This is a genomic window from Bombella dulcis (assembly GCF_026385505.1).
Taxonomy (GTDB): domain Bacteria; phylum Pseudomonadota; class Alphaproteobacteria; order Acetobacterales; family Acetobacteraceae; genus Bombella; species Bombella dulcis.
Window position 1 is genome coordinate 287,110 of record NZ_JANIDV010000002.1, and the last position, 56,708, is coordinate 343,817.

The window sequence follows — 56,708 nt, forward strand, 5'->3', positions numbered from 1 at the left end:
CATTCTGGCTCTCATCGGCCTTTCGGCCCTCTGGGGGCTGGTGCGGGGTCTTTCGCGGGAGAGCGGAGCGTTGCTTGTCTGGGTTGGCAGTTTCTGGCTGGTCGGCCGCTGGGGCGGGCCGGTCCTGGCCCATCTGGGGCCGTTCATTGCGCCGTCTTTTCAGGGATCGCCCGTTTTCATCTGGGGTGGCCGCCTGGGGCTGTTCGTGTTCGTCATGATCATCCTGAATCTGGTGACGACCCAGCTGGCCCGGGGCATGAGGGGGCTGCTCTCCGGGCCGCTGGATGCGCTGCTGGGGACCGGGTTCGGGCTGGTGCGGGGGTATGTCGTGCTGGTCCTGCTTTTCTGTGCCGGCAGCTATCTGGCACAGGACTGGCTGGAGGCCGCCATGCAGGGGAGTGTCCTTGCCCCCTTCATCGTGCGGGGTGTGGCTTTTTTGCAGGGTTATATACCGCTTTCATGGTCGGAACATCTTGCGTTTCTGCCATCGAATAGCCATTGAAGGGGGGTCGCAGGCATCACCCTGACGGACAGGCATCCCTGACGTGGGGGAATGACCAGTTTTTTCAAGGGGTTGGCTGCCTGTGCCGCTGTGCCACTCAGAGAGAGCGGGATTCGCCCGTCAGGTTTGCTCCATCGATATGTCTTTTCCTGAATCGTCCAGTCGTCCTTACGAGGAATGTGGTGTTTTTGGTGTCTGGGGTGTGCCGAATGCGGCAGCACTGACGGCTCTCGGCCTGCATGCCCTCCAGCATCGTGGTCAGGAGGCGGCAGGTATCGTCAGCTTTGATGGCGAACTTTTCCACCAGCACAAGGCTCTTGGTCTGGTGGGGGACGTGTTCGGCAATCAGGATGTCATTGCGGGTCTGCCGGGTGAGGCCGCCATCGGTCATAACCGTTATGGCACGACGGGTGGCACTCACGTGCGGAATGTCCAGCCCATCTATGCTGATTATGCCTTTGGCGGGCTGGCCGTGGCACATAACGGCAACCTGACCAATGCGGCCACCCTGCGCAAGGCACTGGTGCAGCGGGGTTGCATTTTCCACTCTACGATGGATACGGAAGTCATCGTCCATCTTATTGCGATTTCACTGTATGACACGGTGATTGAGCGGCTGATGGATGCGGCGAAGAAGATCAAGGGGGCCTATTCGCTCATCACCCTGACACCGGAAAACGGGATGCTGGGGATGCGGGACCCGCTGGGCGTGCGTCCTCTGGTGCTGGGCCGTATGCCGGGGCATGAGAAGGAGAAGGGCGGCTGGGTGCTGGCCAGCGAGACCTGTGCGCTGGACATCATCGGTGCGGACTATGTGCGTGACATTGAGCCGGGTGAGATTGTCGTCATCAACTCCGAGGGTGTGAAGTCCCTCTGGCCTTTTGGTGAGGTCGGGCGGCGTTTCTGCATCTTTGAATATATCTATTTCGCCCGGCCGGATTCCGTTCTGGAGGGCCAGTCCGTCTATGAGGTACGGACCCGCATCGGCAGCGAGCTGGCACGTGAGAGTGGGGTGGATGCCGATATCGTCGTGCCCGTGCCGGATTCAGGGGTTCCATCTGCCATTGGCTATGCGCATGAGAGCGGCCTGCCCTATGAAATGGGCATCGTGCGGAACCATTATGTAGGCCGGACCTTCATCCAGCCGACCGATCAGGTCCGTAATCTGGGCGTGAAGATGAAGCACTCTGCCAACAGGGCCGTGCTGGAAGGCCGCCGGGTCATTCTGGTGGATGATTCAATCGTGCGTGGCACGACATCCCGCAAGATCGTGGACATGGTCCGGGCTGCCGGTGCGAAGGAAGTGCATATGCGCATCACCTCTCCGCCGACCAAACATCCCTGTTTCTACGGGATTGATACGCCTTCCGAGAAGCATCTTCTGGCAGCTCGTCATTCGCTGGAGGAGATGTGCAAGGCCATCAATGCGGACAGTCTGGCTTTCATCAGTTTTGATGGTCTGTATCGTGCTCTTGGCCGTGAGGGGCGTCCTGCAGAGAACCACACGAACTGTGACGCCTGTTTCTCCGGTGATTATCCTATCACGCTTGTGGATAAGGAAGGCAAGCTGATCCAGCAGTAAGAGGCTCGTCAGAGCTATTCAGGAGAAGCTTGCATGAATGCTACATGAGAAAAAATACTTATCAAGTATATATTATTATGGATGAGGCATGTTTAAGATTTACGAGTGTAATGGTGATTATAAGATGTGATACAATGAGTTCATACTGAGTAATTTGAATTAAAATGAGAATTATAGATATAATAAAATATAATGAGATAAAATAGGTTAGGTTCATGATTTATATTTATATCTAGGAGCGGGCTGGATAATGGTATGGTCGGGAAAAATTTAAATATTTACATTGATTCTCTTCCATGTTTATTTTATTGTATATAGAAAAATAAGCAATGGGGAGATATAATTTAATTTTTTTAAGAAGAGAAGGGAAAATATCGACAAAAATTGTAATAACACCTTGGAATGTTATTTTGTGATGTTTTTCACATGGTGTGTAGTGACTTGTATTTAATAATGGTGTTCTGGGGGGTATATGATGTCCTGTATGTTTTGATATGATATAAGGATTGTTTATGCTGATATGTATTTAGAGGACGTAAGGGAGATTGTTGGCCTCAAGCGGAGGCCTGCCACAATATAACATGGAGCAGGATGCAGGCAAGAAGGGAAGGTAATGAGTGGTTTTGATTTCTTGAATTGCTTAATAGGCGGGCGTCAGACCAGCTTCGGCGGGTACGGGAACGTCCGTTACAGGTTCTGAGATGGCGGGGTTGTCCGGAACGGACGGCCCCAGTCTCCGCAGCAGCGAGACATGAAAAAAGGGCCTGACGGAACATGCCGTCAGGCCCTTTTTCTTGTCTGTCAGACGATACTCAGGTCATGCCTTGGGAAGCGTGATGTTGGGCTGGAGCATCAGTTTCGGGTCGGCAACACGGTCATACTCTTCGCCTGTCATGAAGCCGAGAGTCAGGGCACTCTGGCGGGGGCTGAGACCGTGTTCCACGGCATGATGAGCGACCTGTGAGGCCCTGTCATAGCCGATGCTGGGGGAAAGAGCCGTAACCAGCACGAGGGAATGGTCGAGCTGCTGGCGGATATGCTTTTCATTGGCCGTCGTGCCTTCAATGAGAAAGCGGCGGAAGTTCTCCATGCCATCGTGCAGGAGGGTGAGGCTCTGCATGATGTTCTGGATCATTACGGGCTTATAGGCGTTCATGTCCAGCATTCCGCTGGCACCACCCATGCCCACGACCACGTCATTCCCTATGACCTGAAGGCAGAGCATCGTCAGGGCCTCGGCCTGTGTCGGATTGATCTTGCCAGGCATGATGGAAGAGCCGGGTTCATTCACCGGCAGGTTCAGTTCACCAAGGCCGGCCCGGGGGCCACAGGCGAGCAGGCGGATGTCATTGGCGATCTTGAAAAGACTGCCTGCCAGTGTCCGCAGGGTGGAGGACAGATGCACCAGAGCATCATGTGCCCCCTGAAGGGCGAACTTGTTGGCTCCGCTGGAGAAGTCCAGCTGGGTGAGGCGGGCAATCTCTTTGCAGGCCCGTGCGGCGAACTGGGGGTCCGTATTCACGCCAGTGCCAAGGGCCGTCCCCCCCAGGGCCAGTGGAAGAAGCCCGTCCCGGGCCTGTTCCAGCCGCTGGAGATTGTCTTCCAGCATTCCGGCATAGCCTTCCCATTCCTGTCCCAGCGTGATGGGTACGGCATCCTGAAGATGTGTCCGGCCAACCTTCACGATATGTTTCCACTGCGCTGCCTTGTGGGCGATGGCTCCGTGAAGCCGCTCCAGAGCGGGGATCAGGCGGCGGTGGGCCGTCAGGGCACTGGCGATGTACATGGCACTGGGGAAGGTGTCGTTGGTGGACTGCGCCATGTTCACATCGTCATTCGGGTGCAGCGGCTTCTTGCTGCCCAGTTTCTGGCCGGTAATCTGGCTGGCCCGGTTGGCGATGACCTCATTGACATTCATGTTGAACTGCGTGCCGGAGCCGGTCATCCAGACATGAAGTGGAAAGTGGCGGTCATGCATCCCGCTCATGATCTCGTCACAGATGCGGACGATGAGGTCCGCCTTTTCCTTTTTCAGCCGTCCGCTGGCAGCATTGGCCACGGCGCAGGCCCGTTTGAGAATGGCATAGGCCTCGATCATTTCACGGGGGATGAGTTCCTGCCCGATGCTGAAATAGCGCAGCGAACGCTGGGTCTGCGCCCCCCAGAGGGCTGTCTGGGGAACGTCAATCGGGCCGAGGCCATCGGTTTCTGTGCGGTTTGCCATGAAGGGAGGTCCTGCCGGAAGGGAGTGAAAAAGAAGGGGTCAGGCTGCCTGATAAGGCTGGTAATGGGGCTTCCAGCTCAGGGCGGAGAGGGCGTCTTGCAAGGCGGCATCATCAAAGGCAGGGCAGAGCTGTTCTTCCTGTGCCTGCCGGACCACGGCATGAGCTACATGCAGGGCGACGTCCTGAATGCCCTCCAGAGGGGGCAGGAGCGTGGTGCCGCCCGCTTTCAGGGGGGAGAGGGCTGCCACGGCCTGTGCGGCCGCCATGATCATCCCTTCGCTGATGGTTTTTACTCCGCAGGCCAGCGCGCCAAGCCCGAGGCCGGGGAAGATGTAGGAATTGTTGGTCTGGTCAATGGGGATGCTGCGCCCGTCAATTTCGACTGGCGTGAAGGGGCTGCCCGTACTCACGATGGCCCGTCCGGCTGTCCATGTCAGGATGTCCCTAGGCGTGGCTTCGACATGACTGGTCGGGTTGGAGAGCGGGAAAATGAGCGGACGGGTGCAGTGTGAGGCCATGTCCCGGATCATCCCTTCCTTGAAGAGACCCGCCTGCCCGGAAACGCCGATCAGGATGGTCGGGTGGTTCTGGCTGATGATGTCTGCCAGTGTGCGCCCCTGTCCGTCTTGGGAGGTTTCATCCTGACGGGCAAAGAGGGCCTGTCCTTCGCTCAGCCCTTCCATGTCGTGGGTCAGCAGGCCGTTGCGGTCAGTGATGTAGAAGCGTTTCAGAGCGTCTTCCTGCGAAAGTCCTTCTGCTTTCATGGCGGCAAGAAGCAGTTCGGCAATGCCGATGCCAGCGGCCCCGCCACCGGCAAAGGCAATGCACTGCTGTGCCAGCGTTTCGCCCTTGGCTTTCAGGCCACTGAGAATGGCGGCCGTGGCGATGCCTGCCGTGCCCTGGATGTCATCATTGAAGCTGGGCAGGCGGTCCCGGTACCGCTGGAGCAGCGGGGCAGCATTGCGTCCGGCAAAATCCTCCCAGTGCAGCAGGCAGTCCGGCCAGCGACCGAGCAGGGCCGTGACGAATTCCTCGATGAAGTCATCATAATCCTGGCCCCGCAGGCGGGGGCTGCGGCTGCCGATATAGGTGGGGTCATTGCGGAGCGTGGCGTTGTCCGTGCCGACATCCAGCATGACGGGCATCATCAGGGCCGGGTTGATTCCGGCGCAGGCTGTGTAAAGGGAGAGTTTGCCGATGGGGATGCCCATGCCATTGGCTCCCAGATCGCCCAGCCCGAGGATGCGTTCACCATCCGTGACGATCACGAGGCGGATGTCATCATGGGGGACGGCAGCCAGACGGTCCGCCATGTGGCCCCGGTCGGCTCCGGACAGGAAAATGCCCCGTGGTTTCTGCCAGATGCGGGAGAATTCCTGGCAGGCATGTCCGACACCCGGCGTGTAGACGATGGGCATGAGTTCCGTAAGATGCTTCTGCATCAGGGCGTAGAAGAGGGTCTCGTTACTGTCCTGAATGGAGCGGAGGCGGACATGCTGTTCCAGAATGTCGGTCGTGCTCATGATGGTTTCGTAAGCCTGCGTGACCTGCTCCTCCAGAGTATGAATGCCGGAGGGCAGCAGACCATGCAAGCCCAGGGCCGTACGCTCCTCCCACGGGAAGGCGGTTCCCTTGTTGAGAAGCGGGTCATTCAGCACTGCCATGCCACGCTGGGTGACGGGGCGGGAATGAGGCGTAGCGGACATCGGGTATGATCCTCCGGAATCATGGCAGGCTGGAAAACGGGGGCGATGATAGGCTCATGGGGGGTGAAAAGGAACCCGCCTTCATCCCCCGTTTTTCATCCTCTGTTAAGCCGCAGCCACCGGTCCCCGGCAAAGCGGAACTGGGCGAAGATGAAGCCCGTGACCAGCCCTCCCAGCATGAGCGGGATGACCCAGAAGGAGAATGGCGCAAAAAGCTGCGGGAAGAGCAGCCGGGTGAGGCCCAGGATGAGGGCCAGCCCGCACAGGGAGCAGGTCAGGTTCTCCCGTCTGACAGGGCCATAATGTTTCTCGGCATGACAGTGGGAGCAGTGGCTGGCGGTGGTCTGGATGGGCTGATGGCAGCAGGGGCAGGCACTCAGGCTGCGCCGGGGCAGGGCATGTGTGGCATTGTCCAGCCGTGTGGCGGCACTGCGGGTCAGGCGGGCGAAGGGAGAGAGGCTGGATTTCATGGTTTGCTGCCCTGTGTGCTGGGAGGTGGTGTCATGGTGCTGATGGGGGGCATGATGGGCGATGTCCTGAAGGCTGATGCCGAAGCCGGAATCTGGCTGGCAGGCTGTGGCCCGAAGAAAGGCTGGCCGTTGATGGCATAGAGCAGCAGGGCCAGCACGGGGATGAGCAGCAGGGTGGCAAGGCCGATGATCCTGTGGGCATTGCCAGAGCCGGACAGGCTCCGGGGCGGCGTGGAGACATGGTTGATGATCTCCCGTTCCGTTTCGATGCGGGCGGTGTCATAGGGCTGTTTTTCCAGAAGGCCGGCATGGCGGTCCCGTTCCAGCGCATCAAGGCGCTGCCGGTAGAGGGACAGGGTCGGGTCTTCCGTCTGGGAGGACAGGCGTGCCCGCATGATGAGGCTGAGGCCGATGGGCAGCCCGATGAACAGACAGATGAAGGCGACGATCAGAAGTGACATGGTGGGGTCAGTCCTTTTTCAGCAGGCTGTCCAGAGTGCGGCGTTCTTCCGGGGTCAGGGGTGCGGGCGAAGGGGCGGAACGGCGCCAGAGGCGGCGTGCCAGTCCCAAGGCCACCATAAGGCTGAGTACGGGCATAAGCCAGAGCAGAGCCGTCACGGCGTAGAAAGCGGGACGCAGGCGGATGAATTCCCCATAACGCTGGACCATCCATGCTTCGATGTCCTTCGGGGAATGTCCCTGCTGGAGCTGCTGGCGGACGATGTGGCGGAGGTCCCTGGCCAGAGGGGCGGAACTCTCCTCGATGCTCTCATTCTGGCAGACAAGACAGCGGAGCTGCTGGCCGATCTGCTGGGCTTTCTGTTCAAGGGCCGGGTCGGGCAGCATTTCATCCGGCGTGTCCACGGCCAGAGAGGCCGGGATGGTGAAGAGCAGCAGGAAGAAGGCCAGCAGCAGCCGTCTCATGGCGTTCCCTCCAGATGCGGGCGGATATGGGCCTGATAGAGGGCGTCCGTCAGTCCACCCGTCCTGTGCCAGACAATCCGTCCCCCGGTCTGCGGGGCGGGCATGATGAGGAAGGCTTCCGGCACGCCGGTCACGCCCCAGTCTATGGCGGCCTGCCCTTCCTGGTCCATGCCCAGCCGAGTGAAGGGATTACCTGCCTGTTCCAGCCAGCGGGCTGCACTGGCAGGCTGATCTTTATAGCAGAGGCCCCAGAGAGCCAGCGGAGCGGTCCTGTTCACCAGAGAGGTGGCGAGCTGGCGGATGAAGGGTATTTCCTCCACGCAGGGCAGGCACCATGAGGCCCAGATGAAGAGCAGAACCGGCTGTTTCAGGCTCTGGAAGTTCTCGCGGGCCAGACCGGGCAGGGCGGGTGCATCAGGCAGAGGCGATAGAGTGGGGAAGTCGGGAACGGGCTGGCCTGTCAGGGGGGTGTTGATGGCTCTGGGGTCAAAATGCCCCTGATTCAACCCGTGCAGCATACGGACAAACCCTGCGCCCAGCCCGGCAGCTCCCAGAGCGGGAAGGGCGGCAAGAAGATGGCGGCGTGTCAGCTTCATGCCCGGGCCTTCCCTGCCGAGTGTATCAGACGCCGCCGTGCGGGCAGAAGATGCAGCACGCCGCCAAGAGCCATGATGATGCCGCCCAGCCATATCCATGAGGCCAGGGGATTTTCATGCAGGCGCAGGATGGCCGTGTAATGGCCCTGTCCCTGCGGGTCATGCTCTTCCTTCACGCTGCCAAGGGCGGCATAGAGGTCTTCCAGCGGGCGGTGAAGAATGGCGACATGCAGCGTGCGCTGGCCCTGCTGGGGAAAGAGGCGGATCTGTGGCGTCAGCTCGGCAAGGACCGGCCCGTGAGTGTCACGCTGACGGATGGTCAGATGTGCTTCCACGGCTTCATAATTGGGGCCGTGATGGGCTGTCAGGGCCGTGAGTGCCCAGTCCCGACCGGCCAGCGTGGCATGGGTGCCGGGTCTGGCCTCTATGAGACGTTCCTGACTGCCCGCCATGCCACAGAGGCCGAGGATGGTCACGCCCACGCCGATATGGGCAAGGCTGGCGGCCCAGAGGCTGCGGGGCAGGCGATGAAGCTGACGGTCACCTTTCGGCAGGGCCTGAAGGCGCAGGGCGAGGTCACAGAGGGCCGCACTGATGACCCAGAGTGCCAGCAGGGCGGTAGAAGCGGCCAGAGGCGTGGGGAACAGCCAGAAGGCGGGCAGGATGGCTCCGGCAGTGATGAGCAGGGCCGGGGCCAGACGGGGCAGGAGCCTGTCCGCTCTGGCCTGCCGCCACGGCAGGGCCATGCTCACCCCCATGACGGCCAGCAGCGGCAGGGTGAGCGGAATGGTCGTGGCATCAAAGAAGGGTTTGCCAACGGAGAGGGTGCGGCCAAAGAGAAGCTGCATGAAGGGCGGATAGAGCGTCCCCGTCAGCACGACGGCGCAGAGCGTGCAGAGCAGGATGTTGTTGAGCAGCAGGGCACCTTCCCGGGAAAGGGGAGAAAAGCCTGTCTGCGGGACAGGCAGGGCAGGGGCACGGATGGCAAAGAGCAGCAGGCTCCCTCCGCCATACAGGCCCAGCAGGCCCAGAATGAACAGTCCCCGGGCCGGGTCATTGGCAAAGGCATGGACGGAATTGAGAATGCCCGATCGCACCAGAAAGGTGCCGGAGAGGGAAAAAGCGAAGGTGGCAATTGCCAGCAGCAGGCACCAGCCCTGGAGCAGGTTGCGTTTCTCCACGACCAGAACGCTGTGGAGCAGGGCCGTGCCCGTCAGCCACGGGATGAGGGCGGCATTTTCCACCGGGTCCCAGAACCAGTATCCCCCCCAGCCCAGCACGGAGTATGACCACCATGAGCCAAGGGTGATGCCCAGTGTCAGCAACGCCCATGCGCTGATGACCCACGGGCGCATGTAGCGTGCCCAGAGTGCCTCGGTTTTTCCGTCCAGCAGCGCACTGATGGCAAAGGCGAAGGGCACGGCAAAGCCGACATAACCGCCATAGAGCAGCGGCGGATGCACGGCGAGGCCGGGGTCCTGAAGGAGCGGGTTCATGCCCATTCCGTCAGCCGGAACAGGCCAGAGCCGCAGGAAGGGGTTGGAGGTCGTCAGGCAGAAAAGCTGGAAGCCCGCCCCCACCAGCCCCAGCAGGGCCAGAAGCCGGGCACGCAGGCGGCAGGGCAGCCTCTCCGGCCGGGTGGCATTCTGGCCGGGGAGCAGGGCCAGCCCTGCACACCACAGGGCCAGCAGCGTGACCCAGAGCAGCAGCGAGCCTTCATGATTGCCCCAGAGGCCGGCGATCTTGTAGACCCACGGTTTGCTGATGGCGGAGGTCTCGGCAATGAGCTTCAGGGAGAAATCATCTCCCAGGGAGGCGACGATGAGGCAGGTCCAGGCAAAGAGCAGGGCAAGGCACTGGCTGAGTGCCAGAGGGCGGGCCAGAGCCGTCAGGGGGCTGTCAGCCCGGCGGAGGCCGATCAGCGGCAGGACACCCTGCATGAAGGCTAGTGCGCAGGCGAGGGCCAGAGCAAAATGCCCGCCCTCGGGGCAGAACAGGGTCGCCAGTGTGGTCATGTCACTCCGTGGCCCCCGATCCGGTCGTCTGGATGGGCGGGGGAGCGGTCATGCTGTTCCAGCTGGCGGCATCGGGGGGCGGCCCGAAACGGGGATTCCATCGGCCACTTTTCTGGAGGGCATCGGCGACCTCCTTGGGCATGTAGGTTTCGTCATGCTTGGCGAGGACTTCACTGGCCGTGAAGCCGTGTCCGTCATACCGGCCCAGAGCCACCACGCTCTGCCCTTCCCGGAACAGGTCCGGCAGGATGCCCTGATACTGTACGGTCACGGCAGCCTGCCCGTCTGTTACGTCAAAGCGGGCTTCCGGCGTGCTGTCCGTGGCATGGCTGGTATGGAGGGAGCCTGCCACCACCATGCCGCCCAGCCGGATGGTCTGGGAAGGGGCAGGAGGATGGGCCACCACCTGTGACGGGGCCATGAAGAAGACGATGGTGCTGGAAAGTGCGTTGAGGATCAGGCCTGCCGCACTGCCAAGGCAGAGAAGACAGGCCAGAATGATCCAGAAACGCCCGGTTTTGCGGCGGGAGAAGGAAAGTGACGCAGACATGACGTTTCCGTTTAAAGACAGGAAGGCAGGCTGTTAATCATTTTCCTGCCTGTCAGGCTGATCGGCCGCCATTTTCTGAAGGCGTTGCAGGAGGGCAAGCCTTTTCGTGGCACGGCGGAGGCGGAACAGGCTGCTGCCGACCATCACGGTCAGGACCGTGATGACCAGCCCGTAGCTGGCCAGCACGAAGCCCCAGTGAGGGGGCCAGAGGGAGGGCTGAATCATGCCGGTGGCTCCCGCAGGGCGAGGGACTGGGCACGGCGTTCCAGCAGGGCGGCACGGGTGCGGATCAGCAGCAGGGCAAGGCCTGTCAGGGTGAAGCCGAGCGTGCAGACCAGCAGGGGGTGGAACATGCTCATGGACATGGCCGGTGCCCCGGTCAGAGTGATGCTGTCAGGCTGGTGCAGGGTGTTCCACCACTGCACGCTGAATTTGATGATGGGCAGGTCCACCACGCCAGCCAGAGCCAGAAGGGCGGCGGCACGCTGGCCCCTCATAGGGTCGTCAAAGGCCCGGATGGTCAGGATATGCCCGACATAGAGGAAGAAGAGCACGAGCATGGAGGTCAGCCGTGCATCCCAGACCCACCATGTTCCCCAACCCGGTTTCCCCCAGAGAGACCCGGTGATCAGGCACAGGGCGGCGGCGGCGGCACCCGGTGGTCCGGCTTCAAGCGCGATGACACCGGCCAGCGGATGCCGCCAGACGAAGGACAGCACTCCGCAGAGGGCCAGCAGCACATAGCCTGCGGAGGCCAGCCACGCCATGGGAACATGGAGATACATGATGCGGACCGTTTCGCCCTGCTGCCAGTCTGCCGGGGCAAAGCACAGCCCCCAGACCAGCCCCGTGGCCAGCACGGTCAGCCCGAGAAGCAGGCAGGGGACCGTGACGGGGCGGGTGACGTGCAGGAATCGGGCCGGACTCTGTGCCCATCGGCCCGAAGAGGAAGGAGAAGGACGCATGGGGTGGAGTATGGCGGCTTCCGGCAGGGAAGAGAAATGAAAAAAATGACACCATGCCGCCGCCGGTCACGGTGGACGCAGGAGCGGCACGCTTTGAAAAAGCCCTGAAGTGAGGCATTGTAAAGCGGAATGCTATACACGATATGGCTGCACGTATGGTCTGCCGGACGGAAAAGACTGGACGTCCCGGCCCGGACAACAGGGAGACAGTGACGCATGGCCTTCTGGCTGATCAAATCAGAACCGGCCTCCTTTTCGTGGGAGGAGCAGGTGAAGAATGATGTTGAACCGTGGACGGGCGTGCGGAACTATCAGGCCCGCAACAATCTGAACGCCATGAAGTGCGGGGACAGGGCACTGTTCTATCATTCCGTGACGGAAAAGCGCATCGTGGGCGTGGTCGAGGTCGTGCGGGCGGCCTTCCCGGACCCGACGGCGGATGATCCCCGCTGGGTCTGTGTGGACGTGAAGGCTGATGGTGCCTTCCTCAACCCCATCTCGCTGGCGGAGATCAAGGCGGACCCGGCCCTGGAGAACATGGCACTGCTCAGGCAGTCCCGCCTTTCTGTTGCCCCAGTGACGGAGGAAGAATTCGCCTACCTGACCCGCAGGGGGCAGTGGGAAAAAGCACAGTAAATGACGGACCGGCCCTTTCGGGCGGCCGCTCCGGAAAGAGGAGATTCAGACCATGACGGAACAGCGCAAGGAACATGTGCCCAGTGCGAGCTTCCTGTCTCAGGACCTTGATACGGAGGCCCTCTCCCAGCTTCATGCCGTGCTGGATGGGGTGGAGAAGGGCCGGGGCACGCTGGCCCGTCTGGGGGACCTGATGGGCGGTGCCGTCGGTCGGGCCACGCATCTGGGGCTTCAGGGTCTCTCCCTTGCGCCGGGCCTTCAGGAGAAACTCCATAAGCTGGCCGGTTCGGCACTGGATCAGGCCTACCGCCTCGCCATTCTGGGGCTGGACCGTCAGGGAGGATCAGGCTCCAGCACGCGGCGTGAGAATCTGATTCAGGCGGCTGTGGCGGTTTCCGGTGCGGCGGGTGGTTTTGGTGGCTTCATGAGCATGGCTCCGGATGTCGGTTTCACCACGCTGGCCATCATGCGGGAGATTGCCGCCATCGCACAGGAGAATGGCGAAGACCTGCGCAGTGAAGAGACGCGCCGGGCCTGTCTGGAAGTCTTCGCCCTGCGGGGCATGGGTGAGCAGAAAGGTGAGGGTGAACTGGGCTTCTTCGCTGCCCGTGGCCTGATGCGGGGCCAGCCTCTCGTGATGCTGATGGCCGAGGTGGCGGGCCATTATGGCATGGCCCTGTCCCGCAAGCTGGCGGCGCAGATGGTGCCGGTGGCAGGTGCCCTCTGTGGCGCGGCCATCAATTCAGCGTTCCTTGCCCATTACAGGGCACTGGCCAGAGCGCATTTCACCATCCGCAGGCTGGAGCGCACGCACGGTTCCGCCGTGAAGGAAGCGGCTGATACCTACCGGGGAAGCCGGTCCGAGGGTTGATCTTCAGGGTCGGGCATGACGGGAAGAAGGCGGGTTCCATGATGGTGCCCGCCTTTTTTCATGCGGGATGACCGTCAGTGCCGGCTCATGTGGTGGAGCTGACGGAGTTCCAGCAGTCCGAAAACGAGAATCCCCATGATGGCAAGGACCCGCATGATGCCCATGAGGGGACTTAGTGCAGGCCAGACAAGCTGTAGAAGAAAGGACAGGCCCAGAGCGATCGTATAGATGTAGGTCTGCGATGAAGGACGTGATGGGGAGGTGCTGGACATGATTCGGCGTCTCTGCATGGAAAGGTGACGAATGGAGCTTATCACATCTGACCTGCTTCTGCGTGCCTATGGGGCAGGGCTGTTCCCCATGGCCCCGGATGAGACGAGCGAGGAGTTGGAATGGTTCTGCCCTCAGGAGCGGGGCATCATCCTCCTGGATGAACCGGCCCTGCCCAGACGGCTGATGCGGACCGTCATGGCGGGCCAGTACCGTCTGTGCAGTGATGAGGATTTTGATGGCATGATGCAGGCCTGTGCCCAGATGACGCCATCCCGCCCGGAAACATGGATCAGCGGGCGCATCCGCCAGCTTTATGGGGAGCTGCACCGGCAGGGCCATGCCCATTCCGTGGAGGTGCGGGACAGGGAGAGCGGTGCCCTTGTCGGGGGGCTGTATGGCGTGTCCCTCAGGGGAGCCTTTTTCGGGGAGAGCATGGTGTCCCGTGTGCGGGATGCCTCCAAGATTGCGCTGGTGCATCTGATGGCGGCCCTGCGGCAGGGGGGGTACAGCCTGCTGGATACGCAGTACGTCACTCCACATCTAGCCACTCTGGGCTGTGTGGGCGTGCCGGCTGCCATCTATGAGAAAAAGCTGGAGGCAGCCATGCAGCAGAAAGCCTGCTGGCCGGATGACGTCAGTTTTGAGGCTTTACGGCCGGAACTGGAGAGGCTGGGGGAGCGTTCCACAAAGAGGACCGGCTGATGGGGTATTTTCTCTCTGGTCCTGTCATGGTGGTCTGATATGCTCTGGCCGGTTTCAGGCAGGCAGGGCCTGTCGCTGGCAGGGTGATGTTGAGAGGGAGAGTGTTCATGCAGTGGCGTATCGGGGGAGCCTCGCAGGGGCAGGGTGACGCAGGCCGGAGAGCAGGTATCGTCATGGTGGCCGCTTTCGGGACGGTCATGATGCTGGCCAGTGCGGCTGCCGGTGCGGCCCCGGCCGGGGATCATCCCCCGCTCTCCCCCACACGGGATGCCGTGGTGACATACCGTTTCCAGACACAGCTGTTGCAGGGCCGGGATGCCGCCATTCCGGAACATCAGGTGACAGTGTCTTTTGCGGCCTCGGGAGACCGCCTGCGGATTGATCCTGATGACGGGCAGAGTGCCACCATTCTTGACCGGTCTTCCCAGATCATGACGCTCGTCAGCATGAAGGAGCGGCGTTACGTTCAGCTCCGTCCCATGCACGGGCTGCACAATCCTTTCTTCCTTGGTCTGGGGATGACCTATCACGCTGGCGACATGAAACAGATTGCGGGCGTGTCCTGTCGCGAATGGACCATCGACAGCCCTCATGGCAAGGCAACGGCCTGTGTGACCGGGGATGGCGTGATTCTTGCCGAGGATGGCGTGGATGCGGATGGCTTGTCAGGGCATCTTGAGGCTGTCTCCGTGCGGTATGAGGATATTCCGGCAGACCGTTTCCAGCCGCCTGCGGATTTCCAGAAGTTCAATCCTTTTGCCAAGCTGAAGCAGTCTGCCCATCCGGCGCAGGTGCAGCCCGTGCCGGGGACAAGGCTTGATGGCGGCCCCCGGATGGGAGTGGATACCGTGACACCAGACCAGCCGCACAGCCCGGATGATTCCGTGGGGGATGGCAGCGTGGCGCATAGTGACCAGCCAGATAGTGCGGAGCGGTAAGACCATGACACAGAAGACAGTGATTGAAGAGACAGCCCTGGCCGTTGGCAGTCCGGCACCTGATTTCGTGCTGGAGGGCATGGGACCGCAGGGCGGGGAGACCGTGAGCAGCGAGGCTCTTAGGGGGCAGCCTTATCTCCTCTATTTCTACCCGAGGGCCTCGACGCCGGGCTGCACCACGCAGGCCTGTGACCTGCGGGATCATCTGGCTGAACTGCGTATTCCCGGTGGAGAGGGGCTGCGTGTGCTGGGTGTCAGCCCGGATGGCGTGAGCGCGCTGGAAAAATTCATCACGAAACAGGCTCTGACCTTCACGCTCCTGTCGGACATGGATCATGCTCTTGCCGAAGCTTATGGCGTGTGGGTGCCAAAGAAACTGTACGGGAAAGAATTCATGGGCATTGAGCGCAGTTCTTTCCTGATTGATGCCGGGGGGAAGGTTGCCGCTTTCAGGCGTAAGGTCCGTCCGGCACAGCATGTTGCATGGGTGCAGGAGGCTCTCTCCCGGCTCTGAGGATGGAGCCTGTCCACTGTTCCGCCGCCGGTCAGTCACTCCGGACGGGTCGGGCCTTTCATGTCTGCCAGCCTGTCGCCGTCCCGTGTCCGGTCATCCGGCGTTTTCTTCCCTAGGGCATCCGTTGATATGTCTCATTTCAGGGTTTTTGCTTCATGACATGGCAGACGATTCTGCGCCGTGTGGCTTTTGGTCTTCTGGTGCCGCTGGTGGGGCTGCTGCTCGCCGTGGCCCTGCTTCTGGGGCGGCTGGCACAGGGGCCGCTGGATGTGACGGGGCTTTCCCACCGGTGGGGCGGGGCTTTCGCCCATCCGGGCGGGGGAACGCTCAGCTGGGAACGGATGACCCTGTCATGGAAGCCCAGACAGAACGGACATTCGGCCAAACTGCTGCTGAGTCTGGACACGGTCAGGTTCCGGGCGGCTGATGCGGATGATGGTGACGGGCTGGTCGAGGCCGACATGCCCGTGCAGACGCTGGAGCATGTCGGGGTCGTCTTCAGACTGGCGAGCCTGCTGCATGGGCGGGTCGGTGTCCGGTCGCTGGACGTGCAGGGTTTGCGCCTGCTGGCCTTCAGGGATGCGGAAGGTCACTTCAGGCTGGCAAAGCTGCGGCATGGTGCTGCCCGTCACAAGAATGATGGAGGGCCGTCTCTGGCCTCAGTCATTCCCTATCATCTCGATCTGCATGACATTGAGCTGACCGTCAGGGATGAAACGCAGCCCGACACGGCGATGATCGTGGCCATGCCGGAACTGAAGGCGGATTATGCGTGGCAGACGGGCTGGCAGGGCCAGATGGTGGCGTCCATCCAGGCACCGGGTCTCGGTGATGCCCCGGGCGTGTCCACTGTCCGTCTGACGGGGGACATTGCCCCTGACGGGAATGACAGGACGCACTGGAAGCTGAGCATTTCGCCTGTCCGTTTTCCGGTTCTGGCGGCATGGCTTCCCCTCTCTCCGGGGCAGAAGAAGGGCATGGCCATCCCGGACATGCTGCTGGCTTTTCATCTGGAAGGTCAGCTGAACGGGCGTGACCTGTTTGGACAGTTCGATCATGTGGATGGTGAGGTGGAGGCGGGTGCCGGTGAGCTTGACCGTCCGGGGAAGATACCGTTCCGCCTTGCCTCTGCCCGGTCATCATTCCGGATCGGCCCTGCACAGGCCGACCAGCCTGAACCTCTGGCCCTGAGCCTGCATACGGACCTCAAGGCTCTGGATTCTCTCGGCAATATGGTGCCGTTCATTCTGGATGCTCATGGCCGGATGGATCATCTGACCAGTCCGAAGGATGTTGAACTGACCATTGACGGGAACGTGGCGGCGTTCGACTTTGCGACGCTGGCCAGTGTCTGGCCGGATGGTACGGCCCGTGGTGCCCGCCGCTGGATGACGACCAACATGACGGCTGGCCGTGGTGAGAACCTGAATCTTCAGCTTTATTTCTCAAGTCATACCGGCTGGGATGGGCTGGATGTGACGAAACTGGGTGGTGACCTGGTCGGCCGCAACCTGAACGTCACATGGATGGACGGGATGCAGCAGGTGACGGGCGAGGATGCTCATGCCCATTTCATGGATGATGGCCGCCTGATGATCGAGGTGCAGCACGGTCACCTTGCTGACGGGCGGGGTGGCAGCGTTTCCGTGCCGACGGGGCGCATCATCCTGTCAGGCCTGCTGGATCACGAGCAGACAGGTGATTTTTCTCTGGGAATGGAAGGGCCTCTGCCCGCCTTCACCAGCGTCCTGTCCAGCCCCCGGCTCAATCTCCTGTCCCGTCATCCTGTCGATCCGGCGGAAACGGGGGGAGACCTGAAGGGGGTCCTGTCCCTGACCCTGCCGCTCAGAAGCCATATCCAGCTGAAGGAAATGGCATTCGGCGCAGAGTTCGATCTTCATAAAATATGGATCAGCATGCCGTCCATGGGGCGCATACAGGAGGGCTGGGGACACCTCTCCGTCAATGAGGCCGGGCTGACGGTGAAGGGTGGTGCCCAGTTCCGGGGCGTTGACGTGACGGGCAGCCTGTTCGATAGTTTTCAGGCCAACATGCCGGGCCGTCTCCTGCTGAAGGCAGACCTGAGAGCGGCGCTGGGAGCGTCGGCGTTCCGCAGTTTCGGTATGCCGCCTTCCCTGACACAGGAATCGGTTCTTCAGGGCAAGGGTGCGGGACACATCGTTTACAGCCAGTATGGGGAAGGTCCCGGCCACAGGCGTGGCACGGCTCTTGTCGAGGCTGATCTCAGGGAGCTGGGGATCAGGGCCAGGTTCTGGCAGAAACCGGTCGGTGTTCCGGCGGGCCTTCAGGGGAATGTCACGTGGCGGGATGGGCACATGACCCGTCTGGATGATGTGCGTGCCTATGGGCCGCAGCTTGCCCTTCAGGTTGAAGGGCACATGAGGAATGATCAGCTGGGTGGCCTTACGCTCAGTCATTTTCAGGTCGGCCGGACAGTGGGGCGTGCCGTGCTTGACTGGCCTGTGAAGGGTGATCCGGCTGATGGCCGGTACCAGATTGATGTCCAGACGAAGGTTCTGGATGTCACTCCCTGGCTGGGGGGGCGGAAAACCGGCAGGGGCGGTGCGTCATCCGGCAGGGCGGCCGAGCCAAAGAAAAAGGCCATTCATGCGGTGGGGTCCATTCTCCCTGCGGGTGTCTGGAGCATCGGGCTGAGTGCCAGCCGCATGATTTATGGAAATGAGCAGGAAGCACGGCATGTGACGGCCAGTCTCCGCTGGGCGGCGCGGCGTCTTCAGGCAGCGTCTTTTCATGCGGCCCAGCCTTTTGTCAGTTTCGACCTGTCTCCGGTTTCCGGGCAGATCGGTACCCTGGACATGAAACTGGCTATTGCCGATTTTGGGAGGCTCCTGGCCTCCGTGGGGGTTTACAACCAGCTGACGGGCGGCACGTTTGATCTTCAGGGGCGTTGCCAGCCTGTGGCGGCAGGTATGGCGGAGTCCGATGCGCAGCGGACCATGGGGCTGGGACTGGGGCTGCCGCCCTTCACCGGTACGCTGAGGGTGGACCACATGACGCTGGAGAATCCGCCAACGGCACTGGTCATCGCCACGCTGGCGGCTCCGATGCATTGGGGGCAGATATCCCGCAAGCGTTTCGAGGATGTGCGTGTCAGGGCGTCTTTCGGCATGGCGGGGCAGCGGCTCACTCTGGAGGATGCCCGGGCGGGGAATGCCATTCTCGGTGGCACAATGAAGGGGCAGATGGATTTCAGGCAGTCCACGATGGCCATGCGGGGGACGCTCTCGCCATTCTTCGGAGTGAATCAGGCGGCAGGCAGCCTCTTCGGGGCGAAAAAGGGGCGGGGCATCATGTCCATGACCTATACGCTGGAAGGCAGCCTTGCCAGACCGGAGATGCATGTCAATCCGTTCTCGGCTCTGGTACCCGGTGTGCTGCGGCATCTGTTCGAGTGAGAGGCCGCAGGTCCTGGCATGTAGCGGGAGACAGGAGAGAGGATGATGTCGGATATGGTGCCTGATCTCTTTGGCGGTCCTTCACCGGAAAGACCGTCCTGGCATGATGGGGCTGGTGAGGCGGAACGTCGTATTTCCACAGGGCAGGAAACACGCCAGAGGGCGGGAACCCGGCCGCTGGCTGACCGGCTGCGCCCACAGTCGCTGGATGACGTGCAGGGGCAGGCCCATCTCCTTGGGCCGGAGGGAACGCTGACCCGTATGCTGGAGAATGGTCATTTTTCCAGCCTGATCCTCTGGGGAGGACCGGGCTGTGGCAAGACGACCATCGCCCAGCTGCTTGCCGCACGGGCCGGGCTGTTCTACACCAAGATTTCCGCCGTGTTCTCCGGTGTGGCGGACCTGAAAAAGGCGTTTGAGGAGGCACGCCGCAAGGCTGAGGCGACAGGGCGGGGCACGCTGCTGTTCGTGGATGAGATACACCGTTTCAATCGTGCCCAGCAGGACGGTTTTCTGCCCTATGTGGAGCGGGGCACGGTCGTGCTGGTCGGGGCCACGACGGAAAATCCGTCTTTTGCGCTGAATTCGGCCCTGCTGTCCCGCTGTCAGGTTCTGGTCCTGCACCGGCTGGATGATGAGGCTCTGGAGCAGCTTCTTGTCCGTGCAGAAAGCGAGACGGGCAGGAGCCTGCCCCTGACGGCTGAGGGACGGGCGTCCCTGCGGGCCATGGCTGACGGGGACGGGCGTTATCTGCTAAACATGGTTGAGCAGCTTCTCTCGCTGACGAAAGCGGACACCCGTCCTCTGGGAGCAGCCGAGCTGGCCCGGTCCCTGTCCCGGCGGCCCGTCCTTTATGACAGGGACCGGGATGAGCATTACAACCTGATCTCCGCCCTGCATAAATCCCTGCGAGGGAGTGACCCGGATGCGGCCCTGTACTGGTTCGCCCGGATGCTGGAAGGGGGAGAAGACCCCCGTTATATTGCCCGCCGTCTCGTCCGTTTTGCCAGTGAGGATATTGGCGAGGCTGATCCGACCTCCTTGCCTCTGGCACAGGCCGGAGCAGCGGCCTATGAGCGGCTCGGTTCACCGGAAGGTGAGGTAGCTCTGGCGCAGGTGGTGGTGCATCTGGCCGTCGCTTCAAAGTCCAATGCGGTCTACAAGGCTTATAATGAGGCCAGGGTTCTGGCAAAGCAGACAGGCAGCCTCATGCCGCCCGCCCATATCCGTAATGCGCCGACAGCCCTGATGAAAGAGCTGGGCTACAAGAAGGGCTATGAGTACGACCATGATTTTGAAGATGGCGTCTCCGGCCAGAATTACTTTCCGGACGGGATGGAAAGAGTGACGCTTTACAGGCCGGTTGACCGTGGTTTTGAAAAAAGAATCAGGGAACGTCTGGACATGGTGGCGCAGAAACGGGCATCTCGCCAGTCATGAGTGTTGAGAATCGTATCGTCAGTGAGGATGAGGCCGATCTGCGCCTTGATCGCTGGTTCCGCCGTCATTACCCCAACCTGACACAGGGTGGCCTTCAGAAACTGTGCCGCAAGGGGCAGGTGCGGGTTGATGGAGGGCGCGTGCAGCCCAACAAGCGGCTCTTCCCCGGTCAGAGCATCCGCATTCCGCCACTGCCGGATCAGAGCCGCCCTGCACCCCCGCCGCCGCCCAATCCGGAGCTGGTCCAGCAGCTGCGGGACATGATCATTTACGAGGATGACCACCTCATCGTGCTGAACAAGCCATCCGGACTGGCGACGCAGGGTGGCCCCGGCATCACCGTGCATGTGGACATGATGCTGGAGGGCCTGCGGCCGGAGGGGGGTGACAAGCCCCGCCTCGTGCACCGGATTGACCGTGACACGTCCGGCATCCTGCTTCTGGCCCGCACGCCCGGTGTGGCGGCCAAGCTGGCGGCGGCCTTCCGGGGGCGTGAAGTGAGCAAGACATACTGGGCTGTCGTTGTCGGGCGTCCCAGCCCTGCCGAGGGTGTGATCGACCAGCCGCTGGCCAAGGTCGGTGCGGGCGGCGCATCGCTCATTGTCCCCGTCGCCCGTGGGGAGGAGGATGCGATGAGTGCCAAGAGTTCCTATGAGACGCTGGATGCCACGGGCAAGCGTTTCAGCTGGCTGGCCCTGTCTCCCTGGACGGGGCGCACGCACCAGCTGCGGGTCCATACGGAAAGTCTGGGCACGCCAATTCTGGGTGATCCCCGCTATGGGGGTGAGACTGCCCATGTGGAAGGCTTCCCGGACAGGCTGCATCTTCATGCCCGGATGCTGGACTTCCCACATCCGGCAGGGGGACGGTTGCAGGTGGCGGCTCCCCTGCCGCCCCATATGCGTGAGACCTTCCAGATGCTGGGATTCATTGCGGGCGATACACCGGCACCACGCCGGACACGGTAAAAGACTGACAAGGGAACGGCAGGCCTTTCATGGAGAGGCTGCCGGTGATGAGAGAACAAGGACAACAGCAGATGAAGAAGCTGGCAGTAATCCTGATCGGACTGGTGGTGGTGCTGACAGGCATCAGCCTTGCCCCGCAATTCCTGATAGATCAGGACCATCTGCGACAGCGTGTCATGGTCGCCTTCCAGCGGCAGACAGGGCTGGAGCTGAAAATGGGGGAAACCTCCTTCCAGCTTCTGCCGTGGCCGTCCTTTCAGGCCACCAATGTGGTGTTGACCCGTCCGGGCTGCACGCCCTTCGTGGCGGCACGTTCCGTCCATGCGGACATGTCCCTTCTTGCCATCCTGAACCGGGAAATTTCCTTCCAGGAATTCACGGTGAAGGGGGCGGGCATCATGCTGCACCGGGCCAGTGAGAAAAACTGTTCCACATGGCTGCCCATGCTGTCGCAGGACAGGGGAGCCGTGGCCCTGCCAGACCACGATGGCACGGTCAGCCCCCGCTGGAAGGTCAGCTTCGGTGGGCTGCATCTGACGGATGCGGAGCTTTCATGGCAGGATGATCTGTCCGACGGGCATGTTCCGGCAGGGGGGCATCTTCACATCATCAGTCTGGATATGGCCGGAATGCGCAGTGCCAGCCCCTGGGTTGATTTACAGGGTACGCATGAGCATACACCCTTCACGCTGCGGGGGCGGGTTGGTCCGCTCAGCAGGCTGGTTTCTGCCAGTGCGGAGCAGAAAGACCCCTGGGCGTTCAGTCTGGGCATGACACTGGGTGCGGGCGAGCATCAGGATCACGCAACGCTGGATGGGACCATGCGGGATGCCCACCATCTGCGTGGCGTGAATGTCACGCTTTCGGGGCGGTGGTCCTCCCTGCAGGGCATGAGGCATCTTTTCCCCCATGCGCTTCCGGCTGATCTCGGGCAGCTGGAAGGTACGATCCGCTTTCACAGCGATGATGACATGAGTGGTGTGGCAGCCACCAATGGGGCTGACATGGCCCTGACGGATGCTCTGCTGCATCTGCCGGGTCGGCTGGTGCCGGACCAGATTCATGTCCATCTGGGGAGTGTCAGCCTGCCGGCGGGGGCGTGGCATGTGGCAGCGCCTCTCCAGCTGAGTGACATCCAGATTGATGCGGACAGTGCGCAGGCTCCGCTTGTTCTTCAGGGGCAGGCTGTCTGGGGGCGTTATGCGTGGCTCTTTCATGGTGAGGCGGAAAGCCTCCAGCAGGCACGGGCTGCCGCTTTCGGCAGTACGCCTGCTTCTGTCGGGCTGAAGCTGAATGTGCGGGGGCAGGACAAGACACTCTCCAGCCTGTTCAACCGGAATGATGCGGTCAGAACGGATGCCCGACAGGACAATGTTTCTTTCGATCTTCAGGGGCAGGCTGGCCGACAGGGAAGCACGCTGACTCTCGTCGGTCAGGCGGCTCTGCTTCAGCTGCCCGATATCCGGGGACTTTCCGGCCTGCTGGTACATGATGGCCACGTGAAGGGCCAGCTTGTCATGGGGCCGGTGAAAGATGGCAGTCTGTCCTCCCTCTCGGTCCGGGACATGGAGTTTGAAAGTCAGGAAGCCGGGGGCATCCTGTCAGCTGACCTGCCGGTCCAGCCGGAGGCGGGGCTGACCGGGAAAATTCATCTGACCCATGTGGATGGAGACCGTTTCACTTACGCTCCCATCATGACGCCCGCCGATGCGGTCGTACCCGCCGGTTCATCATCTCCTGCGGTCACGGCCCCGGCCGGGCCGGATAAAGGAACGCCGCAGAAGCCGGAAGCCGCTCCTTCTGCAGGAAAGGCCCCGGAAAATCTGCTGGTGCAATGGTTCGGGAGCATGGCGAACAGGCCATTCGATGTGGACATGATGGCCGACCGGTTCCATGTGGCGGGCATTGCCTATCAGGGGCTGCACCTTCATCTGCTGGGGCTGGAAGGGCGGCTGAGCCTGTCCGTGCTGGGGGGCAGCGTGCAGGATGTGCCCCTTTCCGGGGAGGTCGTTCTGGATGGATCAGGCGATCCCGTACGGATGGGCATGAAGGCCAGTCCCCTCATCCTGCCTGCTGGCTGGGTGCAGATGGCCCTGAACCAGCCCGTGACATTTGAAGGCCCCGTACAGCTTGATGGTGCCCTTGGTACGGAAGGGACACAGCAGGCTGCCCTGTGGCAGGCACTGGATGGCCAGATGGGTCTTTCACTCGTGGATGGGCGTGTCCACAGGGATGTCCTGGCGCCACTGGCAGGGCCTGCGGCCAGCCTGCTCAAGATGGGGGCTGGAACGATGGGGCTGCGCTGTTTTGCCGGAACGGCGAAGTTTGATCACGGGCAGGCGCAGTTCAGTGACATGGCTCTGGAGGTGAAGCATCTTTCCGTCATCGGGCAGGGCACGATGAAACTGGATGACATGAGTTACACGCTCCAGCTCATGCCACATGTCACCCTTGTAGGGGCGGATTTCGCCACGCCGCTGACGCTGTCCGGGCAGAATGGAACCTTCCATATCGGGACGCAGGACAGGGATCAGACACCCCTGAACACGGCCAGCTTCGGGAATGATGCCTGTGCTTATGCCGTCCAGCAGGCCCGTGCCGGGCAGAAAGGCCTGGCCCTGCCCGCACGGGATGAGGGGCATTCCGGTGGTGGGGCTGGCGGGATTCTGCGTGCCCTTGGCCTTGGTGGTAACTGACAGAGGGGGAGAGCGGCGTCATGGCGCAGTTCCGCAAGCGTTTCTGGAAGCAGGTGACAGTGGGACCGGTTGGCGGAGGGGGCCTGTCGGGGCCATTGCTGGATGGCCGTCCCGTGAAACTGCCAGCTGGGGAGCTTCTGGCTGTGACGTCGCCTGTTCTGGCAGAGGCCCTTGCGGAGGAATGGCGGCAGATTGCCGAGGGGGCACAGTTCACCCCGGATGATCTGGCCCTGACCCGTATTGCGGGCAGTCATATCGAGCGTGTTCTGCCCGATCGTGCGTCCATGGAGGACGCCCTGCACGCTTATGGCATTGACGATAATCTCTGCTACCAGAGTGCTGCGCAGGATGAAGGCGTGGTGGCCCGCATCCGGGCCTGGGCAGCGGAACAGGGGCTGCATCCTGCCATGACGGAGGGTCTCATGCCCCTGACGCAGCCGGAAGCCTATGGCACGGCCCTGAAGCAGTATCTTTCAGCACTGGAGCCAGCCACTCTGGCGGCTCTGGGTGTGATGGTGCCCATTACAGGCAGCCTGCTTCTGCCGCTGGCTCTGGTCCATGATGTCATCAGTTTTGATGAAGCCGTGCATCTGGCCCATGCGGACGAATATCGCCAGCTGGAACAATGGGGCCATGACAAAGAGCTGGCCACCCTGCTTGAAAAGCGGAACGCAGATATTGCCGATGCGCTCCGTTTTCTGCATCTGGCGCAGGGCAGGAAGCCGAATAGCTGATACAGAAAAAGCCCATCCGCTCATGAGCCGGAGGGGCTTTTTTTCAAGGTCAGTGGGGCGATTTATTCCCCGTTATCAGGCACCATGATGCTGACGGCGGCCGTAGCGGCGATGCCTTCTTCCCGGCCCGTGAAGCCCAGACGTTCGGAAGTTGTGGCCTTGACGGAAATGCGGCTGGGATTGACCTTCAGCAGCTCGGCAAGGCGGGCACACATGGCCTTGGCATGAGGGCCGATCTTCGGGCGTTCGCAGATGATGGTCAGGTCGGCATTGACCAGCATCCCACCCCTGGAGCGGATCAGCTCCCCGGCATGAACGAGGAAGCGGGCGGAGTCCATGTCACGCCATTTCTCATCGGTGGGTGGGAAGTGGCGGCCAATGTCGCCTTCATTCAGGGCGCCATAAATGGCATCGCAGAGCGTGTGAATGCCCACATCTGCATCGGAATGACCGGCAAGGCCTTTCTCATGGGGAATCTCGATCCCGCAGAGGATGAGCTTGCGGCCTTCCGCAAAGGCGTGAACATCATAGCCCAGACCGACACGGGGCAGGAGAACAGGAGCCTGTGATGGCTGTTTCTGCTGGTCCTCAATTACACGTTCAAGCCGCATCAGATCCTCCGTAACGGTCAGTTTGATATTGTCTTCCGAACCCATGACGATGGCCACCCTGTGGCCTTCCGCTTCCAGCAGGCCGGCATCATCGGTCAGGGCCGTGCGGTGGCGGTCATGCAGGTCCCGCAGCAGGGGGAAAGAAAATCCCTGGGGTGTCTGGGCACGCCAGAGGCCCTCCCGTGAGACTGTCCCGGTGATGATGCCATTCTCCACCTTCTTCAGCGTATCGCTGACAGGCAGGGCCGGGATGACGCCCTCATGGGTTTCCAGTGCTTCAAGCGTACGGGCGATGAGGGCTGCGGGGACACAGGGGCGGGCACCATCATGCACAAGGACGATATCCGGCGGTTCAGGGAGTGCTGCCAGAGCATCCAGACCGGCCCGGACACTGTCATGCCGTTCGGCTCCACCCTCGACAGGGGGGAGGACATCCAGCCCTGCCAGAGCTTCGGGCAGGAGCGGGTCACTGCCCACGGGCTGGAGAACATCCACATGCGGCAGCAGGGCCAGAGCGGCGTGCCGGATGATGGGCTGCCCCGCCAGAAGGTGAAACTGCTTGCTGATGCTGGCCTGGTCCTGGGGGGCACCGGCAGAGAAACGCCGCCCACGTCCCGCCGCCAGAAGAAGGGCGGCAATGCGTCTGCGTTTCGGGTGGGCGTGAGGGGCGTTCACGATGGCGGGTCCTTCTTTTGGGAGTGTCAGTGGGTCATGCCCATGTGATGGGGGCTGTCCAGACTGAAGGCGGGGATGGTGACATCAAAACGGTAGCCGCTGGCCGGAGCGACCATGTGGTAGATGCCCTCCATGAAGCCGCTGGGAGTCTTGAGTTCGGCCCCGGATGTATATTGGTAGCTGCTGTCCGGTGCAATGACGGGCTGTTCACCCACCACGCCTTCGCCATGAACCTTTTCCTGCCCGCCACGCTCATCCGTGATGGTCCAGCTGCGGGACAGAAGCTGGATGCTCTCCTTGCCTTTGTTCTCGATCAGCACATGATAGAGCCAGACATAGCGATGCTCTTCGGGGTCGGAATGTTCATCCACCCAGAAAGGACGGACATTGACGGTCACCTGACCAGTATGGGCCGTGAAGGCGGGCAGGGCCGTGATCGGCTCCAGCTCCAGCGTTTCCGTCTCGGCCATCGGGCCTTCTGAAGGGGGGGAATTGTCAGACATGGCTTCTTACTAGAATCATTATGGCGGTTTGTCAGGTCATTCCGTCAGGGCTGGAGGATTTTCCCTTACTGGTATTCAGGACATCTGTAATCTGTCCGGCCTGTCGTGGCGCAGCCCGTCACATTCCTGCTCAGAGGGCGTGACGGGCTGCCAGACGTGGCGTTACCTGCCTGCCTTCAGGGCGGCTTCGGCACCCCGGCGGAGGTCTTCAATCAGGTCTTCCGCATCTTCCAGCCCGACTGAGAAGCGGATGGAGCCATCCGTGATCCCCAGCGCATCACGCTGGTCCTGCGTCAGCTTGCGATGCGTGGTGGTGGCGGGATGGGTGGCAAGGCTGCGGGCATCTCCCAGATTGTTGGAGATGGCAATAAGGCGGAAGGCATTGAGGCAGGCAAAAGCTCCTTCCTTGCCATTGGCCACACTGAAGGCCACCAGCGTTCCACCATTGCTCATCTGTTTCCGGGCGAGATCAGCATGGGGGTGATCCTTGCGGCCCGGATAGCGGACGGACGTGATGCCGGGCAGTTCGCTTAGCGCATCAGCGACACGGGCGGCATTGCGGGCCATGGCATCCACACGCAGGCGCAGCGTTTCCAGCCCCTTGGACAGAACCCATGCATTGAAGGGGGAGAGCGTGTTGCCCGTATTGCGGACGAAAGGCTGGAGCGTCTCGGTAATCCACTTTTTGCTGCCCAGAATGGCCCCGCCCATCACACGGCCCTGGCCATCAATATGCTTGGTACAGGAGTAGATGACGACATCCGCTCCGAGTTCCAGCGGCTTCTGGCCGACAGGGGTGGCAAAGACGTTATCCACCATGAAGACAGCCCCTGCCTTATGGGCGAGGTCAGCAATATGGCAGATGTCCAGCACATCCAGCATCGGGTTGGAGGGCGTTTCAATCAGCACGGCCTGGGTGGGCTTGGAGAGGGCCTCTTCCCATGCCTTGAGGTCCGTACCGTCCAGCATGACGGTTTCGATCCCGTAGCTGGGGAGCAGGGAATCCAGCAGCCAGTGCGTGGAACCGAACAGGGCACTGCTGGCCACGATGCGGTCACCCGCCTTCAGCTGGGCCAGCAGGGCGCAGGAGACAGCCCCCATGCCGGTGGACGTTGTCTGGCAGGCTTCGGCTCCTTCCAGCAGGGCGAGACGATCCTGAAGTGCATCAACCGTCGGGTTGCCATAACGGGAATACTGAAGGTGCTGGACTGTGCCTTCAAATGTGGCTTCCGCCTGTTCTGCACTGTCATAGACAAAGCCGGATGTCGGGAAGATGGCGTCTGACGTTTCGCCATGTTCGGTACGGTTGCGGGCATCATGCAGCAGACGTGTGTCGGTGCGGCAGGAGGCGAGGAAGGATGGATCGGTAGAGGGCATGGGTTCCTCCAGCTTGAAGAGGCAGGCCTTAAAGACGACCTGCCCGATAGGATGGAGGCCGTACGAAGTCCTGATTCTGCGGGAGAGAAACAGGGCCTCTTTAGCGCATGTTCTTTTACCTCGCCGCAAGCCGGCCTATCAAATCACGAGGGTGGCGTACCCATCGGCACGGCACGCCCTGACTATGCGCCCGGTGGGAGGGAGCGTCAAGGCGAACCGGTAAAGCCATGCTCCAAAACTGTATGAAAAGGGGATTGCATGGCATCCGGCCTGCCAGTATAAGAATCCCCACGAAGCGGATGTAGTTCAATGGTAGAACGGCAGCTTCCCAAGCTGCATACGGGGGTTCGATTCCCCTCATCCGCTCCAGAAACTTCCCGGAAAATTGAGATGATCCGTTCCCCAGCCCTCAGAGGGCCGGAGAAGTGGTGGTCCTGTGCCGTGCCAGCAGCAGATAGCTGAGCGTGGAGACGAGCAGGGCCGTCAGCCATGAGATGTCCACGCCATGCAGCCGTGCCAGCAGCGGGCCATGATAGAAGGACAGGTTGAGGAAGGGAATTTCGGCCAAAATGCCCAGCCCGTAGCTGAACAGGGCCGGACCGTTCACGAGGCCATAAACCCCGCCATCCCGTTCGAAGAAGGATGGGACATGATAGTCGCCCTTACGGATGAGGTAGAAGTCCGCAAGGTTGATGGCTGTCCACGGGATCATGACGGCCATGAGGAGGTCCAGCAGCGCACTGTAGGCGGCATTGAAGGATTTCGCCATAAAGAGGGCCATTGCCGTGGCTGTCAGGATGATGAGCAGGGTGATGATGAGGCGGCTCACTCCCCGTGGCTGCCAGCTGGTGCGGCAGCTATGCAGCAGCGTGATGAGGGACAGCGTGCAGCAGTAAAGGTCCATGGCATTGGCAAAGGCGATGGAAAGACCCAGCACCAGGATAATGAGACCAGCCCACGGCCCTGTCATGTGGGTGATGGCAATGGCGGGAGAGAGGCCCGTGGCGGCACTGAGAAAGGCCCCGGCCGTCATGGCCAGAAAGGTGCCGCCGACCGTGCCGCCATAGCAGGCAAGGAAGATGCGGGGGTAGCTGGTCTTTTCATCCGGCAGATAGCGTGAGGAATCCGAGACGTAAGGAGCCGTGGCAATCTGCCAGAGAACGGCGATGGAGAATGCCTGTAGAAACCCGGCAAAAGAGCCATGCAGGTCCGCCAGAAAGGCCTGCCCATGTGGCAGGCTTGCCAGCCCGACAAAGAAGCAGAGCAGGATGACGGCCGTCGTGATGAAGGACACGGCTGAGGAAAAGAGTTCGATCGTCCTGTAGCCGATGATGCAGGGCAGCAGGCTGAGGACGGCCATGATGAGAATGGCCGGATGCGCTCCCAGCGAGGGCAGAACGCTTCGCAGCGCATCGCCGCCCACCACGCAGTTGGAGGCGACAAAGCTGACATACATGATGACGACCATCAGGATGACCGGCATGGCCCCCCAGGCACCGAACTGCCCCCGGCTCTGGATCATCTGTGGCACACCCAGCCGAGGCCCCTGCACGGCATGAAGAGCCATGAAGACTGCACCGAGCAGGCTGCCCAGCAGGAAGGCAAGGGCCGTGAGGGTGAAGGAGATGTGGCACTGCAACGGCCCGAGCGCACCCGTCACGACTGTCAGCAGCGTCATGTTGGTGCTGAACCAGATGGTGAACTGGTCCCGTGGGCGGCCCCGCCTGTCCGAGGCGGGGATGGGGTGGATGGTGTGCTGTTCAATCGCTGAGAACATGATGGTCTGCCTTGCCGTGATCCGTGCCTGCTCCTGGGGTTACAGGCTGATATTGATGCGCCCGTAATAATAGCCGCCTGTCATGGGGATGCCGGCGGAGTTGTTGTCGTAGAACAGCGTGCCGATGTAGGAGTTCTCGGGCGGCATCCGGCGGGGCCGGACATTGAAGAGATTGTTCCCGCCAACGGCCAGATGGATGCGTTTCGTGGCCTGGAAGCCGACTTCAAGATCAGTCAGCCATGCTGGCGTGTTCACGAAGCGGTGGAACTGGCTCTGCGAATATTGCAGTGCCGCCGGTGCCCGGTCCTGATAGGTCACGTTGTTCACCGTCTCGCCATAGCGGGTCTGGCGCAGGTTCACGTTCCAGCGGTTCAGCTTCCAGTAGGCATTGAGGACGATCTTGCTCCGTGGTGAGGCCGTGGTGAGATAGCCGATCTGCTGGGCATTGAGGATGGGTGACCCGTTCGCATAGGTGTTGAGATGGTGGATGCGCGTGCGGTTCAGGTTGAGGGCCATGCTGAGATTGAGTGATCCGTAGCGGTGCAGCTTCAGGTCGTAATCGGCCATGATGTCCAGACCCTGCGTGCGGGTGCTGGCCCCGTTGGTGAAGTAGGTGGCCGTCACGTTGTCCGGGTCCAGCCCGCCGGGCAGGGTTGCCCCCATGAGGGCGATGGCGTTTTCTGCCGCACTGCCCTGGAAGCTGCCACCCGGCGCAATGCGGTTGCGAATGTTGATCTGGTACACGTCCGCAGAGACATGAAGGTTCGTGACGGGTTCCATCACGATGCCACCGCTGGCGTTGGTGGAGCGTTCCGCTTTCAGCCTTCGGGCACCGAGGGAGCTGGCCGCCACGGAGCTGACGGGCAGGCTGGCGACGGCCCCGTTGGGGGTGACGCTCAGCGCACTGTAATGCTGCTCCAGCAGGGTGGGGGCACGATAGCCATTGCTGATGGTGGCCCGCAGGGCAAAGCGTTTCGTAAAGTCATAGCGGGCGGCGATCTTGCCTGTCTGGGCATTGCCGGAATCGGTATAGTGCTCATACCGTCCGCCGAAATCGACATCAAGATGGCGGAGGGGGTGGAAGTCCGCATCTATGTAGCCGGACCAGACATTGCGGTTCCATGAACCGGCATTCTGCGGCATCAGCCCTGCGAAGCCCTGAAGGCCGCCCTTGTAGTAGGAGGCCGGTTCACCAGCCCCGATGGTGTATTTCTCCAGCCTGTGCTGGGCACCGAAGGAGAGGTCCAGGGACCGGCCCGGAGCAAAGGCGAATTTGCGGCTGATGTTCAGCGTGTTGTTCCACTGTTCGTTCTTGAAGCGTTCTGTCCGTGCCCTGGTGGGGGATGTGCCGTAATCGGCATAATAGGCCGGGTTGCCGCTGTTCTTCAGGGTCATGTGGTCATCATCGGCCCCGTATGTCGTGTTGGCGTCCCAGTGGAACCCGGCGGGCAGGCGGCCTTTCAGCCCCAGAGTGACGGCGTAATCCTGTTCCTCCATGGCCTCGATGGGGGCAAAGCCGTCCGGGTAATATTGCGGGAAGACATCCGGTGTCCGGTAATCCTGGAATCCTTCACCGTGACGGTGGGCGTAGGTGACGAAGCCATAGCCTTCCAGTGACCGGGTGAAGTGCTTGCCGAAATTGAGGCTGAGGCTCTGGCGTGTCTCTTCAGCAAGGCTGAGGGCCGGGTCGTCATAACGGTTCGTGCGGTCATCCAGACCTTTTTGGATGAAATGGTCGGTATGGTACATCTGCCCGGCCAGATTGACATAGCCATCCTCCCCAAGGGAGAAGCCCTTGTCGAAGCCGAACTGATACTGCCAGCCATCGCCATTATAGGCATTTGCTCCTGTCTGGGCATCAATGTCGGAGCTTCTGATGTCCTTTTTCAGCACGATGTTGATGACCCCGGCCAGCCCGTCGGCTCCGTAGCGGGAGGCGGCACCATCCCGCAGGATTTCGATATGGTCGATGGCCTCGGCCGGAATCATGTTCAGGTCAACCGGGCTGGAGCCTTCTTCCGGTCCGCTGTCAGCACTGATGTTCGCCGTGGTGTGGCGGCGTATGCCATTGACCAGCACCAGCGTGTGGTTGGGATTCAGCCCCCGCAGGCGGATGGAGGAGGTCAGGGCACCTGTATCATAGCCCGCTGTGCTGATGGTGACGGAAGGATTCACCCGTGCCAGCGCATCGGCCACGTTCAGCTGTCCCGTACGTCTGAGCTGCTGTGCCGTGACGATATCGACGGGCGAGGTGCTGGCCCGTGCCCGCTTCAGGGGTGTGCTGGTCCGCCGGACAGTCAGATGCTCGGCGGATGTGGCATTGATGGCATGTGGCCTGCGATGGGCTGGAGCTGCATGGGAACCAGTTTTTGTTGCGCTGCCGCCCTTTCTATGGGGTGTCCTGACGGCTGGAGCCGTCCCACTGGTGGTTGTGGCAGCCCATGCTTTGGAGGCGACGCCAGACATGGCTGTAGCAAGCTCGAGGCCGAAGCTGCATGACCCCACAAGGCAGGACAGGGACAGCAGGGAGGCAGGCAGACGGTAGGGGCCATGCAGGCGGGCCATGTGGTGTTCTCCGAAGGCAGAAGGAAAAGGATGGGGGAGGTCAGTTCCGGGATGAGAAGTGGGCAGCGAGGGCAGCAATGTGTTCCGGCCCGATGCCGCAGCATCCGCCGATGATGTCTGCGCCTTCGTCGTGCCAGTGCCGGGCGAAGTCGTTGTAGCGGTCCGGGGTCAGTGTGCCATCCAGCGGGGTGATGCTTTCATTGGCTCCATCCCCCTCGCCATCATGATGGTTGTGGGCGAAGCCGTTGGCATAGACGCCAAGCTGTATGGCAGGAGCTGTCTCTCCTGCATGGGCTTCCATGGTCCGGCGGGCCGTGCGGAGGGCTGCCACCATGATACGCGGATCGCTACAGTTGAAGAGCAGGGCATCCAGCCCCAGTTGAAGGGCGATCTTTACGGCATCATCCAGCAGCTCACCCGAGCGCAGGCGGACTGGAGCGTGCTGGTGGACGAGGGCGACAGGGTCGCCATCATCCAGCGTGAAGGAACCCCAGAAGGGGCGTGCATCATCCGTATTCTGGCGGATGAGCCTGTGGGCCGTCTGGAGTTCGGCAATGCTGCTCTGTGTCTCTGCCAGCCAGAGATCAGCCGACGGGACCAGCCCACGGATGAGTGGGGTCAGGATGGCCTCTGCCTTCTCCGGTGTGAACAGGTCGGGCCTGTAGGAGCCACAGCCTGGTGGCAGGGAGCCTGCCAGAAGCGGTCTGTCTCTGCCTTGAAGAGTCTGTGCGGCAATGGCCTGGCGGCCCAGAAGGCCGGAGAGACGGGCAAGGCCTTCGCCTTTTTCAGCAAACCGGTCATCGCCGATATGGAAGGGGACGACGGCATAGCTGTTGGTCGTGATGACCTGCGCTCCGGCCCCGAGGAAATTCTCATGGGCCTGCTGGACCAGATCAGGCCGCTCCATCAGGCTGAGAGCGGACCATTCTGGCTGGCGGAAGGGGGCCCCCATGCGGTGAAGCTCACGCCCCATGCCGCCATCCAGGATGAGCGGGCGGCGACGCATGGTGGTGGGGGCAGGAGCAGGAGAAGAAGTCATGGCGTCTGGTCCGTGAGGGCGTGATGTCTGCCCCCTGTCTGTTTCTGGTTTCTGTTGACGGTGCGCCATGCGTATAAGGAGTCTGAAGAAATATCAATCCCATACACATATAAGCATAATGTTATATGTAAAGTATGAGAGTGCTGAAAATTATGCGGCTACTGAAGAGACTGAATGAACATAAGTTAATGTAGTGTACCTGCCAGATCAGGAGGCGGTGTTCTCATATAAAAAACTGTAAAAAATATTTCTTTCTCATGCGGAATGGATGTCCACCGCCCGTGAATGACAGGCGGTGGAGTGGGACGCTTACGGGCTGCTAAGCGTGTCCTGATATTTCTGACCGTCAAAAACCCAGCGATCATTCCCGTCAACGACGATATCCGCCATGCCGTTATGACGCTGGCGGGCAATGCGGATGGTGCCATTCACGCTGTCGAGCAGCGTGTCCCATTTGTCGCCATTTTTGCGGTAGATGGATGTCGTGCAGCCTGCTGACCCGCAGAGACGGTAGGACTGGAGCTGGACAAACAGGATCATGTCCTTCTGCTTCGGGGCAAGCTGGGCCGTGCCGGTCAGGATGATGGGCTGTTCATGGTGACGGGCAGCATCCTCCAGCAGGTCGGCATTCAGGCTGCGGGCCTGCCTGTCCAGCTCCGTACCGGGCTGGGATTTCAGTTCTACGGGGATGGTCCCGGCCTTCTGGCTGGCATGATGATGACGGCTGGCAGCCCCGGCCGTGCCAATGGTCAAGGCCATCAGGGCAGCGGAAAAAAACAGGGTCCTGGGGCGGCGGTGTGCGTGGGTCATGATGTGATCTTTTCTGATTGGGAACAGGGGGAGAAACCGTGGCAGGCCGTGATGTTTGTCATTCGTACCGTAACGTGACGACAAGAACATCCCGGTAAGCCGGGAGGGAGGGGTCTTCCGGTTCGACGGCCGTGACGCCATGATAGACACGGTGGTCATCCACGATGGCCGTATCCAGCGGGTCCGTCAGGGTGAAGGAGCCAAGTTCGGTCTGCTGATCCAGCGCATGGATGCTGGTGACACCCTCACGGATGTTGCAGCGGTTGACCATAAAGACGAACACCCAGTCCACACCATCACGGTGCATTCCTTCCGGGGTCGGGCGGGCATCTGCATCACTGGCGGCTTCAATGCGGAACTGGTGGACTTCCACATGCCATGAGGCAGGCTGTGGCCGTTCCGGCGACAGCTGGTCCGCCATGCTGGATGTTGCCTGAAGGATGGCTGTGAGGGCCGGATGCTGGCCCATCTCATTCGTGATCGGGCTGAACCAGCGTTCCACCCCACCATTGAGCAGGTTGTAATCCCGGCTCTGGTAGTGGGGTTGGTGTTTCTTGCGGGTCAGGCTGCTGCCGGTGATAGAGAAGGTGCCATAACGGCGGCGGCGGTAACGGCCGCCATCCGCCATGTACAGGTCCATGCCCAGATCATTCCAGCTTGCGGCAAAGCCGTCCCAGTCCTTCAGGCCGTAAAGGCTCAGCCATGTCCTGGCCTGTGGTGCAGGGAGGAAGGTAAACCCGTGGGCCCGGACCTGGTCTTCAGTCGTCACGATAGGGGCTGCGTGGGATGATGTCATGGTGAAAGACTCCCTGTGGCCGTAATGAAGGCGGAATAGGTCGGGCTTTGTCCGGTCATACGGGTCGTGGTGATGTTGCCACGCAGTATAGGGGGTCTGTCAGTTCCTGTCTTGCTGATCTGTAAGGTATTCAGGAAAAAGAAACCCCATTCACATGAGGTGAAAGGGGGTTTTCTCTTGTCAGCAAGAACTGGTCTTACTTCTCTTCCGTCATGTCCTGCTTGGGCTGCTTGCCATTCAGGTCCGGATTGTTGGGTTTGAAACGTGCCCCGAGGGTCGCGCAGATGGTCCGGAAAATACCGCTCAGGCCCATCTGGTGCTGACGGAAAAGCCCTTCATGGATGAAACGGGCCAGCTGGGCACCAAGGCCATGCCCCCCGAAGCCTTTCTTGGATGGCCACATGCCCCAGGCATTATAGTCGCCTAGAGCCACGACAGAGCCACGGTCGGTATAGACGAACGGGACAGGCTGCTTGCCTGCCAGCTGGCGGGGAATGGCAATTCGGCCGACATAGCGGCCTTCCTGCCGGGCGGCCTGGGCCGTGGGTGCCGGGGGATCGACCTCCATGCGGGCGCAGTCGCCGATGGCGTAGATGGAGGGGTCTTTCGTGGTCTGGAGCGTGCTGCCGACCATGATCTGCCCGCTGCGGCTGAGTTCCAGTTCCTTGAGGAGGGAGGTTGCCGCACAGGCCTTCACCCCGGCTGCCCAGATGGGGAAGTCGGAATCAATGCGGCGGCCATCCTTGAGGGCGATGTACCCGCAGCCGACCTCGCTGACCATGCCATTTGTGATGACTTCGAAACCAAGCTTCTCCAGCTCGGCCTGAGCCTCGGCGGAGACCTGTTCCGGGAAAGGCGGCAGGAGGCGGGGCTGTGCTTCGATCAGTGTTGGCTTCAGGAGCTTGCTGCGGGCATCCGGGCCAAGGCCGGGGGTGTTGTCAATGGCCTGGCAGAGTTCGGCGGCCAGCTGTACGCCAGTGGCTCCGCCGCCCACGATGCTCATGTTGACTGGCTTGTTGGTCAGCTGTGCCCGTTCGATCAGGGAGCGGAAACGGTCATGGATGGTGTTCGCATCGGCCAGCGTGTTAAGGAAGAGGCAGTTCTCTTTTGCCCCCGGTGTCCCGAAGTCGTTGGCACAGGCACCCAGCGCAACGATGAGCAGGTCATAGTTCAGGACCTGCCCGTTCTCCAGATTCAGCGTCTTGGTCGTTGTGTCGACGGTATCCAGCGTGCTCTGGATGAAGGTGAACCCGAAGCGTTTGGCCAGCTCATTGAAGGCAAACAGGTTGCCTTTCGGGCCGATCGTGCCGGAGGCCAGCTCATGCAGGACAGGCTTCCAGATATGGACGGCGTTCTGGTCAATCAGAGTGATCTTGACACGGGAGTTGTGACTGAGTTGGGTTGCGGCTTCCAGTCCGCCAACACCACCTCCCAGAATGACGACATGTTTTTTTGCGGACATGAACCGTTCCTTATTTTTCTGAATATGACAGGCGCAAGCAGGACTCGCAGTGGAATCTGCTCTAGCGGGCCGTCCCAGTATATACAAGCTCTGTCATGGTAATCAGCATGGTTTTCTGGGCCGGCAGGCCCTTTATTGGGCAACAGTCAACAGAAATCTGACAGAACAGGCCCATTCTGCCGGAAATGGCGGAATGGGCCTGCGTCATCCTGTAACGGAAGTGTTACAGGTCAGCTCCGGTAAGAGCCATTGATGTCGATGTAGCCATGCGTCAGGTCACAGGTCCAGATACTTGCACAGCCGGACTTGAGACCAAGGTCAGCCGTGATCGTGATTTCCTGCTGGCGCATGTAAGCGTTCAGGGCCTCGACATCGTGTTCCTTCACGCTGCCCTGGCCGGCCACCCAGTGATCGCCGATGGCGATGGAGAGGCGGTCCCTGTCAGCCGGTTCCCCGCTCTTGCCGACAGCCATGACGACACGGCCCCAGTTGGCATCTTCCCCGGCGATGGCGGTTTTCACCAGCGGAGAATTGGCGATGGACATGGCGATGCGGCGGGCGGATTCATCACTCTGGGCACCCTGCACGTCCACACGGATCAGCTTGGTGGCCCCTTCACCATCGCGTATGACCAGCATGGCCAGTTCGTGGAGAAGCTCCTTCAGGGCCGTGCGGAAGTCCGCCAGAGCGGCATCCTCATGGCTGCTGATTTCTTCATGCTCGGCCTGGCCGGTGGCAAAAAGCATCAGCATGTCTGATGTGGAGGTGTCGGAATCAACCGTGATGGAGTTGAAGCTCGGTCCCACGCCTTCCTCCAGCAGGGCCTGAAGCACGGGCTGGGGGAGCGTGGCATCGGTGGCGACATAGGCCAGCATGGTGGCCATGTCCGGCGCAACCATGCCGGACCCTTTGGCGATCCCCTGGATGCAGACGGTCGTGGTACCGATTGTCACTTCACGGCGGGCCGCCTTCGGGAAGGTGTCCGTCGTCATGATGGCACGGGCGGCGTCTTCCCAGCCGTCATCATGCAGGCCCTCGATGGCGGCGGGCAGGGCGGCGATGATCTTCCTGTAGGGAAGCGTCTCGCCGATCACCCCGGTGGAGGCGAGGAAGACATCCTCAACCGGGCAGTCCAGCTGATGGGCGACTTCTCCGGCGCAGGCCACCACGGCTTCTTCCCCGGCACGGCCGGTGAAGACATTGGCGTTGCCGGAGTTCACCAGCAGTGCCCGTGCATTGGGCGTGCTGGCAAGCGCACGGCGGCACCAGGAGATGGGGGCACCGGGGCAGAGGTTGCGGGTATAGACACCTGCTGCCGTCGTACCGGGGGCGAACTCGACCAGCATGAGGTCGGTCCGTCCCTGATAGCGGATGTTGGCCTCCACACCACTGAGCCGCACCCCGGCGACCGAGATCAGCCTAGGCAGTGACAGTGCCAGAGGGGAGCGGGGATATTTGGCCATGGCTCAGTGTGCTGCCGGTGTGGAGGCAGCCGGAGCCGGTGTCGTGATGGGCTGACCCTTGGCATCATAATGCACGATATGGGCCTGTTTCTCGGCAGCCTCCACGACCTTGCGGACTTCCTGACGGATCAGGTCGCGACGGATCTGGTCACGGACCTGCTCAAAGCTCGGAACCGGAGCGGTACGGGTGCCCAGAACCTGAATGACGTGCCAGCCATACTGCGTGTGGACCGGTTTCTGCGTGATGCTGCCGGACTTCATGGAGAAGGCGACGTTGGAGAAGTCAGGGATCATGTCCCCACGCTTGAACCAGCCGAGATCACCACCGTTCGTGCCACCGGAGGCCTTGTCCGTGGAGAGGCGGCCGGCCAGTTTGGCGAAGTCGGCACCCATGTTCAACTGGCGGATGATGCTCTGGGCCTTGGCTTCGCTGTCCACAAGGATGTGGCGGGCGTGTACTTCTTCCTCAGGCTTTTTGGAGGCGTAATGGACTTGATAGTAGTCCTTCAGGGCGGCATCCGTCAGCTTCGGGGCAACCTGCTCTTCCAGATAGGCGTTCTGGAGCACGTTGTTGGCAGCGGCTTCCATGGCGGCCTTGACGACCGGCTTGTTGGCGAGGCCTTCCTTGTCGGCCTGGAGCTGGATGGCCTTTTGGTCGATGAGCTGGTTGATCAGCAGGGGAATGATGACGGCAGGCTGGAGCTGACGGGCCTCCGGCGGCAGGGACGTGGCGGCACGCTGTACGTCACCCAGAGTGATCTTCTGGTCATTCACGGTGGCCAGCAGCATGTTCGGGTCTGCGGCGGGTTTGGCTGGCTGTGCGGCGGGCTGCGTGGCAGCAGGCTGAGCATCGGCAGCCACGGCCTGTGTCATGAGGGGAGCGGAGGAGAAACCCCCGATAAGGGCGGCAGTGCACAGGAGAAGGGAGCGGGAAAGCCGCATGAAGGACCTCGTCGTTTCGCTATGGTTAAAACTCAGCCCTTTCACCATGACAAAGCCTGCCCACCCTAGCAAGGGCAACATGGTGGGAAAAGGCAAAGATTTTCTTATATTTTATGTCATTTTTGGCGGGAAGGGAAATGAAGGCGAAAAAGCGGAGAATGGCACCGTATTGCGAGGAGCGGGAAAGGCTTTTCCATTGACCATGATGGCGAGGCCCCTTATGTCGGGCATATATGAAAAGCGTTGTGACCATCCGCAGCAGGTGTCTTCCGGCCTTTCAGGGGAAAGAGGAGCACACATTGGCCGCTGATGGCGAAACTTTCAGGGTAACTCATGCTTTCACGCCTTGCTCGCGCCCTCTTCGGCCACTCTAACGACCGCTCCCTCAAGAAGTATCAGCGGCGTGTGCCGGAGATCAATGCTCTGGAGCCGCAGGTGCAGGCTCTCACGGATGAAGAACTGAAGGGAAAGACGGCGGAATTCCGCCAGCGTCTGGCCGACGGGGCTTCCCTGGATGATCTCCTGAACGAGGCGTTTGCCGTCTGCCGTGAGGCATCACAACGGGTGCTGGGGATGCGCCATTTCGACGTGCAGCTCATTGGCGGCATGGTTCTGCATGATGGTCAGATTGCCGAGATGCGGACGGGTGAGGGCAAGACCCTTGTCGGCACGCTGGCCGTCTATCTGAATGCGCTGACCGGCAAGGGCGTGCATGTCGTTACCGTCAATGACTATCTGGCCAAACGTGACGCTGAGGAAATGTCCCGCCTGTACGGTTTCCTTGGCCTGACCACCGGCGTGATCATCCCGAACCTGACGGATGACCAGCGTCGTGCGGCTTATGGGGCTGACATCACGTACGGAACCAATAACGAGTTCGGTTTCGACTATCTGCGGGACAACATGAAATATTCGCTGGACGAGATGGTCCAGCGGGCCTTCAGTTTCGCCATCGTCGATGAGGTGGACAGCATCCTCATTGATGAGGCCCGGACCCCGCTCATCATTTCCGGTCCTGCGGATGACAGTTCCGACCTTTACCGGCAGGTGGATGACGTGATCGTCCAGCTGGTGAAGGAACCGGACGTCTATGACAAGGATGAGAAGCTGCGCACCGTCATGCTGACGGAAAAAGGCTCCGACCGTGTCGAAGAACTGCTCCAGCAGGCGGGCCTGCTGCATGAGGGCGGGCTGTATGACCTGCATAACGTGTCCGTCGTCCATCATGTGCAGCAGTCCCTGAGGGCGCAGACACTCTTCACGAAGGATGTCGATTACATCGTCCGTGATGGCAAGGTCATGCTGATTGATGAATTCACGGGCCGCATGATGGATGGCCGCCGCTATTCGGATGGTCTGCATCAGGCACTGGAAGCCAAGGAAGGCGTGGAAATCCAGCAGGAAAACCAGACGCTGGCTTCCATCACTTTCCAGAACTATTTCCGTCTCTACCCCAAGCTGGCTGGCATGACCGGTACGGCCATGACGGAAGCTGACGAATTTGCCGAGATTTACAATCTTCACGTGGTGGAGATTCCGACAAATCTGCCCGTCCGCCGCAAGGATGCGGATGATGAGGTCTATCTCTCGGCGGAAGAAAAATATGAGGCCGTTGCGGAGCTGGTCCGTAAGGTGCATGAGACGGGTCAGCCCATCCTTGTCGGCACGGCCTCCATTGAGCAGAGCGAAGTCCTGTCGCACCTGCTGCGGCAGAAGCGCATCCCGCATAACGTGCTGAACGCCCGTCATCATGAGCGTGAGGCCAGCATCATTGCACAGGCGGGGGCACCGGGGGCCATCACTATTGCCACGAACATGGCCGGTCGTGGAACGGACATCAAGCTGGGTGGCAATGTCGAAATGCTGGTGGCTGAGAAGACTGCAGGCATTGAGGATGAAGCCGAACGGGCTGCCGTGGCAGAAAAGGTCCGTGCACAGGTGGCGGCTGACCACAGGAAGGTCCATGAGCTTGGCGGGCTGTATGTCATCGGGACGGAGCGTCATGAAAGCCGCCGGGTGGACAACCAGCTGCGTGGCCGGTCCGGCCGTCAGGGTGACCCGGGCAATTCCCGTTTCTTCCTGTCCCTCCAGGATGACCTGATCCGTATTTTCGGTTCAGACCGCATGGGGGCGATGATGCAGAAGATGGGTCTCAAGCGGGGTGAAGCCATCGTGCATCCGTGGCTGAACCGGGCACTGGAGAAGGCGCAGAAGAAGGTCGAGGCCCGCAACTTCGACATGCGTAAGAACACGCTGAAATATGACGATGTCATGAATGCCCAGCGTAAGGAAGTCTATGCCCAGCGTCGTGAGTACATGGCCACATCCGACCTCTCCGGCATCATTGCCGAGATGCGGGGCAAGGTGATCGAAGACCTGGTTCACGCTCATGTTCCGGAGAATTCCTTTGTCGAGGCCTGGGATGTTGATGGTCTGGCCAGGGAACTTCACCGTGTGCTGAATCTGGACATGCCGATTACGGACTGGGCGCAGGAAGACGGCATGGATGAGGAGCATCTGATCGACCGTATTGAAGATACGGCAACGAAGGCTCATGCGGCCCGGTCTGCCAGTGTCGGTCCGGACATGATGCGGCTGATCGAGAAGCATATCCTGCTGACATCCTTCGACGGGGCCTGGAAGGAGCATCTGCACGGACTGGACCAGATGCGTCAGGGGATCGGCCTGCGGGCCTATGCCCAGCGTGACCCGTTGAACGAGTACAAGCAGGAAGCCTTCCAGATGTTCACCTATATGCTGGAAGACCTGCGGATGCGTGTCGTGCAGTCCATCGCCCATGTCCAGCCTGTCAGTGAAGCCCCGACCATGCCGCAGACCCCGACAGGTCTGATGGAAGAAGGGCCTTCTGATGAGGAAGCCCTGGATACGGCGACGCTGGCCCGCTGGCTCAATGAAGTGCCCCGCAATGCGCCATGTCCCTGCGGGTCCGGGCAGAAGTTCAAGCACTGTCACGGCAGGATGATTTAAGAAGGGGCCGTCTTTTCCGGGCGGCCTTCTGGCGCACGCCGTCGGTGCGTGGAAGTATAGACGTTCAACCTTTCTGTAGGAGAAGTAGGGTCCATGGCAGGACATTCACAGTTCAAGAACATCATGCACCGCAAAGGGGCGCAGGATGCCAAGCGTGCCAAGCAGTTTGCCAAGGTCATCCGTGAGATCACCGTGGCAACCCGGTCCGGTATGCCAGACCCGGCCATGAACCCCCGCCTGCGTGCGGCGATCACGGCCGCCCGTGAAGTCAACATGCCCAAGGATACGGTTGAACGTGCCATCAAGAAGGCCAGCGGTGCCGGTGGTGGGGAAGATTATGTGGCCGTCCGCTACGAGGGCTATGGTCCGGCTGGCGTGGCCATCATCATCGAGGGCCTGACGGATAACCGCAACCGGACGGCTTCCGAAGTCCGGGCTGCATTCTCCAAGCATGGTGGTTCCATGGGGGAAACCAATTCCGTGTCCTTCGGTTTCAACCATATTGGCGTGATCACCTATCCGCAGGATGCCGCCTCCGAGGATGACATGCTGGAAGCCGCCATCGAGGCCGGTGCCGACAATGTGGAAACCACGGAAGATGGTCACGAGATCACCACGGCCATGGAAGCCCTGATGAGCGTGCGTGATGCCCTTGAGGGCCGCTTTGGCGAACCCCGTTCCGCCAAGCTGGACTGGCGTCCGCAGACGACCGTCACGCTGGACGAAGATCAGGCCCGTTCCGTTCTCAAGCTGATTGACGTGCTTGAGGAAAATGATGACGTGCAGGCTGTCTATGCCAATTTTGACTTCCCTGACGAGGTAGCCGAGGCTCTGGCAGCTTGATCCGCCTCATGGGGATCGACCCCGGCCTGCGTTTCATGGGCTGGGGCATCGTGGATGTGGAGGGAAACCGTCTGCGCCATGTTGCGGATGGTGTTCTGGCGACCCAGAGTGGTGATGACGTTCCCCGCCGTCTGTGTGACCTGCATGAAGGGCTGATGAAGCTCATCCGGCACTATGGTCCCACGGAGGCCGCCGTTGAGGAAACTTACGTGAACCGCAACGGCTCTTCCACGCTCAAGCTCGGCTATGCCCGTGGCGTGGCCCTTCTTGTGCCTGCCCTTGCCGGTCTGAGCGTTCATGAATATGGGGCGATGGCCGTGAAGCGTTCGGTAGTCGGTACGGGGGCGGCCACCAAGGAGCAGGTCACCATGATGGTCCGCCGTCTTCTGCCGGGGGCGGAGGTCAGGCGGGCTGATGCGTCGGATGCGCTGGCCATTGCCATCTGCCACGCCCATCATCGGGCCAGTGCGCACCATATGGCCGCAGGAGTACGCATGGCATGATCGGACAGCTGACGGGTCTTGTCTCCCATATTGAAGGGGATCACTGCCTCATAGATGTGAATGGGGTGGGGTATGTCGTGTCGGTATCCAGCCATACGTTGGGGCTCCTGCCCCGCCCGCCGGAAGTGGCCCGTGTGCTGGTGGAAACCATCGTCCGGGAGGACGCCATCCAGCTCTTCGGCTTTGCAGAGGCGGATGAACAGGCCTGGTTCCGTCTGCTCACGACTGTTCAGGGGGTTGGCAACCGTGTGGCTCTGGCCATTCTCTCGGCCAGCCGCCCCAGCCTGCTCTGGCAGGCGGTTCATGCCGAGGACAGGACGGCCTTTACGCAGGCTGCCGGTGTCGGTCCCAAGCTGGCAACCCGCCTTCTGACGGAACTCAAGAGCAAGGTGGCCAGGATGCCCGCCCCGGCCAGCATGAGCGGTCAGTCCCTTGCTGCTGCTGGCGGAGCGGCTGCTGGCAGGGGTGGTTCCGGTGGCACGGACGGGCTGGAGCAGGATGCCCTCATGGCTCTGGAAGGTCTGGGCTTCCGCCGTGCGGAAAGCTGGCCCATCGTCAACAGGCTCATCGGAGAGAATGCCGGGGAAGGGCTGGATGTCATCATCCGGCTTGCCCTCAGGGAGCTGGCCCGCTAGGCAGGAGGGCAGAGGGGAAGAGCAGGGCTGATGAATCAGTTTGTACCAGAGACATCTTCTGGCCGTGCGCCGGAGACGGATGCCGCACGCCAGCCTGAGGATATGGCTGATGCCGCCCTGCGGCCACAGACCCTGGCCGACTTCACTGGCCAGAAAGCCAGCCGGGAAAATCTTTCCATTTTCATTGAGGCTGCCCGTAAACGGGGTGATGCGCTGGATCATGTCCTGCTGCATGGCCCGCCAGGACTGGGGAAGACAACTCTTGCCCAGATCGTGTCCCGTGAGCTTGGTGTGGGCTTCCGGGCCACGTCGGGGCCGGTGATCCAGCGGGCCGGTGATCTTGCGGCCATCCTGACAAATCTTCAGCCCCGTGACGTGCTGTTCATTGACGAGATTCACCGTCTCCAGCCAGCGATTGAAGAAATTCTCTATCCGGCGATGGAAGATTTCCAGCTTGATCTGGTTATTGGTGAAGGTCCGGCAGCCCGCTCGGTGCGGATTGATCTGGCTCCGTTCACGCTCGTGGCGGCCACGACACGGTCCGGCCTGCTGGCAACGCCCTTGCGGGACCGGTTCGGCATTCCGCTGCGTCTGGTGTTCTACACGCCGGAAGAACTGCGCCAGATCGTCAGCCGTGGGGCCGCGAAGCTGGGCATGGACCTGACAGATGAGGGAGCTGAGGAGATCGCCCGCCGCTCCCGTGGGACGCCCCGTATTGCCGGAAGGCTGCTGCGCCGTGTGCGGGATTTTGCACTCGTGGCGAAGAAAAGCGTGGTGGACCGCACTCTGGCAGATGCGGCCCTCTCCCGGCTGGAGGTGGACAGTCACGGGCTTGATGCGATGGACAGGCGTTACCTGCGCCGCATTGCCGAACATCATCGGGGTGGCCCGGTGGGGGTGGAAACTCTGGCAGCCGCTCTGGCCGAAGCCCGTGACACGCTGGAGGATGTCGTGGAGCCTTATCTGATTCAGGAGGGGCTGATCCTGCGGACATCACGGGGGCGGATGCTGGGTGAACCGGGCTGGCGTTATCTGGGCCTCACCCCTCCATCGGATACTCTGGCTCCCCGGTTTCTGTAAGGAGAAAGCACATGTCTGCACATCACTGTCAGTTCCGTATCTATTACGAGGATACGGATGCCGGCGGGATCGTCTATCATGCCCGCTATCTGGGCTTCGCAGAACGGGCAAGGGCGGAGGCCCTGCGGTCGCTGGGTATCAATATAGGGGACATGGAAGTGCAGGACGGGGTCGGTTTTGTCGTCCGCCAGATCGGCGTGCGTTATCATACCCCCCTGCGGCTTGATGAGCGGATGAATGTGGAGACGGTTCTCCATCATGCGGCGGGTGCCCGGCTGAAACTGCGGCAGGTCATCACCAACCTGTCCCGTGATGGTCAGGTGGCGGCCGTGATTGACGTGGAGCTGGCTTGTCTTAATCCGGACAGCTTGGTTCCGATGCGGCTGCCGACTTTTTATCAGGAAAGGCTGGCCGGATTGAAGGAAAAGTGAGGCTCGCTGCTCGATAAAAGTTTTAAAGAGAAATATATTTGTTGTTTTTGTTTCCTGTGCCATTGAAAAAGGATCATCCTGCTGCAACATGGGCAGTAGTGTTTTGGCCAACCGACCATAGGAAACAGGAGAAAGCGGAGTGGATCAGGCTGTGAATTCAAGTGCCCTGGGAGCTGCCGGGGCAGCGGGGCTGTCGCCTCTTCATCTGTTCCTGAATGCTTCGCTGGTGGTGCAGCTGGTTATGATCGGACTGGTGCTGTGCAGCATTTTCGTCTGGGCCATCATTCTGGAGAAGGTGCTTCTCCTGCGTCGTGTCAATCGTGAGGCCACGGCCTTTGAGGACCGTTTCTGGTCCGGCGGGTCTCTGGATGATCTCTATGACAGCGAAGGGGCACGGCCCGTTCATCCGATGGCTGCCGTTTTCGGGGCGGCCATGGGGGAGTGGCGGCGTTCTTCCCGCATTGCGGGTATTGACGTGATTCACGGTGGCACGTCCGAGCGGATCGACCGGGCCATCGGCATCACCGTGGCCCGTGAGACGGACCGGCTGAGCCGCTATATCGTCCTGCTGGCTACCATCGGGCCGGTGGCACCGTTTGTCGGACTGTTCGGGACGGTCTGGGGCATCATGCATGCCTTCAGCTCCATCGCCACCATGCACAACACCAACCTCTCCGTCGTGGCCCCCGGTATTTCAGAGGCTCTTTTTGCCACGGCCATCGGTCTGGTCACGGCCATCCCGGCTTATGTGGCTTACAATCTCATCAGCCGCAGCGTGGATCATTTCGCCGAGCGGATGGAAGGGTTCGGGACGGAATTTGCGGCCATCCTGTCCCGTCAGTCTGAAGAGCGTGGCAGCGGGAGAGGCTGAGCATCATGGAGGTTTCATCACGTAGCGGGCGGGGCAGGAGCAGACGGAGCCGCCCGGAGGCGAACATCAACGTCACGCCTCTGGTGGATGTGATGCTGGTGCTGCTCATCATTTTCATGGTGACGGCACCGATGCTGACAAGTGGCGTGAATGTGGACCTGCCGCAGACAAGTGCCAAGCCGGTCAATTCCGATGACAAGCCCATCACGGTGTCCATCAAGAGTGATGGCAGCCTGTATCTGGGTGATGACCCGGTCAGCGGGGATGAACTCGTCACCCGCCTGAAGCAGATGGCCAGTGATGATTCCGGCCGTCGCATTTTCGTGCGGGCTGATGCCCATATCGATTATGGCAAGGTGATGAGCACGATGGGGCAGATCACGTCTGGCGGCTTCACACATGTTGCCCTGCTGGCGCAGCAGCCACAGGGCGGCCAGTAAGGAGACCCTCGTGAGCTTCTCCGCATCATCACCTTCTGATGAGGTTCCGCCACCCTATCAGCGGCGGGAAGAGGGGCAGTCCGGTCTGGTTACAGGCGGAATCATACTCTCGCTGCTGCTGCATGGTGGCGTGCTGGCCTTCCTGGTCTGGCATCCACAGCCGCCCCTGCCGGAGCCGAAACCGGACGAACAGACGGTCACCATGGTCTATGAGACCACGGGTGGCGCGCATCCGGCTGCGAAGTCCGCTCACAAGGCGGCAGTTCCGGCCCCTCCATCACCTGTGGAGGCCAAGGCCCCGCCTGCGCTCAAACCGCCCAAACCCCAGCCTGTCGAGCCACCACCGCCGGCTCCACCGCCGCCCCGCCCCGTGCAGGCTGCCCAGCAGCTCTCTCATACGGCCGTGAAGACGCCCGTGCAGCAGCGTGCTCCCGTGCAGGAAAAAGGCGAAGTGAGTGAGCAGGCGAAGCCGAAAACCGAGCCTGTCCACAAGCAGGCACAGGTGAAAGCTCCGGATCGCAAGGTGGAGAAACCTCCTGCCAAACCGCAGCTCTCCCATACCGAGCAGCAGCATGAGGCGAAGAAGACCCAGGAGGACAGCCGCTCCCTTCTGGCGACGCTGGACGAGTATCGCAGCCAGGAGAAGCAGGAGCATCCGCCGAAGGCCGTTCCCAATCAGGCCCAGGGCGGGTCTCCCCGTGGGGGTGGCCGTCCTGATGGCGATACGGGTGCCCTGACCAGCGGTGAGCAGAATGCCATCGGGTCATCCGTGCAGCGTTGCTATCAGGAAGACACGCTGGCCCGGAATTACCAGAATTTCTCTGCCCGCATGATGGTGACGGTTGATGCTTCCGGTGAAGCCCGCATGGTCACATTCCTGCCGGAAACCCGTGCCCGTATGGCGGCCGATCCGTCCTACCGGGTACAGGCGGAGCGGGCACGGGATGCCGTGCTGAGTCCCACCTGTTCCCGTCTGCCCGTGCCGAAGCGTCTGCTGGGGCAGGTGCGGCAGTTCCGTTTTCTGTTCAAGCCCTGAGGCTGGATTTATCTGAGGTTATTGCATGTCATTCTTTTCTGATACCGAGGCCGAACTTCTTCAGAAGCACCTCTCCCGCCGCTCCCTGCTTGGCGGGGTTGCTGCAGGTGGTGTCCTTGTCACGCCTCTGACCCTGCTGGGCAGCAGCAGCGCATGGGCTGCCAGCGGGAGTGCCCAGGCGGAGATCACGGTGGCCGGTGCCCATCAGGCTCCCATTCCCATCGTGATTCCGGATTTCGGACCGGGGCTGGGGAATCAGATTTCCGGCGTGATTTCGTCCGACCTGTCCAGCACGGGGCTGTTTCAGGTCATGAGCGGGACCGTCCCGGCCTCTGCGCAGCCGGATTTCTCGGTCCTCAAGGGGCGTGGTGCCCGTGTGGCCGTGGCAGGCAGTGCGGCAGGTTCTGACACCGTGCGGGTGGAAATGCGCCTGTGGGATGTGGTGGCCGGCCAGCAGCTGGAAGGCCGTGCCTATACGGCATCCCAGAGCAACTGGCGGCGCATTGCCCACATCATTGCTGATTCCATTTACAAGCGTCTGCTGGGTGAAGACGGGTATTTTGATACCCGCATTGCCTATATTTCTCGGACAGGCCTGCGGCGTCACCAGTCCACCCGTCTGGCCATCATGGATCAGGACGGGGCCAATGCTCACATGCTGACCAATGGCAGCTGGCTGACTCTGGAACCCCGTTTCAGCCCCATCAGCGAGAAGCTGGCCTTCCTGTCCTACGCCAATAACCGCCCCCGTGTGTATGTCTATGATCTCAACACGGGACAGCAGACCATTCTGGGCACGTTTGAGGGCATTTCCTTTGCGCCCCGTTTCTCTCCGGATGGGCGGAGCATTATCCTTTCCGCCACGACACGAGATGGTGGTGCGGACCTGTATCTGATCGATCTGGCAACGCAGCAGCGTCGCCGCCTGACATCGGCTCCGGGTGTGATTGACACCAGCCCATGTTTCAGCCCGGATGGCCAGAACATTGTTTTCAATTCTGACCGGGGTGGGTCGCCGCAGCTTTATGTGATGAGTGCCGGTGGTGGCAGTGCCCGTCGCATTTCCTATGGCAAGGGTCATTATGGCTCGCCCGTCTGGTCACCGAGGGGCGACCAGATCGCTTTCGTCCGTATTGGTTCCGGTGGCTTTACTCTTGGTGTGATGGGGCCGGATGGCGTCGGGGAACGCTCCCTGACACAGGGCTTCACGGTGGAGAGTCCGAGCTTTGCGCCGAACGGGCGGGCACTGGCCTTCTGCCGTCAGAATGCAGCTGGTGCTGGAGGAAACGGGTTCTCATCCAACGTGGCCGTGATTGATGTGGCGGGTTTCAATGAGCATGTCATTCCCACTTCGACCGGGGCTTCCGATCCTGCATGGTCACCCCTGCGTCGTTGAGCATAGGCGAGCTTCTTTTTTTGGGTTATGGAAGTATTTGTGCTTTCATGGCTTCGGGGCCTGAAAGGTCACCAAATCTCTTTCCTCACCTGCCTCTTGCAGGTGGGTGAAAAATTCCCCATCTCGGGGGTGCATTTTTTTGCAGGAGTTTGTCATGAAGTTGAAGATGTTCGCTGTACTGGGCATGGCTTGTGCTCTGGCGGCCTGTAGTGGTGACCACAAGAACCACGACAATAATGGCGATGGTCAGAACATGCAGCAGGTCAATCAGGGGCCCGTGCCGGGCAGCCAGGCTGATCTGGTGGCCACAGCCGGTGACCGTGTCTATTTCGAGCTGAACAAGAACCAGCTTAACAGCGAAGGTCGCGCCACACTGGACAAGCAGGCCGAGTGGCTGGCCCGTTACCCGCAGGTTAACATTCTGGTGGCCGGTAACTGCGACGATCGTGGTACGGAAGAATACAACATCGCTCTGGGTCAGCGTCGTGCCAACGCCGCCCGTGAGTATCTGGAAGCCAAGGGTGTTGCCCCGGCCCGTATCATGACGATCTCCTACGGCAAGGACCGCCCGACGGCAGACGGTGATTCACCGGATGCATGGGCACAGAACCGTAACGCTATTACGTCTGTCCGCTGAAGCAGGCCCGGTTCCGGGGAGCCTGTAGGAGGGGTGGATGACGCCCCTCCGGGAGAGGTCGGGCCGGTTGAAGAAACCGGCCCGATTTTTTTTATGTGCGAATATTGCCCGTCTGTTGGGAGATGAGATCATGCATCATTCTGCTCGGCCCGTTCCAGGGGCCTTTTCAGCCATCCTGAAGGCTGCCCTGGGGGCTGTCCTGCTGTCCTGCACGGCAGTAACCGCCTTCAGCCCTGCCCGGGCGGATGAGGGGCTGTCCCGTGAGGCGATTATGCGGCAGCATCAGGCCCTGGCCCGCCAGCATGGTGAAGGGTCTGGCGGAGATGTCGGCAGCAGCTCCGATGATCTGGGAGATGACATCTCCGCGCCGGTTCCGGCGGGGTCCAGCCAGGGCAGTGGCGCGTCCATGTCGTCCTCTTCAGGGGGGCGCAGTGGGGGAGACCTCGTGGCCAACCTGCTGGAGCGTGTCAATGCGCTGGAAGGTCAGGTCAGGGAGATGCATGGCCAGATGGAGCAGATGAACAATCAGCTGCAGCAGGATGAAGAGACCACGACCAAGCAGTTGGGTGACATGCAGTTCGCTCTGGAGAATGGTGGCCATCATGCCGCTGCCCGCCCGGCCGCCACGGCAGAAATGGCCACGCCAGCTGCCAGTGCCGCCGCTCCGGCAGCGTCATCCGAGGCAACGGCTGCGCCTCATGCGGCCACGCTGTCTGACACCTTGCAGGCTGGCCGAGCAGCCTTGAAGGCTCATCATTACGAGGAAGCGGAGACGCAGGCCCGTCAGGCTCTCAAGCAGAGCAAGACCGGCTGGAGCCGGACAGAGGCTCAGTATCTTCTGGCGCAGTCTCTTGCCGGTCAGAAATCCTACAAGAATGCGGCCCTGACCTATTATGACGTCTACAGCCATTCCCCGGATTCTCCCCGTGCGCCGGAAGCCCTACTGGGTGTGTCGGCCTCCATGCTGGCACTGGGCAACAAGACGGCATCCTGCGAGGCGTTGCAGCGTCTTCACAAGGAGTTCCCCAACGCCTCTGCTCGTGTGAAATCGTCTGAGCAGATTTTCCGTGAGCGGGCAGGCTGTCATTAAGACGGCGTCCATGCAGGCTGCACCCGTCACGGATGGCGAGTTTGCAGCCTTCATGGCACAGCTTGAGCCTTTTGGGCCGGATGTGGCAGATCACCCGGTCTGCATCGCCGTTTCCGGCGGTGGTGATTCCATGTCTCTGGCCGTGCTGGCGAGACGCTGGCGACGGCATGTTCTGGCTCTGGTGGTGGATCATGCCCTGCGCCCTGAATCGGCTGAGGAAGCGGCCCTAACCTGCCGCCGTCTGGAGAGGCAGGGCATTCCCGCACGGCAGCTTACGTTGGGGATAATGAAACCCGGTGGCCTCCAGAAGCAGGCACGGGAAGCCCGGTTCGAGGCTCTGGAGGCAGCCTGTGTGGAGGCCGGAGCGTCAGTCCTGCTGGTGGCCCATCATGAGGCCGATCAGGAAGAAACGCTTTGGATGCGCCAGGAACGAGGCAGTGGGTCCCGTGGACTGTGTGGCATGGCAGGCCGTGTCGTGCGGGGCCGGATTGCCGTCCTCCGTCCTCTTCTGGGCGTGAGGCCGGAACGTCTGCGGGCCACGCTGTGTCAGGCTGGCGTGGCGTGGTGTGAAGACCCGTCCAACCAGAATCGCCGGTTCCGGCGGGTGGCTGTCCGGCAGGACATGACGGACGATGAGCGGCAGCAGATGCACGAGGTCAGAGAGCAGGCCTCCATCATCCAGCAGGCTGATGAAGAGCGGCTGGCGGCTCTGGTGGCGCAGCGGGTGGAATGGCAGCCGGAGGGCTGGCTGAAACTGGCCCCGGAGGTTGTGCAGGATGATGGTCTCGGGCGTCTGATTCGCCTCGTCGGGGGGCGGGATTATGTGCCGGACAGGCGGGCACTCATGGCCCTGCGTCAGGCTGGACGGGGTGCGTTGGGGCGCACCTGTCTCGCACCGCTCCGGGGGCGGGAGACAGGCCTGATGCTCTATCGTGAAGTCCGGAATCTGGAAGAGGTGGTGCCCGCCCGGAAGGGACAGTGCTGGGAGGGACGCTGGCGGTATCTGGGGCCTGACCATCCGGAGGGTGTGATTGCCGCTCTGGGGCGGCAGGCCGGGGCCTTGCGGGAAGGTCGTGACGTGCCGGCCTGTGTTCTGCCCGCCCTGCCCGCCCTGTGGGTTGGGGGTGAGGTTGTGGCCGTACCGGAGGGGATGAGAGGGCTGTGTTCCGGAATGCCCCGGGTGACGTTTGTCTGGGACGGTGGCACGCCGCTGACGGGTGAACGGAGCTGGAACAGGTGAAATCGGCTTAATAGATGGGACAAAATGAGGGTTTTTCTCTCATTCAGGCTCCCCAGGGGTAGGAACGGTGCCAGAAATGCCTATCTTGAAGGTACGATATGGCATGGGTTGTGCCCGTGCGCTCCGTTTTGTGAGGTTTTTGAAGAGATGAACAACATTGGCCGTAATGTTGCGATCTGGGTGGTCATCGTCCTGGCGGCCATTGGCGTGCTGGCGGCATTCCAGCCGGGAGGAAGCCGTCAGGCCGTCCAGAAGATCGCCTATTCCGATTTCGTTCATGATGTCGAGCATCATGAGGTCCGTTCCGTTGCCATCAGGGAACAGAACATTTCCGGTGTGCTGACCAATGGCACGTCATTCGAGACCTATGCGCCGTCTGACCCGACAATGGTGTCCCGTCTGACAGAAGCGGGCGTTGAGGTTACGGCCCATCCGCCGCAGAGCGATGACAACCCCATCCTGCGCTATATTGCGGCCTATCTGCCGATCATCCTGATGCTCGGTCTGGGCTTCATGGTGTTCCGCCAGATGCAGAATGGCGGGGCTGGACGTGGTGCCATGAGTTTCGGCAAGTCCCGTGCCAAGATGATGGTGGAAAAGAAGGGCCGTGTCACGTTCGCTGACGTGGCCGGGGTGGAGGAATCCAAGGAAGAACTCGTCGAGATCGTGGACTTCCTCAAGGACCCGCAGAAATATACCCGTCTGGGCGGGAAGATTCCCAAGGGTGTGCTGCTGGTTGGTCCTCCCGGTACGGGCAAGACCCTGCTGGCCCGTGCCGTGGCCGGTGAAGCCAATGTGCCATTTTTCAGCGTGTCCGGTTCTGACTTCGTGGAAATGTTTGTCGGTGTCGGGGCATCCCGTGTCCGTGACATGTTCGAGCAGGGCAAGAAGAATGCACCCTGCATCATCTTCATTGACGAGATCGATGCCGTGGGCCGCCAGCGTGGTGCCGGTATGGGGGGCGGCAATGATGAGCGTGAGCAGACACTGAACCAGATGCTCGTGGAAATGGACGGTTTTGACAGCAATGAGGGTGTCATCCTTATCGCCGCCACCAACCGTCCTGATGTTCTGGACCGTGCGCTCCTGCGTCCGGGCCGTTTTGACCGCCAGGTGGTCGTGCCCAACCCGGACGTGAAGGGCCGGGAGAAGATTCTTCAGGTTCACATGAAGAAGCTGCCGCTTTCCTCTGACGTCAATCCGAAGGTGATTGCCCGTGGGACGGTTGGTTTCTCGGGGGCGGAGCTGGCCAATCTTGTCAATGAGGCCGCCCTGTTTGCAGCCCGTCTGGGCCTGCGGACGGTCAGCATGGCGCAGTTTGATGAAGCCCGTGACAAGGTGATGATGGGTGCGGAACGTCGCTCTGCCGTCATTGAGGATGCAGAGAAAAAGATGACTGCTTACCACGAGGCGGCTCATGCACTGGCGTCCTATTTCAGCCCCAGTGCTGACCCCATGCACAAGGCGACGATTGTTCCACGTGGTCAGGCTCTGGGGATGGTGCAGTCCCTGCCGGAGAAAGACAATCTCACCTACAGGCGGCAGTGGTGTTTCTCCAGAATTGTCATCTGCATGGGGGGCCGTGTTGGTGAGGAAGTCATCTTCGGTCATGATGAGGTCAGTGCCGGGGCATCTGGTGACATCAGGAGTGCGACCAGCATTGCACGGAACATGGTCACGCAGTGGGGGATGAGCGACAAGCTTGGCATGATGGATTATGCCGAGACGGATCAGATTTCCGGCATCACGGCCCGTGAGGTTGATCAGGAAATCCGCAAGATTCTGGATGCCGCCTATGCAACCTGCCGTCACATCATTCTGACCCATATGGATGCCTTGCATCGTGTGGCCCAGGCCCTGCTGGAATATGAGACGCTGACCGGTGAAGAAATAGGGCGTCTCATCCGTGATGAGCCTCTTGGCCGTACGGATGATGATGACCAGTCCTTTAGCGGGCGCAGGCCGTCCATTCCATCTGCCGGTGGTGCGGCAGCTTCTGCGGGGAGCGGTCTGACCACTGCTGCAGAAACGGTCTGAATTCTGACTGCCGATCCGGCAGGGGAGCGGGCGCATGGTGTCTCACCATGCGCTCGTTCTTTTTGCGGCCTACTTGCTTATCCGTGGGATGGCTGGCATGTCAGGGCGTCCAGATGTGATGGTTTATGATGATCTGTCCGGCAGCAATGGAGCGGGCAGTTTCAAGCGGGTGTGGAGGGGATTTGATGGCACGCAGGCGGAGGTTTTTCGGCACTGACGGGATCCGTGGTATGGCCAATACAGCTCCCATGACGGTGGAAGTTGCCCAGAAACTGGGGCAGGCCGTCGGGCTGTATTTCTGCCGACAGGATGATGTCGGTCGCCAGCACCGCCACACTGTCGTGCTGGGCAAGGATACCCGTCTTTCCGGCTACATGATTGAATGTGCGCTTGTCTCCGGATTTCTGTCTGCCGGGGTGGATGTCGTTCTGCTGGGGCCACTGCCAACACCCGCCGTGGCATTCTTGACCCGTTCTCTGCGGGCTGATCTGGGTGTCATGATTTCCGCTTCCCATAATCCGTTCACGGATAATGGAATCAAGCTGTTCGGTCCTGATGGTTTCAAGCTTTCCGATGCCGTGGAAGAAGAAATTGAGTCCCTGATGGCGGAGGACCTGAGTGGGCAGCTTGCGTCTCCGGCTGCCATAGGCCGTGCCTCCCGTCTGAATGACGCGGCTGGGCGGTATATCGAGAGTGTCAAATCGTCCTTTCCTCGTGGGCTGCGGCTGGATGGTCTGAAGATCGTTCTCGACTGTGCGCATGGCTCTGCCTACCGTGTGGCTCCGGCAGCCCTGTGGGAACTGGGGGCAGAGGTCATCACCATCGGGGCCTCACCGGATGGGCTGAATATCAATGATGGTGTTGGTTCTACTTATCCGCAGGCACTCTGTGAAGCGGTGCGGACCAATGGTGCCGATTGTGGCATTGCTCTGGATGGTGATGCAGACCGGGTACTGATCGCCAATGAACGGGGCGAGCTGGTGGATGGGGACCAGATACTGGCTCTCATCGCCACGTTGTGGAAACGGACGGACCGTCTGCATGGCACCGAGATCGTGGCAACGGTCATGTCCAATATCGGGCTGGAGAAATATCTGGAGACGCAGGGGCTGAGCTTGTATCGCACGGCAGTCGGGGATCGTTACGTCGTGGAACGTATGCGCCAGACGGGGAGCAACCTGGGGGGTGAACAGTCCGGTCATATGGTGCTGTCCGACTATGGAACGACGGGTGACGGGTTGCTGGCGGCTCTTCAGGTGCTGGCGGCCCTGGTGGAGACGGGCAGACCGGCCAGTGAGCTGTGTCATCTGTTTGAGCCTTACCCGCAGACGCTGAAGAACGTGCCCTATGACGGGGCGAATCCCATGAAAAATCCGGCTCTTGAAGAGAGTGTCCGCTGGGCGGAAGAGCGTCTGGCCGGACGGGGGCGGCTTGTCCTGCGGGCCAGTGGCACGGAACCCCTGATCCGTGTGATGGTTGAGGCGCAGGATGAGACTCTGGTGGCGGATGTCGTCGAGCGGGTCAGTGCCCATATCCAGAAGCTGGCTGTTGAATAGCATTCCAGTCTTCCTGCTCATCAGTTCATGGAAAAGGCCCCCGATCCTGGATCGGGGGCCTCGTCTTTAAGTGAAGTTTGCAGATGCTGGTCTTTCAGCCTGCCTGACGCAGGGGAGCTGCGGGGCCGGTGGGGAAGTTCTGCGGTGCGGAATGCTGGGAGTGCGCAGCCGCTGCCGCAGGGTCCTGAAGGATGTAACCCCGTCCCCAGACGGTCGTGATCATGTGTTCTGCCCCGAACCGCTGGAGTTTGCGGCGCAGCTTGCAGATGAACACGTCAATGATCTTCATTTCAGGTTCATCAATGCCGCCATAGAGATGATTCAGGAACATGTCCTTGGTCAGCACGGCCCCCTTGCGCAGCAACAGCAGCTCCAGAATGGTGTATTCTTTGCTGGTCAGGTGCAGGAAATGCCCGTTGACGCTGACCATCCGGCTTTCAAGGTCCAGCTCCAGCGGGCTGACACGCAGGCGTGGCTCGGAGATGCCATAGGCACGGCGGGTCAGGGCCTGGATGCGGGCCTGCGCCTCGCTGATGTCGAATGGCTTGGTGACATAGTCATCAGCGCCCCGGCAAAGAAGGCCGCAACCTTGGTCTGGCAGTCTGTTCGGGAGGATAGCACCATGATGGGCGTGGAAACCCGGGAACGGCGGAACTGACGGATAAGCTCTTCACCCGGCAGGTCGCTCAGGCCCAGCGCGGTTATGAAGAGGTCATAGTCATAGTGCTTGAACATGTTGAGGGCTTCATCAGCGGTTTTCACGTGGTCAACCGTATAAGAGGACTTTCCCAGTACCTTTATCAGATGGCCTATAGCGACGTTGTCGCTATCAGCGGTGAGAATACGCATAATTTTAACTCCCTTGAACTGGTTGTATTATGGGAGTTTATTTTTGAAAAATGAAACCATTGATTGTTTTTATGGTAATTCATACAACTAAAGGCATTTTTATTTATGTAGTCTACATGTGTATTTTTATATTAGGCGGATGATTTTTTGGTATTATACTTATATGAACAGTAGGTATATGAAATTATACAATTTATAATTATTGAAATATTAATTTTTTAATATAGAAAAAATTTTTTGTATTTGTATAGATTCGCTCTATATCTGTAATCATCTTTATGAAAAGTATTAATTTAAAGCAATGTTATCATG

The 56,708-nt window shown here is 60.8% G+C and carries 52 protein-coding genes, 1 tRNA gene and 1 riboswitch (1 of these 54 running past the window's edge); of the genes, 29 read left to right on the top strand and 24 right to left on the bottom strand.

The window, feature by feature from the left end; translation table 11 throughout:
- Both NQF87_RS04740 and purF read left to right on the top strand, forming a co-directional pair.
- On the top strand, positions 1-502 hold the 3' portion of the coding sequence (locus NQF87_RS04740; protein ID WP_266127264.1) for a CvpA family protein. It extends 53 nt beyond the left edge of the window; only the last 502 of its 555 coding nucleotides appear in the window; its start codon lies off the left edge, out of view; it ends in the stop codon at positions 500-502.
- 139 nt (positions 503-641) lie between these two features.
- Positions 642-2,084 carry an amidophosphoribosyltransferase gene (gene purF, locus NQF87_RS04745; protein ID WP_266127265.1) on the top strand — a complete coding sequence of 481 codons (1,443 nt, stop codon included), beginning with the start codon at positions 642-644 and terminating at the stop codon, positions 2,082-2,084.
- Between the two features lie 817 nt (positions 2,085-2,901).
- Here purF and NQF87_RS04750 read toward each other — a convergent pair.
- The 10 genes from NQF87_RS04750 to ccmC all read right to left on the bottom strand — a co-directional run bounded on the left by NQF87_RS04750 (position 2,902) and on the right by ccmC (position 11,535).
- The gene (locus tag NQF87_RS04750) at positions 2,902-4,308 is read right to left on the bottom strand and encodes a class II fumarate hydratase (protein WP_266127266.1); all 1,407 of its coding nucleotides are present in this window, start codon (positions 4,306-4,308) and stop codon (positions 2,902-2,904) included.
- A 39-nt stretch (positions 4,309-4,347) separates the two neighbouring features.
- Entirely contained in the window at positions 4,348-6,015 is a 1,668-nt protein-coding gene (locus tag NQF87_RS04755) for an NAD-dependent malic enzyme (RefSeq protein WP_266127267.1), read from the bottom strand.
- Between the two features lie 95 nt (positions 6,016-6,110).
- Positions 6,111-6,485, bottom strand: a complete 375-nt coding sequence (locus NQF87_RS04760; RefSeq protein WP_266127268.1) for a hypothetical protein — start codon at positions 6,483-6,485, stop codon at positions 6,111-6,113.
- Complete coding sequence (gene ccmI, locus NQF87_RS04765; RefSeq protein ID WP_266127269.1) at positions 6,482-6,946, bottom strand: c-type cytochrome biogenesis protein CcmI; 465 nt, start codon at positions 6,944-6,946, stop codon at positions 6,482-6,484. The genes NQF87_RS04760 and ccmI overlap by 4 nt, the downstream gene beginning before the upstream one ends.
- A gap of 7 nt (positions 6,947-6,953) precedes the next feature.
- Entirely contained in the window at positions 6,954-7,409 is a 456-nt protein-coding gene (locus NQF87_RS04770) for a cytochrome c-type biogenesis protein (RefSeq protein WP_266127270.1), read from the bottom strand.
- Complete coding sequence (locus tag NQF87_RS04775) at positions 7,406-8,005, bottom strand: redoxin domain-containing protein (protein WP_266127271.1); 600 nt, start codon at positions 8,003-8,005, stop codon at positions 7,406-7,408. Before NQF87_RS04775 ends, NQF87_RS04770 begins: the two co-directional genes overlap by 4 nt.
- Positions 8,002-10,002, bottom strand: coding sequence for a heme lyase CcmF/NrfE family subunit (locus NQF87_RS04780; RefSeq protein ID WP_407652008.1), 2,001 nt, complete (start codon positions 10,000-10,002; stop codon positions 8,002-8,004). The genes NQF87_RS04775 and NQF87_RS04780 overlap by 4 nt, the downstream gene beginning before the upstream one ends.
- 19 nt (positions 10,003-10,021) lie before the next feature.
- Positions 10,022-10,570, bottom strand: coding sequence for a cytochrome c maturation protein CcmE (ccmE, locus tag NQF87_RS04785; RefSeq protein ID WP_266127273.1), 549 nt, complete (start codon positions 10,568-10,570; stop codon positions 10,022-10,024).
- Between the two features lie 33 nt (positions 10,571-10,603).
- Positions 10,604-10,795 (bottom strand): heme exporter protein CcmD, encoded by a 192-nt coding sequence (gene ccmD, locus NQF87_RS04790; protein ID WP_266127274.1) that lies wholly within the window; start codon positions 10,793-10,795, stop codon positions 10,604-10,606.
- On the bottom strand, positions 10,792-11,535 hold the full coding sequence (ccmC, locus tag NQF87_RS04795; protein WP_266127275.1) for a heme ABC transporter permease CcmC: 744 nt from the start codon (positions 11,533-11,535) through the stop codon (positions 10,792-10,794). The genes ccmD and ccmC overlap by 4 nt, the downstream gene beginning before the upstream one ends.
- 216 nt (positions 11,536-11,751) lie before the next feature.
- Between ccmC and NQF87_RS04800 the strand changes: the two genes are divergently transcribed.
- Together NQF87_RS04800 and NQF87_RS04805 are read left to right on the top strand one after the other, a co-directional pair.
- Entirely contained in the window at positions 11,752-12,171 is a 420-nt protein-coding gene (locus NQF87_RS04800) for an EVE domain-containing protein (RefSeq protein WP_266127276.1), read from the top strand.
- 52 nt (positions 12,172-12,223) lie between these two features.
- On the top strand, positions 12,224-13,042 hold the full coding sequence (locus NQF87_RS04805; RefSeq protein ID WP_266127277.1) for an EcsC family protein: 819 nt from the start codon (positions 12,224-12,226) through the stop codon (positions 13,040-13,042).
- 74 nt (positions 13,043-13,116) lie between these two features.
- Here NQF87_RS04805 and NQF87_RS04810 read toward each other — a convergent pair whose 3' ends face one another.
- Positions 13,117-13,314, bottom strand: coding sequence for a hypothetical protein (locus tag NQF87_RS04810; protein ID WP_266127278.1), 198 nt, complete (start codon positions 13,312-13,314; stop codon positions 13,117-13,119).
- Between the two features lie 31 nt (positions 13,315-13,345).
- Here NQF87_RS04810 and aat point away from each other — a divergent pair, with 31 nt between their 5' ends.
- From aat to NQF87_RS04850, 8 genes are all read left to right on the top strand, one after another.
- On the top strand, positions 13,346-14,017 hold the full coding sequence (aat, locus tag NQF87_RS04815; RefSeq protein ID WP_266127279.1) for a leucyl/phenylalanyl-tRNA--protein transferase: 672 nt from the start codon (positions 13,346-13,348) through the stop codon (positions 14,015-14,017).
- Between the two features lie 107 nt (positions 14,018-14,124).
- The gene (locus NQF87_RS04820) at positions 14,125-14,955 is read left to right on the top strand and encodes a hypothetical protein (RefSeq protein WP_266127280.1); all 831 of its coding nucleotides are present in this window, start codon (positions 14,125-14,127) and stop codon (positions 14,953-14,955) included.
- A 4-nt stretch (positions 14,956-14,959) separates the two neighbouring features.
- On the top strand, positions 14,960-15,469 hold the full coding sequence (gene bcp / locus NQF87_RS04825; RefSeq protein WP_266127281.1) for a thioredoxin-dependent thiol peroxidase: 510 nt from the start codon (positions 14,960-14,962) through the stop codon (positions 15,467-15,469).
- A gap of 155 nt (positions 15,470-15,624) precedes the next feature.
- Positions 15,625-18,906: an AsmA-like C-terminal region-containing protein gene (locus NQF87_RS04830; protein ID WP_266127282.1), complete on the top strand. Its 3,282-nt coding sequence runs from the start codon at positions 15,625-15,627 to the stop codon at positions 18,904-18,906.
- A gap of 42 nt (positions 18,907-18,948) precedes the next feature.
- Positions 18,949-20,346 (top strand): replication-associated recombination protein A, encoded by a 1,398-nt coding sequence (locus tag NQF87_RS04835; RefSeq protein ID WP_407652001.1) that lies wholly within the window; start codon positions 18,949-18,951, stop codon positions 20,344-20,346.
- A complete protein-coding gene (locus tag NQF87_RS04840) occupies positions 20,343-21,314 on the top strand; it encodes an RluA family pseudouridine synthase (protein WP_266127283.1) in 972 nt (323 codons plus the stop codon). Before NQF87_RS04835 ends, NQF87_RS04840 begins: the two co-directional genes overlap by 4 nt.
- Positions 21,315-21,385: 71 nt before the next feature.
- A complete protein-coding gene (locus NQF87_RS04845) occupies positions 21,386-24,010 on the top strand; it encodes an AsmA family protein (RefSeq protein ID WP_266127284.1) in 2,625 nt (874 codons plus the stop codon).
- A 20-nt stretch (positions 24,011-24,030) separates the two neighbouring features.
- Positions 24,031-24,744 (top strand): ATP12 family protein, encoded by a 714-nt coding sequence (locus NQF87_RS04850; RefSeq protein ID WP_266127285.1) that lies wholly within the window; start codon positions 24,031-24,033, stop codon positions 24,742-24,744.
- A 62-nt stretch (positions 24,745-24,806) separates the two neighbouring features.
- Here the strand turns inward: NQF87_RS04850 and ispF are convergent, their stop codons facing one another.
- The 3 genes from ispF to metZ all read right to left on the bottom strand — a co-directional run bounded on the left by ispF (position 24,807) and on the right by metZ (position 27,910).
- Positions 24,807-26,030, bottom strand: coding sequence for a 2-C-methyl-D-erythritol 2,4-cyclodiphosphate synthase (ispF, locus tag NQF87_RS04855; protein WP_266127286.1), 1,224 nt, complete (start codon positions 26,028-26,030; stop codon positions 24,807-24,809).
- A gap of 26 nt (positions 26,031-26,056) precedes the next feature.
- A complete protein-coding gene (gene apaG, locus NQF87_RS04860) occupies positions 26,057-26,533 on the bottom strand; it encodes a Co2+/Mg2+ efflux protein ApaG (protein ID WP_266127287.1) in 477 nt (158 codons plus the stop codon).
- Between the two features lie 162 nt (positions 26,534-26,695).
- Positions 26,696-27,910 carry an O-succinylhomoserine sulfhydrylase gene (gene metZ / locus NQF87_RS04865; RefSeq protein WP_266127288.1) on the bottom strand — a complete coding sequence of 405 codons (1,215 nt, stop codon included), beginning with the start codon at positions 27,908-27,910 and terminating at the stop codon, positions 26,696-26,698.
- Between the two features lie 79 nt (positions 27,911-27,989).
- A riboswitch (SAM riboswitch) is annotated at positions 27,990-28,070 on the bottom strand.
- Between the two features lie 135 nt (positions 28,071-28,205).
- On the opposite strand from metZ, the gene NQF87_RS04870 reads away from it, so the two are divergent.
- Positions 28,206-28,279: transfer RNA gene (locus NQF87_RS04870), tRNA-Gly, on the top strand.
- A gap of 40 nt (positions 28,280-28,319) precedes the next feature.
- Here the strand turns inward: NQF87_RS04870 and NQF87_RS04875 are convergent.
- The 8 genes from NQF87_RS04875 to NQF87_RS04910 form a co-directional block, all read right to left on the bottom strand.
- On the bottom strand, positions 28,320-29,687 hold the full coding sequence (locus NQF87_RS04875; protein ID WP_266127289.1) for a purine-cytosine permease family protein: 1,368 nt from the start codon (positions 29,685-29,687) through the stop codon (positions 28,320-28,322).
- A 39-nt stretch (positions 29,688-29,726) separates the two neighbouring features.
- Positions 29,727-32,153, bottom strand: coding sequence for a TonB-dependent receptor plug domain-containing protein (locus tag NQF87_RS04880; protein WP_407652009.1), 2,427 nt, complete (start codon positions 32,151-32,153; stop codon positions 29,727-29,729).
- Positions 32,154-32,292: 139 nt separating this feature from the next.
- Entirely contained in the window at positions 32,293-33,291 is a 999-nt protein-coding gene (locus tag NQF87_RS04885; RefSeq protein ID WP_266127291.1) for a homocysteine S-methyltransferase family protein, read from the bottom strand.
- A 309-nt stretch (positions 33,292-33,600) separates the two neighbouring features.
- Positions 33,601-34,101: a hypothetical protein gene (locus NQF87_RS04890; RefSeq protein WP_266127292.1), complete on the bottom strand. Its 501-nt coding sequence runs from the start codon at positions 34,099-34,101 to the stop codon at positions 33,601-33,603.
- Between the two features lie 58 nt (positions 34,102-34,159).
- Positions 34,160-34,897: a 2OG-Fe dioxygenase family protein gene (locus tag NQF87_RS04895; RefSeq protein ID WP_266127293.1), complete on the bottom strand. Its 738-nt coding sequence runs from the start codon at positions 34,895-34,897 to the stop codon at positions 34,160-34,162.
- A gap of 196 nt (positions 34,898-35,093) precedes the next feature.
- The gene (locus NQF87_RS04900) at positions 35,094-36,359 is read right to left on the bottom strand and encodes an NAD(P)/FAD-dependent oxidoreductase (RefSeq protein WP_266127294.1); all 1,266 of its coding nucleotides are present in this window, start codon (positions 36,357-36,359) and stop codon (positions 35,094-35,096) included.
- 230 nt (positions 36,360-36,589) lie between these two features.
- Positions 36,590-37,822: a bifunctional glutamate N-acetyltransferase/amino-acid acetyltransferase ArgJ gene (gene argJ / locus NQF87_RS04905; RefSeq protein WP_266127295.1), complete on the bottom strand. Its 1,233-nt coding sequence runs from the start codon at positions 37,820-37,822 to the stop codon at positions 36,590-36,592.
- 3 nt (positions 37,823-37,825) lie between these two features.
- A complete protein-coding gene (locus NQF87_RS04910; RefSeq protein ID WP_266127296.1) occupies positions 37,826-38,764 on the bottom strand; it encodes a peptidylprolyl isomerase in 939 nt (312 codons plus the stop codon).
- Between NQF87_RS04910 and NQF87_RS04915 the strand changes: the two genes are divergently transcribed.
- From NQF87_RS04915 to glmM, 16 genes are all read left to right on the top strand, one after another.
- Positions 38,763-39,074, top strand: a complete 312-nt coding sequence (locus NQF87_RS04915; RefSeq protein WP_266127297.1) for a hypothetical protein — start codon at positions 38,763-38,765, stop codon at positions 39,072-39,074. The genes NQF87_RS04910 and NQF87_RS04915 overlap by 2 nt on opposite strands.
- A gap of 23 nt (positions 39,075-39,097) precedes the next feature.
- Positions 39,098-41,752: a preprotein translocase subunit SecA gene (gene secA / locus NQF87_RS04920; protein WP_266127298.1), complete on the top strand. Its 2,655-nt coding sequence runs from the start codon at positions 39,098-39,100 to the stop codon at positions 41,750-41,752.
- A 93-nt stretch (positions 41,753-41,845) separates the two neighbouring features.
- Positions 41,846-42,595, top strand: a complete 750-nt coding sequence (locus tag NQF87_RS04925; RefSeq protein WP_266127299.1) for a YebC/PmpR family DNA-binding transcriptional regulator — start codon at positions 41,846-41,848, stop codon at positions 42,593-42,595.
- Positions 42,592-43,098 carry a crossover junction endodeoxyribonuclease RuvC gene (gene ruvC / locus NQF87_RS04930; protein ID WP_266127300.1) on the top strand — a complete coding sequence of 169 codons (507 nt, stop codon included), beginning with the start codon at positions 42,592-42,594 and terminating at the stop codon, positions 43,096-43,098. Before NQF87_RS04925 ends, ruvC begins: the two co-directional genes overlap by 4 nt.
- Entirely contained in the window at positions 43,095-43,733 is a 639-nt protein-coding gene (ruvA, locus tag NQF87_RS04935; protein ID WP_266127301.1) for a Holliday junction branch migration protein RuvA, read from the top strand. Before ruvC ends, ruvA begins: the two co-directional genes overlap by 4 nt.
- A gap of 30 nt (positions 43,734-43,763) precedes the next feature.
- Positions 43,764-44,813 (top strand): Holliday junction branch migration DNA helicase RuvB, encoded by a 1,050-nt coding sequence (ruvB, locus tag NQF87_RS04940; protein ID WP_266127302.1) that lies wholly within the window; start codon positions 43,764-43,766, stop codon positions 44,811-44,813.
- Between the two features lie 11 nt (positions 44,814-44,824).
- Positions 44,825-45,244: a YbgC/FadM family acyl-CoA thioesterase gene (locus NQF87_RS04945; protein WP_266127303.1), complete on the top strand. Its 420-nt coding sequence runs from the start codon at positions 44,825-44,827 to the stop codon at positions 45,242-45,244.
- Positions 45,245-45,383: 139 nt separating this feature from the next.
- Positions 45,384-46,115, top strand: a complete 732-nt coding sequence (gene tolQ / locus NQF87_RS04950; protein WP_266127304.1) for a protein TolQ — start codon at positions 45,384-45,386, stop codon at positions 46,113-46,115.
- A 5-nt stretch (positions 46,116-46,120) separates the two neighbouring features.
- The gene (gene tolR / locus NQF87_RS04955) at positions 46,121-46,555 is read left to right on the top strand and encodes a protein TolR (RefSeq protein ID WP_266127305.1); all 435 of its coding nucleotides are present in this window, start codon (positions 46,121-46,123) and stop codon (positions 46,553-46,555) included.
- Between the two features lie 85 nt (positions 46,556-46,640).
- The gene (locus tag NQF87_RS04960; RefSeq protein ID WP_407652010.1) at positions 46,641-47,591 is read left to right on the top strand and encodes an energy transducer TonB; all 951 of its coding nucleotides are present in this window, start codon (positions 46,641-46,643) and stop codon (positions 47,589-47,591) included.
- 25 nt (positions 47,592-47,616) lie between these two features.
- A complete protein-coding gene (gene tolB, locus NQF87_RS04965) occupies positions 47,617-48,987 on the top strand; it encodes a Tol-Pal system beta propeller repeat protein TolB (RefSeq protein ID WP_266127307.1) in 1,371 nt (456 codons plus the stop codon).
- A gap of 154 nt (positions 48,988-49,141) precedes the next feature.
- The gene (gene pal, locus NQF87_RS04970) at positions 49,142-49,624 is read left to right on the top strand and encodes a peptidoglycan-associated lipoprotein Pal (protein ID WP_266127308.1); all 483 of its coding nucleotides are present in this window, start codon (positions 49,142-49,144) and stop codon (positions 49,622-49,624) included.
- Between the two features lie 130 nt (positions 49,625-49,754).
- Positions 49,755-50,714, top strand: coding sequence for a tetratricopeptide repeat protein (locus tag NQF87_RS04975; RefSeq protein WP_266127309.1), 960 nt, complete (start codon positions 49,755-49,757; stop codon positions 50,712-50,714).
- Complete coding sequence (gene tilS, locus NQF87_RS04980) at positions 50,692-51,954, top strand: tRNA lysidine(34) synthetase TilS (RefSeq protein WP_266127310.1); 1,263 nt, start codon at positions 50,692-50,694, stop codon at positions 51,952-51,954. Before NQF87_RS04975 ends, tilS begins: the two co-directional genes overlap by 23 nt.
- 147 nt (positions 51,955-52,101) lie before the next feature.
- Positions 52,102-53,991: an ATP-dependent zinc metalloprotease FtsH gene (gene ftsH, locus NQF87_RS04985; RefSeq protein WP_266127311.1), complete on the top strand. Its 1,890-nt coding sequence runs from the start codon at positions 52,102-52,104 to the stop codon at positions 53,989-53,991.
- Positions 53,992-54,176: 185 nt separating this feature from the next.
- The gene (glmM, locus tag NQF87_RS04990) at positions 54,177-55,547 is read left to right on the top strand and encodes a phosphoglucosamine mutase (protein WP_266127312.1); all 1,371 of its coding nucleotides are present in this window, start codon (positions 54,177-54,179) and stop codon (positions 55,545-55,547) included.
- A gap of 94 nt (positions 55,548-55,641) precedes the next feature.
- Here the strand turns inward: glmM and NQF87_RS04995 are convergent, their stop codons facing one another.
- Both NQF87_RS04995 and NQF87_RS05000 read right to left on the bottom strand, forming a co-directional pair.
- Positions 55,642-55,977 (bottom strand): winged helix-turn-helix domain-containing protein, encoded by a 336-nt coding sequence (locus NQF87_RS04995; protein ID WP_266127313.1) that lies wholly within the window; start codon positions 55,975-55,977, stop codon positions 55,642-55,644.
- A gap of 71 nt (positions 55,978-56,048) precedes the next feature.
- Positions 56,049-56,396 carry a response regulator gene (locus NQF87_RS05000; RefSeq protein WP_266127314.1) on the bottom strand — a complete coding sequence of 116 codons (348 nt, stop codon included), beginning with the start codon at positions 56,394-56,396 and terminating at the stop codon, positions 56,049-56,051.
- Positions 56,397-56,708: the final 312 nt, after the last annotated feature.

What these genes read in the sequence shown, in the direction of transcription:
- purF (WP_266127265.1), top strand. Translation starts at nt 642, where the DNA reads ATGTCTTTTCCTGAATCGTCCAGTCGTCCTTACGAGGAATGTGGTGTT.
- NQF87_RS04750 (WP_266127266.1), bottom strand. Translation starts at nt 4,308, where the DNA reads ATGGCAAACCGCACAGAAACCGATGGCCTCGGCCCGATTGACGTTCCC.
- NQF87_RS04755 (WP_266127267.1), bottom strand. Translation starts at nt 6,015, where the DNA reads ATGTCCGCTACGCCTCATTCCCGCCCCGTCACCCAGCGTGGCATGGCA.
- NQF87_RS04760 (WP_266127268.1), bottom strand. Translation starts at nt 6,485, where the DNA reads ATGAAATCCAGCCTCTCTCCCTTCGCCCGCCTGACCCGCAGTGCCGCC.
- ccmI (WP_266127269.1), bottom strand. Translation starts at nt 6,946, where the DNA reads ATGTCACTTCTGATCGTCGCCTTCATCTGTCTGTTCATCGGGCTGCCC.
- NQF87_RS04770 (WP_266127270.1), bottom strand. Translation starts at nt 7,409, where the DNA reads ATGAGACGGCTGCTGCTGGCCTTCTTCCTGCTGCTCTTCACCATCCCG.
- NQF87_RS04775 (WP_266127271.1), bottom strand. Translation starts at nt 8,005, where the DNA reads ATGAAGCTGACACGCCGCCATCTTCTTGCCGCCCTTCCCGCTCTGGGA.
- ccmE (WP_266127273.1), bottom strand. Translation starts at nt 10,570, where the DNA reads ATGTCTGCGTCACTTTCCTTCTCCCGCCGCAAAACCGGGCGTTTCTGG.
- ccmD (WP_266127274.1), bottom strand. Translation starts at nt 10,795, where the DNA reads ATGATTCAGCCCTCCCTCTGGCCCCCTCACTGGGGCTTCGTGCTGGCC.
- ccmC (WP_266127275.1), bottom strand. Translation starts at nt 11,535, where the DNA reads ATGCGTCCTTCTCCTTCCTCTTCGGGCCGATGGGCACAGAGTCCGGCC.
- NQF87_RS04800 (WP_266127276.1), top strand. Translation starts at nt 11,752, where the DNA reads ATGGCCTTCTGGCTGATCAAATCAGAACCGGCCTCCTTTTCGTGGGAG.
- NQF87_RS04805 (WP_266127277.1), top strand. Translation starts at nt 12,224, where the DNA reads ATGACGGAACAGCGCAAGGAACATGTGCCCAGTGCGAGCTTCCTGTCT.
- NQF87_RS04810 (WP_266127278.1), bottom strand. Translation starts at nt 13,314, where the DNA reads ATGTCCAGCACCTCCCCATCACGTCCTTCATCGCAGACCTACATCTAT.
- aat (WP_266127279.1), top strand. Translation starts at nt 13,346, where the DNA reads ATGGAGCTTATCACATCTGACCTGCTTCTGCGTGCCTATGGGGCAGGG.
- NQF87_RS04820 (WP_266127280.1), top strand. Translation starts at nt 14,125, where the DNA reads ATGCAGTGGCGTATCGGGGGAGCCTCGCAGGGGCAGGGTGACGCAGGC.
- bcp (WP_266127281.1), top strand. Translation starts at nt 14,960, where the DNA reads ATGACACAGAAGACAGTGATTGAAGAGACAGCCCTGGCCGTTGGCAGT.
- NQF87_RS04830 (WP_266127282.1), top strand. Translation starts at nt 15,625, where the DNA reads ATGACATGGCAGACGATTCTGCGCCGTGTGGCTTTTGGTCTTCTGGTG.
- NQF87_RS04835 (WP_407652001.1), top strand. Translation starts at nt 18,949, where the DNA reads ATGATGTCGGATATGGTGCCTGATCTCTTTGGCGGTCCTTCACCGGAA.
- NQF87_RS04840 (WP_266127283.1), top strand. Translation starts at nt 20,343, where the DNA reads ATGAGTGTTGAGAATCGTATCGTCAGTGAGGATGAGGCCGATCTGCGC.
- NQF87_RS04845 (WP_266127284.1), top strand. Translation starts at nt 21,386, where the DNA reads ATGAAGAAGCTGGCAGTAATCCTGATCGGACTGGTGGTGGTGCTGACA.
- NQF87_RS04850 (WP_266127285.1), top strand. Translation starts at nt 24,031, where the DNA reads ATGGCGCAGTTCCGCAAGCGTTTCTGGAAGCAGGTGACAGTGGGACCG.
- apaG (WP_266127287.1), bottom strand. Translation starts at nt 26,533, where the DNA reads ATGTCTGACAATTCCCCCCCTTCAGAAGGCCCGATGGCCGAGACGGAA.
- metZ (WP_266127288.1), bottom strand. Translation starts at nt 27,910, where the DNA reads ATGCCCTCTACCGATCCATCCTTCCTCGCCTCCTGCCGCACCGACACA.
- NQF87_RS04875 (WP_266127289.1), bottom strand. Translation starts at nt 29,687, where the DNA reads ATGTTCTCAGCGATTGAACAGCACACCATCCACCCCATCCCCGCCTCG.
- NQF87_RS04880 (WP_407652009.1), bottom strand. Translation starts at nt 32,153, where the DNA reads ATGTCTGGCGTCGCCTCCAAAGCATGGGCTGCCACAACCACCAGTGGG.
- NQF87_RS04885 (WP_266127291.1), bottom strand. Translation starts at nt 33,291, where the DNA reads ATGACTTCTTCTCCTGCTCCTGCCCCCACCACCATGCGTCGCCGCCCG.
- NQF87_RS04890 (WP_266127292.1), bottom strand. Translation starts at nt 34,101, where the DNA reads ATGACCCACGCACACCGCCGCCCCAGGACCCTGTTTTTTTCCGCTGCC.
- NQF87_RS04895 (WP_266127293.1), bottom strand. Translation starts at nt 34,897, where the DNA reads ATGACATCATCCCACGCAGCCCCTATCGTGACGACTGAAGACCAGGTC.
- NQF87_RS04900 (WP_266127294.1), bottom strand. Translation starts at nt 36,359, where the DNA reads ATGTCCGCAAAAAAACATGTCGTCATTCTGGGAGGTGGTGTTGGCGGA.
- argJ (WP_266127295.1), bottom strand. Translation starts at nt 37,822, where the DNA reads ATGGCCAAATATCCCCGCTCCCCTCTGGCACTGTCACTGCCTAGGCTG.
- NQF87_RS04915 (WP_266127297.1), top strand. Translation starts at nt 38,763, where the DNA reads ATGAAGGACCTCGTCGTTTCGCTATGGTTAAAACTCAGCCCTTTCACC.
- NQF87_RS04910 (WP_266127296.1), bottom strand. Translation starts at nt 38,764, where the DNA reads ATGCGGCTTTCCCGCTCCCTTCTCCTGTGCACTGCCGCCCTTATCGGG.
- secA (WP_266127298.1), top strand. Translation starts at nt 39,098, where the DNA reads ATGCTTTCACGCCTTGCTCGCGCCCTCTTCGGCCACTCTAACGACCGC.
- NQF87_RS04925 (WP_266127299.1), top strand. Translation starts at nt 41,846, where the DNA reads ATGGCAGGACATTCACAGTTCAAGAACATCATGCACCGCAAAGGGGCG.
- ruvA (WP_266127301.1), top strand. Translation starts at nt 43,095, where the DNA reads ATGATCGGACAGCTGACGGGTCTTGTCTCCCATATTGAAGGGGATCAC.
- ruvB (WP_266127302.1), top strand. Translation starts at nt 43,764, where the DNA reads ATGAATCAGTTTGTACCAGAGACATCTTCTGGCCGTGCGCCGGAGACG.
- NQF87_RS04945 (WP_266127303.1), top strand. Translation starts at nt 44,825, where the DNA reads ATGTCTGCACATCACTGTCAGTTCCGTATCTATTACGAGGATACGGAT.
- tolR (WP_266127305.1), top strand. Translation starts at nt 46,121, where the DNA reads ATGGAGGTTTCATCACGTAGCGGGCGGGGCAGGAGCAGACGGAGCCGC.
- tolB (WP_266127307.1), top strand. Translation starts at nt 47,617, where the DNA reads ATGTCATTCTTTTCTGATACCGAGGCCGAACTTCTTCAGAAGCACCTC.
- pal (WP_266127308.1), top strand. Translation starts at nt 49,142, where the DNA reads ATGAAGTTGAAGATGTTCGCTGTACTGGGCATGGCTTGTGCTCTGGCG.
- NQF87_RS04975 (WP_266127309.1), top strand. Translation starts at nt 49,755, where the DNA reads ATGCATCATTCTGCTCGGCCCGTTCCAGGGGCCTTTTCAGCCATCCTG.
- ftsH (WP_266127311.1), top strand. Translation starts at nt 52,102, where the DNA reads ATGAACAACATTGGCCGTAATGTTGCGATCTGGGTGGTCATCGTCCTG.
- glmM (WP_266127312.1), top strand. Translation starts at nt 54,177, where the DNA reads ATGGCACGCAGGCGGAGGTTTTTCGGCACTGACGGGATCCGTGGTATG.
- NQF87_RS04995 (WP_266127313.1), bottom strand. Translation starts at nt 55,977, where the DNA reads ATGGTCAGCGTCAACGGGCATTTCCTGCACCTGACCAGCAAAGAATAC.
- NQF87_RS05000 (WP_266127314.1), bottom strand. Translation starts at nt 56,396, where the DNA reads ATGCGTATTCTCACCGCTGATAGCGACAACGTCGCTATAGGCCATCTG.